Raw genomic sequence first — 57,671 nt, forward strand, 5'->3', positions numbered from 1 at the left:
CCACCAGTCGACCGGGTTGTCGGCGTGCTGGAGGAGGTACGGACTGGTGGCTTCGGCGAGTCGGTTCACCGCACGACCATAACCAGCCACCGGTACGGCGACACCCCGGTCCTCCAGGAACCACCACACCACTTGTCGTCCGATTGACACAAATGGCCACGCCTTTGTATCGTCCACTTATCGTCAGAGTGACGCAAACAGGGTGATGTCACATCCCGGCCCCGGCCGACGCCTTCCTGACAGCAGTCCACAGTGGACTGTTCCGAACCAGCGAGAACGGATGTCATGAGAAGTCCCGTACCACCGAACGCGGTGCCGCCGCCCCGGGTCGCACCGTCCGGCTCGCGGCCCCCGTCCACCGCGACCCGACACCTCTGCGCCGGCGCATACCTCGACGACGGCTTCCGGCGCGCATGTCTGAACCAGGTGTACCACCAGCGTCAGCGGTTGGTCGCTCCGTCCTACGGCTTCGACCTGCCCCTGGTGCTCTGGCACTGCCTCCAGGCCCGCCGGCTGGCCGTGACCCGGGACGCGATGGTCCTCGGCGGGCTGACGATCGCCGTCTGCATGGCCCCGCTCGGGCTGGGTTTCATCGTCGCCATCCTGATCGCGCTCTACCTGGCGTCGTCCACCTGGCGGATCTCCCGCGAGACCGCGCAGGAGCTGCGCCGCGGCCGGTCGGCCAGCGTCGGCCTCATCATCGGTCGGACGATGCTCGTGGCGCTCCGGCTCGCCGGGGTGCTCGTCCTCCTCTCCCTGGCCGGCTTCTACACGACCGTGGCGAGCGTCTTCGTCGGCGGCGGCGGCTCCTCGGGAAGCGCTGCCGGCGTGTTCACGAGCCTGTTCGGGGCGCTGCTGTTCGTCTTCGGCCCGCCGTTGTTGGCCAGCCTCATGCGGCAGAGCCAGATCGACCAGTTCGCCCCCGGCCGCCCGGCACGGCCGCCGGAGCCGGTGCCCGCGCGGCTCGCCGAGATCCGGCGTCTGGCCAGCGGGAACACCGTCGTCTTCGCCGGCTACCGGCCGTTCGTCGGGTCCGGCAGCGCGCTACGGAACTGGGGCTTCGCCCAGCGGCTCGTCCGCGCCAGCGGCCCGCTGAGCGGCCCGGTCCCGGAGGCGGAACGGGAGTTCCGCGACGCTCCGTTCACCGCTGCCGACCTGGTCGCCCATCTCCGGGCCGACCTCACCGCGCTGGCCACCGAGCAGGAACCGGAACGGCACCTGCCGGGGCTGACCGTCACCGACCGGATCTTCCTGGCCGGCACCGAGGTCGCACACCTCGAACCGCACACACCGCCCGAACGGATGGACGACATCGTCCGCAACCCCACCGCCCCGGCGCGGCACTACCTCGCCTGCCAGGTGGTCTCCTGGGGCGGCGAGCTGGTCACCACCGTCTACGTGCACGTCGCGGTCCAGGCCAGGTCGCTCTACGTCGAGTTCATCTCGACCGCGCTGCCACCCTGCGACGAACGCTTCCGGACGGTCGACCAGGTCGACGGGACCGGCCCCACGGCCTACCTGCGCGCAGCGGTCCAGGGGCTGCTCGACACGCCGGGGACCATCGTCCGGGCGCCGCTCGAACTCCTGCAGGTGGCGGTGGACGGTCTGGTCCACTCCTCCTGGTGGCGCCCGACCGGCTCACCCCGTCCCGGTTACGACTACGGAGCGAAGGTCAGCGTCCGGGAGCTCGGCACCGCCTCCGACAACCGCAACCACATCCAGGCGCAGGAGATCGACAAGTACCAGCGCATCATCGAACGCCGGCTGCTCGCCGCCATGCTCGACTTCCTGGAGAGCCGCGAGGTCGACACCAGCGAGTACCGGCAACGGGCGATGACCCTGCTCAACGCGGGCGCGGTCGTCTCCGGCGGGTCGCTGACCGTACAGGGCAACGTGACCAGCACCCAGACCAACATCGGACAGTTCGGCGAGGGAGGGCACCGATGAACGCGCACCCGTCGTACAACACGGGCATGACGGTGAGCGGGGGCACCGTCTCGGTCGGCGGCAACGTGACCGCCGTCCAGCACAACGAGCGCGACCCCGCACGGACCGGACCGTCCCGTCGGGAGACGTGGGAGCAGGCCGGCCGGTCGGCGGACGTCGGAATCCTCACCGTCCTGCGGGAGGAGATGGCCGCGGTCGTGGAGGTGCTCCGACGGGCCCCCGACCACCGGACCGAGCGGATGCGCGGGGGCGCGTCCGTGCACCGCGCCACCTTCGCCGCCGAGGGTGGACCGGTCCGCGTCGTGGCCACCCAGACCCTCGAACCCGGTACCCACTCCGCCGCGCTCGCCTACCAGCAGCTACGCCGCTACTTCCGGCCACCGCTCGTCCTGCTGGTCGGCATCGCCGGTGGCGTCCGCGCGGACCTGGCGGTCGGCGACGTGGTCCTCTCCGACGAGGTGATCTGGTACGACAGCCGGCGGGAGACCGCCGAGGGTCCCCGTCGCCGGGGCCGGATCCAGGCCCCGGCACCGGTGCTGCGGCACCGGGTCAGCGACTTCCTGGTCCGGCACGGCACCGTGGTCCGTCCGGAGGCGGGGCAGGAGTTCCGCATCCACCGGGGTCCGATCGGCTCCGGCAACGCGGTGGTGACCGACTCCGGCTCGGCCGTCCGGTCGTGGCTGGCGGAGACGCATGAGAAGACGCTGGCCGTGGAGACCGAGGCGGCCGGGTTGGCCCAGGCGTTCTACGAGGAGGTCGACGAGGACCACGGCCTGCGCGGCTGGATGACGGTCCGGGGCATCTCGGACCGGGCCGACCGGCACAAGGGACACGCCGACCACGAGTTGGCGGCTCGCCACGCCGCGCTGGTCGTGGAACGCCTCCTGCCCCACCTCTGCCTGATCGAAGACGAGCGGTGACCCACGCCGACGCCCGACGCCGCACCGGAACGACCGCGAGGCGTCCCCGCCAGACGCTGTTCCACACGCTGACCGGCCGGAACCTGGAGGCCTACCTCGTCTCCGGGGCGGCGTTGGTCGTCGGCGCGCTCAATCTGCTCAACGTGACCAGCCCGGAGGTGGTCGCCGCGGCCACCCTCGCCGTCCTCGGCGTCATCACGTTCGACCTGCTCACCGGCCGCCGGCGGATGCGACGCATCGAGTCCAGCCTCCGGACGGTCGTGGGCAACCTGCGCGCGGAGGCGCCCGACTCGGTGGACCGGCTGCTCGCCGTCGCCGTCCCGGGCGCGGCGGTCGGACTGACCGGTGCCCGGGACGTCCGGCTCGTCGGTGTGACCCTGAACCGAACGATCCGCAACCACCTGGACGAACTGCGGCAGCAGTTGGCGTCGGGCGCGACGGTGCGGGTCGCGCTCATCGACCCGGTGGGGCCCGCTGCCGACGAGGCGGCCCGCCGCAACGGTCTGGAGACCTCGGGCGGGGGCGAGATCTTCGAGCACCGCATCCGGCCCACCATCGACCTGCTGGACTACCTGGCCGCCCAGAACACCGGCACCGGGCGGCTGGAGGTGCGGCTGCTCCGGTTCGTGCCAGCGTTCGGCATGCTGATGGTCGACCCGGAGGATCCGACCGGCCAGACCGTCATCGACATCTATTCGCACCGCCCGGACGGACATGAAGCGACGATCACCCTACGTGCCGATCGGGATCCTCTCTGGCACCGGCACTTCGTGCGGGAGTTCGACCGGATCTGGGCCGGCGGCCAGACCCGCCATGAGCGGAAACTCACCTGATCGGGATGGTCCGAGTCGGAGACTGCGCGGCCGATACCCTTCCGGTGTGTCCGACCAGCCGACCGTCTTCCGTATCGCCGTCGATCTGGCGATCCTCACGATCCGTGACGGCCGGATGGCGGTCCTGCTGATCGAGCGGGGAAAAGCGCCGTTCGAGGGCCGCGCCGCGCTCCCCGGCGGCTTCGTCCGGGCCGGCGAGGACCTCGACGACACCGCGGTCCGGGAGTTGTCCGAGGAGACCGGGCTGGACGGTCGCAGCCTCCACCTGGAGCAGGTCCGCACCTACGCCACACCGGGGCGGGACCCGCGCTACCCGGTCGCCTCGGTCGCCTACCTCGCCATCGCCCCGGACCTACCGGTGCCGGTGGCGGGCACCGACGCGGCGCGGGCCCGGTGGGAGCCGGTCGACCTCGACCGGCTGGGTCACGGCTGGCTCGCCTTCGACCACGACACCATCCTGCGGGACGCCCTCGAACGGGCCCGCGCCAAACTGGAGTACTCCCCGCTCGCCACCGCCTTCTGCGGTGAGACGTTCACCATCGGCGAGTTGCGCGCCGTCTACGAGGCCGTCTGGCAGGTGCGCCTCGACCCGCGCAACTTCCACCGCAAGGTCACCGGGGTGAGCGGCTTCGTGGTGCCGACCGGGGAGCGCCGGAACCCGCCGACGGGACGCCCCGCGGCGCTGTACCGGCGGGGCGACGCAACCATGCTCCACCCGGCGATGCTGCGTCCGGGCACCGGGCGTCAGTAGACCGCACCCCGACCCGCCGGGGCCTTCCCTCGGCGACATTCATCGACTTTCATCAGTGCATGCCCGGCGGTCGTCGTCGGCTCTCCCTCAGGAGGCACGCATGCGCGGATCCCGTCCCCGGCCGATGCTCACCTCGGCCGCCCTGGCCGTGGCCCTGCTCGTCACCGGCTCCCCCGCCACCGCCGCCGGCCCGACCACCCGGATCTCGGCCAGCACCACGGTCGGCACGCACAACGCGTACGAGCGGGCCACGTACACCTACCTCGCCCAGGCGCTCGACGCCCGGCCCGGCATGATCGAGCTGGACGTCTGGCCGGACATCATCACGAAGCAGTGGCGGGTCAGCCACTCCAACCCGCTCGGCAACGACAACAACTGCGTCGCCGCGACCAGCGCCGACCAGCTCTACACGGGCACCCGCAACAAGAACCTCGAACACTGCCTGGACAACATCCGGCTCTGGCTGGCCGCCCACCCGGACGCCGGCCCGCTGCACCTCAAGCTGGAGCTGAAGACGGGGTTCAGCGCCCGTACCGGCCAGGGGCCGGCACAGCTCGACGCGGTGCTGGCCGCCCGGCTGGGCAACCGGGTCTACCGCCCGGCGGAGCTGCGCGGCGGACACGCCTCACTCGACGCCGCCGCCCGCGCCGACGCCTGGCCCACACGGCAGCAGCTCGCCGGCCGGGTGATCGTCCACCTGATCCCCGGGACCGTGGAGCAGGGCAACCCGACCGACAGCCTCTGGACCGACGTCGAGTACGCCCGCCACCTGAACGCGCTGGCCGCCGCCGGCACCCTGGCCAACGCCCAGGCGTTCCCCGCCGTGCACCGGGCCCAGGCCGGTGACCCCCGCACCCGGTACGCCGAAACCGCCCTGCGCCCCTGGTTCGTCGTCTTCGACGGGGACGCCACCGCCTACGTCACCGGCGGGATCGACACCTCCTGGTACGGCACCAACCACTACCTGCTGGTCATGACCGACGCGCAGAACGTCCCGCCCGCCGTGGGCGACACCGACCCGGTCGCCGCCCGCGCCCGGGTGGCCGAGCTGGCCGCCGAGCACGCCAGTGTCGCCTCCGCCGACTGGGCCGCCATCCCCGAGGTGGTCGACGACGTCCTCGACCGCGGCTGAGGTCGGTCAGTTCACGGTGGCGCCAGCCGACCGGTGATCAGGAGCGGGCCGAGCGCGTCCCGGATCCGGGCAGCGACCCGCGTAAGCCTTTCCTGCGTACGCAGTTCGTCCTGCACGAGTTCGAGCGCTGTCCCGATGTCGCGCTGCACCTCGAACTCGGGCAGGACGACCGGCAACCCTTCGAGAACGCGGGCCTGGATGGTGGGTACCGCGGTTCCGGTGTCGTTCCGTCTGATCCAGGCTCTGACCTGTGGCAGGCCCAGGTAGTGGGCAAGGAACTCCGGCACGACGGCTTCCCTGGCCAGACGGACCCGGAACAGCCCGCTGCCGAAAAGCCACCCGCTCTGGTCCAGGCCGACCAGGGCGTGTCCGCCAAGTTCACCAGTACGGACGCAAAGGATGTCGCCCGGCAGGAGTCCGTACCGGTTGACCACGTCACGAGACTGCGGCGGCAACCGCGAAGCGGGCTCGTCGGTAACCCAGCCATCCCGCAGATCACGGGCTAGGACGACCGGGACACCCGACACGGTGGCGGAATCACGCCGAAAGTTGAGGCCGCTCTGGATCTGCGCCAGTTGGCCAAGGGGCACCTCTCGCCAGTCACCTGGTATGTCGCCCAACAGTGTCGAGGTCCGGGACACGATCGCCGGCCCGACACGGCGAGCCCGCACGGCCTCACTCAGCGCTCCCACCTTGGCCTCTACCTCGGAAGTCGCAGCACGTAGAAGCTGGAACTCGGCGGCGAGAGCGCGAAGGTCCTCCGGCCGCACGTTCGCCGGCGGCTCGTCAGGCGCCCTGGTGAGGTAGGCAGCAGGAGTGAGGTGGTAGTCACGGGAACGGATCTCGGCCAGTTGAACGCTTCGGGCGGGAATCGCTTCGGATGAGTCGGCCGGTTCACCAGCCCACCACCGAGAGAATATTTCGACCACCTGCGACAGGTCGCTCTCGGTCAGCGCACGGCGCGTACGAGACATCATGGTGCCGGCCGATGTCGCGTCGACCATCAGTACCTCATCCGGATGCCGGCGTTGTCTGTCGAGTACCCAGAGCGTGACCGGTACCGAAGTGCCTGGGAAGAGTTGGGCTGGTAGCGCCACCAGACACGCGACCACGCCGTCCTCGATCATGCCGGCCCGAATCGTCCGCTCCCGGGGTCGCATCGAGAACAAGGCACCATTCGGTAGAAGCACCGCCGCTCGCCCTTGATCGTTGAGCGCGGCCAATGCGTGTTGCAGCCAGGCAAAGTTGCTGTTGTGTGGCGGCGGATCCCCGTACTGCCAGCGGCGATGCCACAACACCTGTCCGTCGAGGCGCAGGTTGAAGGGTGGGTTGCAGACGACCAGATCGTGACCGATCCGGCCCGGATTGATGTCGGCGAGCCCGAGCCCGTCCCTGATCGACCCACGCACGACGTGAAGGTCAAGCCGCGCGGCTGAAGTCCAGGAGGAAGAAGCCTGGTGGGCCCAACCCTCGACCGTCAACTCGGACGAGGGCCAGCCCGATGCGACGGACTGCTCGATCACTGCGGTAAGGAACTCACCGGAACGGCAGTACGGGTCGTAGATGGATCGCCCACCACCGGTTCGGGCGAGCAGGCGGGCGGCCAGTCGGGTGATCGAGGACGGGGTGGCGAGGTCCGAACTCCACTTTCCTTCACGTTCGGCGTATCGCTCGACAAGGCCAGCGAAGGCATGTCGCAGCATCTCCGGCTCGGCTTCGCCGGCCCGCACCGACTCGGCATCGATCAGCCGCATCAGCCCCGCGATGTCGACCTGCGGAACCTCACGCGTCAGAACAGCGTCGAGAGCGGCAAGCTGCGTCGTGTGGTCGATGGCACGGAGCACCGAACGGAGCTCTTCGACGAACGCGTGCACCCCCAGGTGACGGGCCTCGCTCAGCTGCAACCAGTCGCCGGGATGACAGGCCTTCAGCCAGATCAGTGCCAACAGAAGATCGCGATGGTAGTCGGCCCCGTCCCCCCGACGAGCGGTGCCGATGTGCCGATAGAGCGCGTCCACGAGTGTCTCGGCCAGGTTCGCCGGCTCCGGCACCGTTCGTGTCCCGAGGTTCCGATGGAAACGGTCGGCGTAGCTGGTCCCCGCTGCCTCGTCCGCCGTCCGGGCATTGCGTGGTACGAGCCGGTTCTGCAGCCAGGCAGCCACCTCCACGGCCCGGAACTGTTCGACCCCGTCCACCGACGTCACCGGTTCGGGGAAGTCGGCATGCCGCCGTTCCCAGTTCGCGACCGCAGGTCGGTGCACCTCTGCCAGTCGGGCGATGTCTGCCCGGCTGACAATCAGGTCATCCTCACCTGACATCAGTCAGCCGCCCCTTCAGCCAGCACCGGTCGTCACGACAGGACCGGACGTCGAGCGAGCACCATCGGCACCTCGTCCCGCACCCGCACGCCTGCGGACAGTTCGGGGTCCAGGTAGTCGAGCAGCCGGTAGATCCTGGCATGATCGGCAACAAGATCACGATAGTGGATCGGCTCGTGGTGTCCGATCCGGTTCCGCAGCAACCTCACGGTGTTCAGGCTCTGGTGCAGGTCACCCCGGCGGCCGCGGTAATGGGGGAACGCGCGGTGAAGGGTCGGCACCCACAGGTGGCGATCGTACGAGGTACTGATCAACGCCACCCAGAAGCCGAAGGACAGTTGCGCAACGATGTCGTCGGCGCCCGGCGCGCGACGCGCCCGGAGCCGATAGGACTGCCGAGCGTCCTCCACCAGCCGGACGCTGTTCTCCCTGAGGGGCGCGGCGGCCCACCAGTCCGCCCGTCCGTATCGCAGACGCAGCCGCTCGTGCAGGGCGTTACGTACAGCCAGTTCCACGCTCTTGAGGGGGTGATGGAATGCCTGCGAGATCTGGTCGTCCCACCAGTAGAGCCGCTCGGCCAGGACGGCGTCGCCCTTGGCGGCACGCAGATAGGGTTCAAGCCGCGCATCGGAGAAGAACTTGCGGATCCAACCAGGCAGACCCGGGCCGGACACGTCACCACGAAGTTCTTCGGACATGCGTCACTCACTCCAGAACGCAGGGGATGGCAGGGCTGGGCATCCGTGATACGGTGGCTCGGTAAGCCCCGGGTCCGCCTCTGCTCAGCATGCCGCCCGGGGCATTGCTTTCTCCGCAGACACACAGACCCGACCTCCACGGGCTATTCGCGTGCCCGCGGGCGATCTCGGCACACGTCACTGTAGACACTTCACCACTCGCACGCAAGTGCACTGACTTGCAAACGAATCTGTTAAGGCTCGGGCCTCAGGAGGCTCCGTCGGCGCGGAGCGGGAAGACGTTCGCGGTGGCCTGGTCCAGCAGCGAACCGAGCACCGTGGAGATCTTGTCGGCGGACATCGGCTTGAAGAAGTGGTAGCCCTGGGCGGCGGTGCAGCCCAGCTCGGCCAGGGCGATCCGCTGCTCGGCGGTCTCCACCCCCTCGGCGACGACCCGCAGCCCCAGCTCGTGGGCGAGCCCGACGGTGCTCCGGACGATCGCCGCCGCCTCCGGCGAGTCGGCCATCCGGATCACGAAGGAACGGTCGACCTTCACCTCGTCCACCGGCACCCGGGTCAGGAAGGTCAGCGAGGAGAAGCCGGTGCCGAAGTCGTCCACGGCGATCTGCACGCCCATCGCGCGGAGCGCGCCGAGGACCTCGTCGACGACCTCCAGCTCGCTCATCACCACCGTCTCGGTGATCTCCAGCACGAGCCGGCGCGGCGGGACGTCGTGCCGGCGCAGCGCCTCGGCGATCTCGGCCGGCAGGCGGGGGTCGAGCAGGCTGCGCGCCGAGATGTTCACCGAGATCGGCACGTCCAGCCCGTCCCGGGCCCAACCGGCGGCGATGGCCAGGGCCTTGTCCAGCACGTACCGGGTGAAGGCGCCGAGCTGTTCGCTGTGTTCGACCGGGCCGATGAAGTCGGCGGGAGTGAGCAGACCCCGGCGCGGGTGCAGCCAGCGGACCAGCGCCTCCACCCCGGTCGGCGCGCCGGTGGCCAGGTCGACCGCCGGTTGCAGGGCGAGTTGGAGCTGGTCGTCGACGGCCAGGGCCTCCCGCAGTTCGGCCAGCAGGGTCAGCTGGTCGGTGCTGGCCTCGTCCCGGGAGCTGTCGTACGGGGCGACGCTCCCGCCGCCCTTCTTCGCCTGGTACATCGCGATGTCGGCCCGGCGCAGCAGCTCGGCCAGATCGGCGGTGCCGGCGCCGGCCACCACCACCCCGACCGACACCTCGGTCGACATCCGCACCCCGGCCACCTCGGCCGGCGCGGCGAGACGCTCCACGATGTCCCGGGCCCGGCGCAGCGCGGACGCCATCGGGGCGCTGCCGTGGTCGACCACCGGCAGGGCGGTCGTCAGCAGCGCGAACTCGTCGCCGCCGAGCCGACCGAGCAGGTCACCGGGGCGGACCAGGGCACCCAGCCGGTTCGCGGTCAGTTGCAGCAGGTCGTCGCCGGCACCGTGCCCGAGCGTGTCGTTGACGTCCTTGAAGTGGTTGACGTCCAGCAGCAGCAACGCCACCGGGTGGCCGTGTGCGAGCTGCCGCAACGTCTCGTCCCCCCGCGCGAGCAGGGCCGCCCGGTTGACCAGGCCGGTGAGCGGGTCGTGCACCGCGTCGTACGACGACCGCGCGGTGACCCGGCGCAACTCCCGGTGGGTCGCCGCGTCGTGCAGCGCGGCGGCCAACGCATCGGCGAAGGCGGTGAAGGCGTCCTGTTCGGAGTCGCTCGGGCCGGTCGAGCCGGCGAAGCGGATCCGCAACTCGCCGACACGCGTAGTACCGACGGCGAGGGTGCGGGCCAGCGCGTGTCCGGTGGCCGGGGCGGGCTCCGGCGGATCGCACTCGCGCTCGGTCACCTGGCCGCCGACGTCTCCCCGGTACCGCCGCCACCGGCCGTCGCCGCGGGTGACGTGGACGTCGACCAGCTCGGCCCGGAAGAGGGCGAGCGCACCGGTGACCGCAGCGGTGGCCACGCCCCGCTCGTCGAGCTGGTTGAGCGTCCCGGTGGTCTCGGCGAACGTCCGCCAGGTGCGGCGTTCCTCTTCGGCGCGCAGCCGGTGCCGGTAGGTCTGCTGGAGCAGCCAGCACGGCGGCGGCAGAAGCAGCAACCAGCGCGGGTCGAGGCGGATCAGCGCGATGACCAGCAGTCCGACCGCGACGTTGCCGACGAACATCAGCAGCTTGCCCCGGAGCGCCGCGAGCAGCGGCGGCGCGACCGTGGCGCCATGCCGGAGCGTGATGGCGAGCATGCTGAGCACGACGCCGGTCAGCAGGTAGGTGGCCGCACCGGCGAGCAGGGCGAGGGCGAGGGCCGGGGTGGGCGGGGCGAGGAACGGCTCCCCGAGGGCCGTGGTGACCAGCACGGCGGCGGCGGTCGCGGTGGTGGCCGTGGCCACTATCCGCACCAGGTCCACGATGGACCGACGGTCGGCCAGCAGCGACAGCAGCCCCCAGGTGAGCGCCGTGCCGACCAGCGCGGCCGCCGGGAGCCAGCCGGCCGGGGCAAGGTACAGGGAGACGATCAGAGCTGCTTCGCCCCAGGTGATGCTGACCATCCCGGCGACGGCGCGGAACCGGAGCCGGGCCAGCTGGGCGGTGCCGAACACCGCGACGGCGATGCCGAACCGGGCCCACGGGGGCAGCAGGTCGTCCGGGGCGAGCCGGACGGGGACGGCGAACCCGACCACGGCGGCGCTCAGCGCGGCCAGTAGGAGCCCACCGACGAGCAGGCGGGCCCGGATCGGGACGTCGCGGAGGCCGAGCCGGTCCGGCACCCGGTGGCCCGGATCGGAGGTCACGACGTCCCTCCGGGCGGCTGCTGTCCGGCCCGTCGGCGGGCAGCCCGTGCTGTACTGGTCACTGGCGCCCCCTTCCGCGCACGGTTCGGGGGCTGATGGTCCCCCGGCGGAAGGCTAAGCCAAACCGGGGGACCGCAACAGGGGGTGACGCCCTGGTTCGACCCGGATCATGCCCGGAAGAACGACTTACGGCGCTGCTGACACCCGGACCGAGCGTTCGTCGGGTTTTTACTGTGACGTCGACCGATCTGTCGGATCAACGACTACGCGCTCGCTCTTCATCGCGTCCGCCGACGGGCCCTGGCTCGGGAAGCGGTCCGGCAGGCGGCGCAGCCGGGCGTTCATGTTGCGGATCAGCAGCACGGTGGCGGTGCCGAGGACCAGGATGAGGAACAGGCCCATCGGGCCGGCGAGGCCACCGGTACGGGTGTCCCCGAAGTTGTTCTGGGCGAGCACCTGCGCGGCGGTCAGCATGGGTTTCCTCCGGTCTGCGGACTACGACCAGGGTAGCCCCACGGGTGGTCAGCAGGCATGGGCCCTCTCCCGCACCCCGGCGAAGAGGTCCGACTCGGGCAGTGGGCTGTCGACCAGCGAGCGGGCCAGCTCGAAGTCCTCGGTCGGCCAGGCACGCCGTTGCAGCTCCATCGGCACGTGGAACCAGAAGCCGTCCGGGTCGACCTGGGTGGCGTGGGCGCGCAGCGCGTCGTCGCGGACCGGGAAGTACTCCCCGCACTCCACCCGGGTGGTGACCCGGGGACCCTTGTCCTCCCGGTCCTCCCAACGCTCCAGCCACTGCGCGTACGGGGACTCCAGGCCAGCGGAGACCATCGCCTCGTGCAGGGCGGTGACCTTGCTCTTGGAGAAGCCCATGTCGTAGTAGAGCTTCAACGGCTGCCACGGGTCGCCGAGGTCCGGGTAGCGCTCCGGGTCACCGGCCGCCTCGAAGGCCGCGACGCTGATCTTGTGGCACATGATGTGGTCGGGGTGCGGATACCCGCCGTCCTCGTCGTACGTGGTCACCACGTGCGGCTTGAACTCGCGCATCAGCCGGACCAGCGCGCCGGCCGCCACCTCGACGTCCTGGAGGGCGAAGCACCCCTCCGGCAACGGCGGCAGCGGATCGCCCTCGGGCAGCCCCGAGTCGACGAAACCGAGCCAGGCCTGCTCGACACCGAGGATGGCCCGGGCGGCGTCCATCTCGGCCCGCCGGATCTCGCCGATGTTGTTCCAGACCTCCGGCCGGTCCAGCTTGGGGTTCAACACGCTGCCGCGTTCCCCGCCGGTACACGTCACGATCAGTACGTCCACCCCCTCGGCGACGTACTTGGCCGTGGTCGCGGCGCCCTTGCTCGACTCGTCGTCGGGATGGGCGTGGACGGCCATGAGACGCAGTTGCTCTGCCAAAGCCGCACTCCTCGTCTGTGCCCGGCCGGCCCCCACGGGTCGGGCGGGTGAGCTGCCGTTATCTTCACCAGCCCCGGCGAGCCGGCTGCCGACCTGTCAGTATGGGCGCTGACCTGCCGACATCGCAGCGTGGACGGGCTGAGAGAATGGACCAGGCCCATTCTTCCCGAAGCCTGTGACGACGACGCCAGGAGATGCCCGCCGGTGACCGAGACGCACGCCACAACTACACCGGGTGCACCGGTATTCCCACCCGGCCGGTACGGCCGGCGCCGGGATCCCGGCCGGCGTCGCCCGTGGCTGACCGGAGCGCTGCTGGCCGTCGTGCTCGCCTTCTCCGGACTGGTCACGTTCCGCCTCTACCAGCAGTACGGCGACCCGACCTACGACGCCCAGGTGATCACCTACACCGACATCACCGACACGCAGGTGGTGGTGGAGTTCCAGGTCACCGTACCGCCCGGCGGGTCGGCGGTGTGCCTGCTACGGGCCCGCGACGTCGCCGGCGCGGAGGTGTCCCGCGAGGAGGTGACGGTGACCGCCCCGGGCGACGAGCGGAGCATCACCACCCGGCACCGGCTGGCCACCTCCACCGAGCCGTTCATCGGCGAGGTCGTGCGCTGCCGACCGCCGGCCTGAGCTGCGAAAACGCCTCCACGCAGAGGCATTGGACGGTCACCGGCGGTATTCGTCGTCCCGGAGCCGGGTGTGGCACTGGTAACTTGGTAGTTCACCCGTCAGCCAGCCACGCACAATCGAGGAGAACGCCTGTGTCCACCACTGGCAACGAGGCGCCCGCCACCTGGCTGTCCCAGGACGCGTACGACCGCCTGAAGGCCGAACTCGACGAGCTGATCGCCAACCGCCCGGCGATGGCTGCCGAGATCAACGCCCGGCGCGAGGAGGGCGACCTGCGGGAGAACGGTGGCTACCATGCCGCCCGCGAGGAGCAGGGCAAGCAGGAGGGGCGCATCCGCTACCTCCAGGAGTTCCTGCGCACCGCCCAGGTCGGTGAGGCGCCCAGCGCCGACGTGGTGACCCCCGGCATGGTCGTCACGATCTACTTCGACGACGACGCCGACGACAGCGAGACCTTCCTGCTCGGCTCCCGGGAGATCGCGTCCACCACCGACCTGACCGTCTACAGCCCGGAGTCCGCCCTCGGGCAGGCCATCCTGGGCGCGCGCGCCGGACAGGCCGTCACCTACACCGCGCCCAGCGGCGCCGACATCAAGGTGACCGTCGTCTCCTTCGCGCCCTTCACCGGCTGAGCCGGTCCGGCTCCTTCCCACCTCGTTCGCCGGGGGCGGACGGCCCGTGCGGCCAGTCGCCCCCGGCGGTCTCCGTCTCCGGACGGGCGTCACGCCTCCGGGGCGGCGAAGACCTGGTAGCCGCTGGCGCGAAGCGCGCTGATCAGCATGTCGGAGTGCTCGGATCCCCGGGTCTCCACCGAGAGCGCCACCTCCACCTCACCGAGGCGCAGGTGCGGGTGGACCCGCTGGTGCACCACGTCCACCACGTTGGCCCGGTGCTCGGCGATCTCGGTCAGCAGGGACGCGAGCTGCCCGGGGCGGTCCACGCACCGGACGGTGATCCGGAGGAAGCGGCCGGCGGCGGCGAGGCCGTGCTCGATCACCCGCAGCATCAGCAGCGGGTCGATGTTCCCCCCGGAGAGCACCGCCACCGTCGGTGACCCCACCTCGACGGCACCGGCGAGCAGCGCCGCCACCCCGACCGCGCCGGCCGGCTCCACCACCTGCTTGTTCCGTTCCAGCAGCATCAGCAGTGCCCGGGAGATGTCCTCCTCGGCCACCGTGACCACCTCGTCGACGAGCTTGTGCACGTGGGTGAAGGTGAGGTCACCGGGACGGCCGACCGCGATGCCGTCGGCGATGGTGCTGTACGCCGGCAGGCGTACCGGCTCACCGGCCGCGAGCGAGGGTGGGAAGGCCGCCGCCTCGGCGGCCTGCACCCCGACCACCCGCACGTCCGGGCGGAGCGCCCGGACCACCACGGCGATCCCGGAGACCAGGCCGCCCCCACCGACGCCGGTGACGATGGTCCGCACCTCCGGGCACTGCTCCAGGATCTCCAGCGCCACCGTGCCCTGCCCGGCGATCACGTCCGGGTGGTCGAAGGGGTGGATGAAGACCGCCCCGGTCCGTTCGGCGAAGGTCTGCGCCGCCACCAGGGACTCGTCCACGGTCGCGCCGACGAGCTGCACCTGCGCGCCGTACCCCTTGGTGGCCGCGACCTTGGGCAGTGGCGCGTTCACCGGCATGAAGACGGTGGCGGTGGTGCCGAGCAGGCCGGCGGCGAGGGCCACGCCCTGCGCGTGGTTGCCGGCGCTGGCCGCGACCACGCCCCGGGCCCGCTCCGCCGCGCTGAGCCGGGCGATCCGCACGTACGCGCCGCGCACCTTGTACGACCCGGCGCGTTGCAGGTGCTCGCACTTGAGCCAGATCGGCCCGCCCAGCGCGGCGGTGAGCGGGCGGGAGGGCTCCAGCGGGGTGGCCCGGGTGATCCCGGCCAACAGGTCCCGCGCTGCCTGGACGTCGGCGAGGCCGACCAGCTCCGTCATGCCCTGATGGTGCCACCCGCCCCGGGCGGGGTCATCTCGGACGTACCCGCCCGACCGGTCAGGCGTTCGCCGGTGACCCCGTTCCGACGCGCGGGTACCCGGGGGCGTGCCGCGCCCAGGGGGCCTGCATCTCGAACTGGCCCGCCACGCCGAGCAGCAGCAGCTCCGACCCGGGCGGGCCGACCAGTTGCACCGCCACCGGCAGCCCGTCGGGACGCCGGCCCACCGGCACCACCAGCGCCGGCAGTCCGGCGATGTTCCACGGCGCGGCGAACGGGGCGTACCGGATGCTGGTGCTCATGTTCGACCGCCAGGACCGGCCCGACCAGCTCTGTGCGGCCGGTGGCGCGCTGGCCAGCGCCGGGGTGAGCAGCAGGTCGACCGAGTGGTCGGCGAAGAAGCCGATCGACCGCTCGCGCCAGGCGTCCCGGTCGGCCTGGCGGACGTAGCCCCGGCGCTGCGCCCACTCCCCCAGGGCGACGTGCCGCCGGCTGCGCCGCTGGAGGTGCCGACGCTCCACCCCGCCGGCCCGGACGTCGGCGGAGGCGGCGGCGAACCAGGTCGCGATGCCCTTGAGACCGAGCGCGGTCGGGTACACCGGGTCGGCCGGCACGGTGTCGTGCCCGGCTGCGGCGAGCAGCCGACCGGCGGCGGCCACCGCGTCCCGGTTGGGCGCGTCGGCGGCGATGCCGCGCACCGGCGAGCGGAGCGACACCCCCACCCGCAGCCGCTGCGGCGGCACCAGCTTCTCCTGGGGGCGTCCGGCGAGCACCTGGAAACCCACCGCCGCGTCCGCGACCGTGGTGGTCAGCATGCCGTGCTCGGCCAGGCCGAACCAGCCCTCCTCGCCGAGCTGCCAGGGCACCACGCCCCGACCGGGCTTGAGCCCGACCAGGCCGCAGCAGGCCGCCGGAATGCGGATCGAGCCGAGGCCGTCGTTGGCGTGCGCGATCGGCACCAGTCCGGCGGCCACCGCCGCAGCGGCGCCCCCGGACGATCCGCCCGGGGTGCGGCCCGGGTCCCACGGGTTGCGGGTGACCGCCGTCTCGTCGTCGGTCACCGCCCACAACCCGAGTTCCGGCATCCGGGTGACACCGAGGATGACCGCGCCCGCGCCGCGCAGCCGACGGACCACCTCGTGGTCGCCCTCGGCCACCGGGGTACGCACGGCGGCCGAGCCGCGCCAGGTGGGCAGGCCGGCCACCGGTGTGTTCTCCTTCACCGCGACCGGCACCCCGGCCAGCGGGAGGTTGGCCAGGTCCTCCTGCTCGTCGACCTTCTCCGCCTCGGTGATCGCCTCCCCGCCGCGTACCGTGCGGAACGCGGCGAGGTCGGCGTCGGCGCGGGCGACGTGGTCGAGGTGGTCGGCCACCACCTGGGTCGCCGAGACGTCCCCCCGGCGTACGCCCCGGGCGATCTGCTTCGCGGTCGCCCCGACCCAGGTCGGCATGATGTCCTGCACGGCCACCCTCCCCAGCCAGCGGTCAGCCCAGCGCCTGCTCCAGATCGGCGAGCAGGTCGTCGACCGTCTCGATGCCGACAGACAGTCGCACGAGATCGCCGGGAACTTCAAGCGGCGAGCCGGCGGCACTTGCGTGTGTCATCCGGCCCGGGTGCTCGATCAGGGACTCCACCCCACCGAGGGACTCGGCGAGCACGAACAGCTTGGCCCGGTTGCAGATCTCGACCGCGTGCTCCTCGCCGCCGGTCGCCCGGAAGGAGATCATCCCGCCGAACCGGCGCATCTGCTTGGCGGCCACCTCGTGGCCCGGGTGCGACGGCAGGCCGGGGTAGATGACCTCGGCCACCCTGGCGTGCCCGTCCAGGTAGGCGGCGATCCGCTCGGCGTTGTCGCAGTGCCGGTCCATCCGGACGCCGAGGGTCTTGATGCCGCGCAGGGTCAGCCAGGCGTCGAACGGGCCGTTGATCGCGCCCATCGCGTTCTGGTGGTAGCGCAGCTGCTCGCCGAGTTCGCGGTCGGCGACGACGAGGGCGCCACCGACCACGTCGGAGTGGCCGCCGACGTACTTGGTGGTGGAGTGCACCACCACGTCCGCGCCGTGCGCGATCGGCTGCTGGAGGTACGGCGAGGCGAAGGTGTTGTCGACCACCAGCAGCGCCCCGGCGTCGTGCGCGACTCCGGCCAGGGCGGCGATGTCGGCGATGCCGAGCAGCGGGTTGGTCGGCGTCTCCACCCAGACGATCCGGGTGCTGCCGGGGCGGATCGCCGCCCGCACGGCGTCCGGGTCGGAGACCTTCGCCGGGGTGTACGTCAGCCCCCAGCGCTCGGCGACCTTCGCGAAGAGCCGGTACGTGCCGCCGTACGCGTCGTCCGGGATGACCACGTGGTCACCCGGCTTGCAGACGGTGCGCAGCAGGGTGTCCTCGGCGGCCAGGCCGCTGGCGAAGGCGAGCCCGACCGGACCGCCCTCGAGGGCGGCGAGGCACTCCTGGAGGGCGTCGCGGGTCGGGTTGCCGGACCGGCTGTACTCGTAACCCAGCCGGGGCGCGCCGACGGCGTCCTGGGCGTAGGTGCTGGTCTGGTAGATCGGTGGGATCACCGCGCCGGTGCGGGCCTCCGGGTCCTGGCCGGCGTGGATCGCGAGCGTCTCGAAGCCGTGACTCATTCCCCAGACGCTAGTCCCTCCACCGTGACCGCCCGGGACGACCCGACCAGGGCGGTCTACTCCGTCTGCTTCGGATGCCCCGGTCCCGCCGACACGATCCAGACGATGCGCTTGTCAGGGTCGGGGCAGTACCAGACCCGACCGCCAGCGGTCACCTCGTACTGCCACTGGAGCAGGACCTTGCCACCCACCTCCCGGTAGGCGAGCGCGCCCCGGAGCCGGTGCTGCCGGGCGGGATTCTCCGGCGTGACGGGTCGCTCGGTGAGGACGACCCACGCCTCCCATGTGTTCGACCGAGCCGTCTGGCAGAGCTGCTCCCACCCTTTGGCCGCCTCCGACGAGGCGAATCGGGCCTCCCAACCGCCGGGCCGCCCGGGTGGAGCGACCCGGTCCCCTCGCTTGGCCGGCATCGCTCACGCTTCCGTCGGCCCGGGAACCGGACCATGGTCGTCGAGAAGCGGCTCGGTGAGCTCACGAACGAGCGCAGGGTCCGCGTAGACGGCAGCGGTCGCCTTCCATTCGCGAAGGGTCTGCGCGAGGACGGACCATTCGCCCAGGTCAGCCGAAATCCTCGCCGCCGTCGTGAAGTCGGAGACGAACTGCGGGAGATCCCCGTCGGGAAGCAGCCGAAGCCACGGGAACTCCTCCGCGAGGACGTCGACCGCCACGTCGGCCGGCAGGTGGGCCAGGGCGTTCCGCAGTGCCCGCGTCGCCGCCACCGCGCCCTCGCCAGCAGCCAACACCCGATCCTCGCGGGTCAGCAGCAGCGCGGCACCGTCCCGACGCCGAACGCGGACGTCACCGCTGTCCGCCAGGGCCGCCACACTCTTTGGATCCCGCTGCAGCTCGCTCCACTGCACTTCCCTGGTTGTCGCCACATGCCAATTCTGAACTTTTTCAGAGTTGACGGCAAGTCCACTCGACCGACCCGATCACTCCGCCCCTCGTCAGCGGGGACACCCGTACGCCGAACTAGCCTTGGGCCGGTGGCGGCGTGTGTGTTCTGCGGGATCGTGGCGGGCGGGACGCCCTCGTTCCGGGTGACCGACGAGGCGGACGGGGTGGCGTTCCTGGACACCCGACCGGTGTTCAAGGGGCACGTGCTGGTGGTGCCCCGGACCCACCTGGTCACCCTGGCCGACCTGCCGCCGGAGTCGCTCGCCGGCTACTTCGGGCTGGTCCGCCGGGTCGCCGTGGCGGTCGAGGCCGGGCTGGACGCGGGCGGCACCTTCGTGGCGATGAACAACCGGGTCTCCCAGTCGGTGCCGCACCTGCACACCCACGTGGTGCCCCGGACGAAGGGGGACGGGCTGCGCGGCTTCTTCTGGCCCCGGACGCGCTACGCCGACGACGCCGAGGCGCGCTCCTACGCCGAGCGGGTGGCCGCCGCCCTCCCGTCCGCCCCCGGACGGGCGTAGCGGGTGATCCAGAGGCCGGGGACGGGCTCGGCGTCGCCGAGCGCGGCGAAGCCGAACGACTCGTAGAGCGCCCGCGCCGGCCGATTGGCCCGGCCGGTGGCGACGACCACCGTACGGTCGCCGGCCCGCGTCAGCACCGCGTCGACAAGCGCCCGGCCGATCCCCCGTCGGTGGGCCACCGGGTCGACGACGAGCCGGTCGATGTCGAGCGTGGTGGCCTCCTCGGTCCACGCCACCGCGCCGACCAGCCGGTCGGCGGGCTCGGGCGCTCGACTGGAAGCCGCCTCCGTCGGGCCGGCGACCGACCCACCGCCGGCGACGACGGCCCCGAGCCAGCGCAGCGGCGCCCTCTGCAGGTCGTCGAGGCTCTCGTGGAGCGTGGGGATGCGGTCGTCGCCGATCAGCGTCGCCTCCACCGCGTACGCGGCCCGCTGGATCCGCAGCAGCGCCCGCGCCACCGCCTCGTCCCCGCCCGGCGTCAGCTCCCTGATGTCCATGGCAGGAGATCCTGGCAGCAATCGGCCCGCGCGGGTGCCTGATCATCGGGCGGACGGGTAAGGACGGGGAGCCCGCCGGCGTTGCAGGATAGACAGATACGAGAGGAGTCATCGTGTTCCTGCGCCGCATGAAGGCCGAAATGATCACGCCCGACCAGGCCCTGCCCGGCCGACCGATCGCGATGCCGGTCAGCGACCGCCACGAGGTGCTCGGCACCCCGCTGAAGGGCCCGTTCCCGCAGGGCGCGCAGGTGGCCGTCTTCGGGATGGGCTGCTTCTGGGGCGCGGAGCGCCTGTTCTGGGGTCTCCCCGGCGTGGTCACCACCTCTGTCGGCTACGCGGGCGGCTACACCCCGAACCCGACGTACGAGGAGGTCTGTTCCGGGCGGACCGGGCACGCCGAGGTGGTCGAGGTGGTCTACGACCCGTCGACCATCGCCTACGAGGACCTGCTCAAGGTCTTCTGGGAGAACCACGACCCGACCCAGGGCATGCGCCAGGGCAACGACGTCGGCACCCAGTACCGGTCGACCATCTACACCACCAGCGACGAGCAGGCCGCTGCCGCGACGTCGTCGCGGGACGCCTTCGCCCCGATCGTGGCCCAGGCCCGCCGGGCCGAGATCACCACCGAGATCGCCCCGCTCGGCGAGTACTACTTCGCCGAGGACTACCACCAGCAGTACCTCGCCCCGACCAAGAACCCGAACGGCTACTGCAACCACGGTCCGAACGGCATGAGCTGCCCGGTCGGCGTGGCCCGTACGGCCGGCTGAGCGCCGCCGGACCCCGCGCTGTGGGCTGCCCGCACCAACGGGGCAGCTCCACAGCGTCGGCGGAGCGGTCCCCCGCCGTGACCGACAGGGCCGGATCCGCGACGGACGTCGAGGCACGCTCCGATCCGATGCTGGGAGGTTCCTCACAGCGGGCCGCACTCGCAAAAGGGTCACTCCGCGCCTGACGGACACGGAAGCCCCGATGATCCACTTCAACCCGCCAAAGGTTGCGCATTCTAGCAAGCCACCACCCTGCCAGCCATCAGCTCAACAGGCGAAGTGCCCCATCCTCTGGCAGCATTCGTTGGCATGTGCGGACTGGCTGGGGAGCTCCGTCGGGACGGTTCACGCGCCGACGTCGCGGCGGTGGAGCGGATGGCGGCGACCATGCACGACCGGGGCCCCGACGACAGCGGCGTCTGGTCGCAGGGGCCGGTCGCCCTGGGCCACCGGCGCCTGAAGATCATCGACCTCTCCGCCGCGAGCGGACAGCCGCTGGTCGACTCGGCCGCCGGGCTCACCGGCGTCTTCAACGGCTGCATCTACAACTACCGCGAGCTGCGTGCCGAACTCCAGGCGAAGGGGCATGTCTTCTTCTCCTCCGGCGACACCGAGGTGGTGCTCAAGGCGTACGCCGAGTGGGGTGACGCCTTCGTCGACCACCTGGTCGGCATGTTCGCCGTGGCGATCACCGAGCGGGCCACCGGCCGTCTGGTGCTGGCCCGCGACCGGCTCGGCATCAAGCCGCTCTACCTGGCCGAGACCCCCGACCGGGTGCGGTTCGCCAGCACCCTGCCCGCCCTGCTGGCCGGCGGCGGGATCGACACCACGATCGACCCGGTCGCGCTCGCGCACTACCTCAGTTTCCACAGCATCGTGCCGCCGCCCCGGACCATCCTGCGCGGCGTGGCCAAACTGCCCCCGGCCACCGTCCGGGTGTACGAGCCGGACGGCCGGGTCACCGAGCGGCTCTACTGGGACCCGGCGTTCACCCGCCACCCGGACCGGGCCGACTGGTCCGAGCGGGACTGGCAGGACGCCCTGCGGGAGTCGCTCACCACCGCCGTCAAGCGGCGCATGGTCGCCGACGTTCCGGTGGGGGTGCTCCTCTCCGGCGGACTGGACTCCAGCCTGGTGGTGGCGCTCCTCGCCGAGCAGGGTCAGCGCGGTCTCGCCACGTTCTCCATCGGCTTCGACGCGGTCGGCGGTCGGGAGGGCGACGAGTTCCGCTACTCCGACCTGGTGGCGAAGACCTTCGACACCGACCACCACCAGATCCGGGTCGCCACCGGTGACCTCGTGCCCCCTCTGGAGGCGGCGGTCGCGGCGATGAGCGAGCCGATGGTCAGCCACGACTGTGTGGCGTTCTACCTGCTCAGCGAGACGGTCGCGCGGCACGTCAAGGTGGTCCAGTCCGGGCAGGGCGCGGACGAGATCCTCGGCGGCTACCACTGGTACCCGCCGCTGGCCGGCGTCGACCGGGCGCACGCCGTGGACACGTACGCGAAGGCCTTCTTCGACCGGGACGCGGCCGGACTGGCCCGCGTGCTCAACCCGGACCGGCTGGCCGACGGCGACCCGGCGCGGGAGTTCGTGGCCGCCCACCTGGGCCGGGCGGGCGCGGAGACCGCGGTCGACGCGGGCCTGCGGATCGACACCCAGATCATGCTCACCGACGACCCGGTGAAGCGGGTCGACAACATGACGATGGCGCACGGCCTGGAGGCCCGGGTGCCGTTCCTCGACCACGAGTTCGTGGAGCTCGCCGCCGCCTGCCCGCCGGAGCTGAAGCTCGCCCAGGACGGCAAGGGCGTACTCAAGGAGATCGGCCGCCGGGTGCTGCCCTGGGAGGTCATCGACCGCCCGAAGGGCTACTTCCCGGTGCCCGGCCTCACCCACCTGGAGGGCAAGGTCCTCGACCGGGTACGTGACGCCCTGTACGCCCCCGAGGCCCGCCGTCGCGACCTGTTCCGCACCGACTACGTCGACGCTCTCCTCACCGACCCGAACGCCGAACTCACCCCGCTGAACGGAAACAAGCTGTGGCAGCTCGGACTTCTGGAAATGTGGCTCCAGAGCCACGGAATCGACTGACCGTGACCGACACCCTGGCGACCGGGACGGCCCTGACCGAGGGGCAGCGGGCCCGGATAGCCCGGAAACGGGAGCGGGTCGGACCCGGCGGTGACCCGGTCGCTCCCGGCGAGCCCGGCGGCCGGTCGACCGACCCGGAGGCGTCGGACCGGGCCGGCGGGACCGACGTGGTGCTCGACTGCGGCTGGGGTCGGCTGGTCTTCGGCCAGACGTTCCGCGATCCGGCGGCCGTCGCCGACGTGCTCCGCTCGGAGGCCGCCGGTTCCCGGGACATCTGCATCTACCTGCGCGACCCGCACGTGCTGGTGTCCCGGCTGCACGACGAGCTGTTCATCGACCCGTCGCTGACGTACCGGCTGCCGTTGAGCCCGGACGCGGCCCCCGGCCCAGGGCCGATCGGCGGCGAGGCGCCCGGGGACACCGGCGCGGACCTGCCGGGGCTGCGGATCCGCCAGCTCCGCGACGCGGCGGACGCCGAGGCGGTGAACCGGATCTACGCCAGCAACGGGATGGTCACCGCCCCGGTGGACGTGCTGGTGGCCAACGCCGCCACCCCGTCCTTCCTGCACCTGGTCGCCGAGTCGGCCACCGGGGAGATCGTCGGCACGATCACCGGCGTGGACCACGTCGAGGTCTTCGACGACCCGGACGAGGGCGCGAGCCTGTGGTGCCTGACCGTGGACTTCAACCACGCCCCGCCCGGCACCGGGCAGGCGCTCCTGACCGAGCTGGCCGCCCGGCTCACCGACCGGGGTCGGGCCTTCGTCGACCTGTCCGTGTTGGCGGAGAACGTCGGAGCGATCCGGCTCTACGAGCGGCTGGGCTTCTACCGCACCGCCACGCTCTGTGTGAAGCGGAAGAACCCGATCAACGAGCGGCTGTTCCTGCCCGCTCTGCCCGCCGGCTACGACGAGCTGAACCCGTACGCCCGGATCATCGCCGACGAGGCGATGCGCCGGGGCATCCGGGTGGAGGTCACCGACCCGGCCTGGGGTGAGCTGCGGCTGACCACCGGCGGGCGGACCATCCTGACCCGGGAGTCGCTCTCCGAGCTGACCTCGGCGGTGGCGATGAGCCGCTGCGACGACAAGCGGGTGACCCGGCGGATCCTCGCCGAGGCGGGGCTCACCGTGCCGCGCGGCCGGACGGCCACCGGCGACGACGCCGACGAGGCGTTCCTGGCCGAGATCGGCGCGGTGGTGGTCAAGCCGGCCCGGGGCGAGCAGGGCAACGGCATCACGGTCGGGGTACGGACCCCGGAGTCCCTGCGGACCGCGGTCGAGCTGGCCCGGCGGTACTGCCCGGACGTGCTGATCGAGGAACTGTGCGCCGGTGAGGACCTGCGGGTGGTCGTCATCGACCACGAGGTGGTCGCGGCGGCCGTCCGGCGGCCCGCCTCGATCACCGGCGACGGGGTGCACGACGTCACCGAGCTGATCGAACGGCAGAGCCGCCGCCGGGCCGCCGCCACCGGCGGCGAGTCCCGCATCCCGATCGACGAGATGACCCGCGAGGTGGTCGCCGAGGCCGGGTACGGCATGCACGACGTCCTCCCCGAGGGCACCGTGCTCGCCGTCCGGCGGACCGCCAACCTGCACACCGGCGGCACCATCCACGACGTCACCGGGGAACTGCACCCGGAGATCGCCGAGGCGTGCGTGGCGGCCAGCCGGGCGCTGGACATCCCGGTCACCGGGCTGGACCTGCTGGTCGGGGCACCCGACCGGCCGGAGCACGTCTTCATCGAGGCGAACGAGCGGCCCGGCCTGGCCAACCACGAGCCCCAGCCGACCGCCGAGCGCTTCGTCGACCTGCTGTTCCCGGGCACCCGGGCACCGCACCGGCTCTGGTCCCCGGCGGGTACGGCATCCTCGACGGCATGACCGAACGTCGTCCCGTCCCGCTCCCGCTCGACCTGGACTACCTGCGGCAGGTGCTGCTGGAACTCCTGGAGATCCCCAGCCCGTCGGGGCGTACCGACCACGTGCAGCAGTACGTGGGCGAGCGGCTCTCCGCCCTCGGCATCTCCTCCACGCTGACCCGGCGGGGCGCGCTGAGCGCCTGCCTGCCCGGCCCCCGCGCCACCGGGGCGGACCGGGCGATCGTGGTGCACACCGACACGATCGGCGGGATGGTGAAGCGGCTGAAGGAGAACGGCCGGCTGGAGCTGAAGTCGATCGGCACGCACAGCGCCCGCTTCGCCGAGGGGGCGCACGTGCGGATCTTCACCGACGACCTGGACCGGGTGATCACCGGTCAGGTGCTGCCGCTGAAGGCGAGCGGCCACCGCTACAACGAGGCGGTGGACCTTCAGGGGGTCGGCTGGGAGCAGGTGGAGGTCCGGGTCGACGAGCCGGTGGAGGACGAGGCCGGGCTGCGTGCGCTCGGCATCGACGCGGGCGACTTCGTGGCGTTCCTGCCCAATCCGACGATCACCCCGAGCGGCTTCGTCAAGTCCCGTCACCTGGACGACAAGGCCGGGGTGGCGGCGGTGCTGACCGCGTTCAAGGCGATCGTCGACGCGGGCGTCCAACCCCGGGTCACCGCGCACCTGCTGGTCACCGTCACCGAGGAGATCGGGCACGGGGCCAGCCACGGCCTCGACCCGGACGTCGCCGAGATCGTCTCGGTGGACGCGGCGGTGGTCGCCCCGGGCCAGCAGTCCCGGGAGACTGCGGCGACCCTGGCGATGGGGGACGGGGTGGGCCCGTTCGACTACCACCTGACCCGCAACCTCGCCTCGATCGCCGCCGAGCACGACGTCGACCTGGTCCGGGACGTCTTCGACTACTACCGCTCGGACGTGGCGGCGGCGGTCGAGGCCGGCGCGCACGCCCGGGTGGCGCTGCTCGGCTTCGGGGTGGACGCCACCCACGGCCACGAGCGCACCCACCTGGACGGCCTGCGCCACCTGACCCAACTGCTCTGCCTCTACCTCCAGAGCGACCTGGTCTTCCCCGAGTGGGACGCCGAGCCCGAGGGCGACCTGGCCGACTTCCCGTCGCTGGCGGTGCAGCCGGCGTCCGAGGAGGGGCCGCGCGAGGGGCCGATCGGCATCGCCGACCATGCTGCCGACCCGTCCTGACCTGCCTCCCCAGCGGGTGACGTAAAACCGTTGCCGCCACAGTCGGGAAGTGGATAGCGTGGCGGTACACGGGAAGGGAGGTGATCCGAAGCTTTGAGTAGTTATCGGACTCGTGAGGTGGCTGTCCGCTAGCCGCTGTCCTTGACAGTCGACCGTCCGCCCTCCGGGGCGGACACAGAAAGATCGTCGAGACCGTGTGGCAGCGGTGCGGCGAATCCAGAACAGCCACCCGACCCCCGGGGTGCCGGCCCAGTCCAGCCGGTCCGCGCGTCAGCGCGGAAGCCCCGGGGGTCGACCCATGTACGGAGGGCGTACGCCGTGTCGATGCGCGAGCTGACGGTGCTCGGCACCGCCAGTCAGACGCCGACCCGGCAGCGCAACCACAACGGGTACGTGCTGCGCTGGGACGACGAGGTGATCCTCTTCGACCCGGGCGAGGGGAGCCAACGGCAGCTCCTGCACACCACGGTCACCGCCACCGACCTGACCCGGATCTGCGTCACCCACTTCCACGGCGACCACAGTCTCGGGCTGCCCGGCATCATCCAGCGCCTCTCCCTGGACCGGGTGCCGCACCCGGTGGCGGTGCACTTCCCGGCCGGCGGCGCGGAGTACTTCGCCCGGCTGCGGCACGCCACCAGCTTCCACGAGGCCGCCGAGCTGCGTCCCGAGCCGGTCGACGCGGACGGGCAGCGGACCGCCCTGCGCGGCGGCCACACCCTGACCGCCCGCCGGCTCCGCCACCCGATCGAGACGTACGGCTACCAGCTGGTCGAACCGGACGGCTGCCGGATGCTCCCGGAGCGGCTGGCCGCGTACGGCATCGCCGGCCCGGCGGTCGGGGAGCTGCTCCGCGTCGGTCACCTGGACGTCGACGGACGCCGCGTACGCCGGGACGAGGTGAGCGAGCCCCGGCCGGGGCAACGGTTCGCCTTCGTGATGGACACCGGGCTCTGCGACGCGGTCTACGCCCTGGCCGAGCACGCCGACCTGCTGGTGATCGAGTCCACCTTCCTCAACTCGGAGGCCGCGCTCGCCGCCGAGGTCGGGCACCTCACCGCCGCCCAGGCCGCCCGGGTCGCGGCCGAGTCCGGGGTACGCCGGCTCGTGCTCACCCACTTCTCCCAGCGGTACGCCGACCCGGCCCGGTTCGCCGCCGAGGCCCGTGAACACTTCACCGGTGACCTGGTGGTCGCCGAGGACCTGGGCACGGTCGCGGTGCCGCCCCGGCGGGTACCCTCGCCCGGGTGACCCTCACTCTCCGCCACGCCGTCGCCGACGACCTGATGGCAGTCGGCGACCTGCACCAGCGTTCCCGGGTCGCCGCCTACTCGTCGTTCCTGCCCCCGGAGGCGCTGGCCACGCCGACGCCGGCGGGGATGGGGCGGTACTGGGTCGAGCGCTGGTCGTACGAACGGGACGACCACCTGATGACCGTCGCCGAGCGGAACGGTCGGCTGGTCGGTTTCACCTACGTCGGCCCGGACGGCGTGGACGGTCGGGTCGACCCGCGCACCGGCCTGCTCTGCGCGATCCACCTCGACCCGGCCGAACAGGGCCGCGGCACCGGCCGGGAGTTGATGGTCGATGCGCTGCACACCCTGCGCTCGTGGGGGAACGACCGCGCGGTGCTCTGGGTGCTGCGGGACAACACGCACGCCCGCCGCTTCTACGAGCGCGGTGGCTGGGCTCCGGAGGGCCGGGAACGCGACGAGCACTTCGGCTCGGTCGTCACCCGTCAGCTCCGGTACGCCCACCCTCTCTGAATTCCCACGCGCCCGCGCTGTGATCCGCGTGTCCGGTGCGCCGGTTCAGCGGCTGTGGGAGCCGCCCCTCACACCTTCAGGACATCCACGTCGTACAGCGCCATCGACGCGTCACGGGAGGCCAGTGTCATCCTCTCGACGTTCGACTGTGCCACCAGCATGCGGTCGAAGGGATCGCGGTGGTGCGGTGGCAGGCGGCCGGCGGCGATGGCGTGGGCATGGGTCACCGGGAGTTCCCGAAAGCCCATGTCCCGCACCCGTTCGGCCAGGTCAGGAGGGCCGGCGAGCTTTCCCACGCTCTGCTTGATGGTGATCTCCCAGAGGCTGACCGGGGAGAGGAAGATGTCCGGATCGTGGCGTAGCCGATCGAGGAACTCGTCGCCGAGAGTCGCATCGCCCGTGATTGCCCACAGCGCGACGTGTGTGTCCAGCAGCAGGGTCATGCGCCGATGCCGAAGTCAGCGGCGATCTCGGCGTTGGTCTGGGGTGAGTCCCAGTCGCCGGAGAGATCCAACTGACCGGCGAGAGATCCGACTGCGGTGCGGTTGGCCCGCCGCACCAGGGGCACGACCTTCGCCACCGGAGTGCCTGCCCGATCGATGATGATCTCCTCGCCGCGTTCCACCCGTTCGATGATGCGCGACAGGTGGGTCTTGGCATCATGCATGTTGTAGTGCACGGCCTCAGCCGACATGACGCGACCTCCTCAGTTAGCTAACAGCTTAGCCCGCCCGGTCCGATGGCGTCACGAATCCGTAGGGGACCGATCCAGCCGGCCGCCGGGTACCGCCTCGATGCACGTGAGCTGGGCAGGATCAGTTGCGGGTTGGGAGACGCGGCGGCCTGAACTGGGTGGTGACCGGCCCGTCGCGGGACGGGCCGGTCACCACCCTCAGCGGCCGCCGAGGTGGGCCAGCAGGTCCTGCCGGGTGAGCACGCCCTTGGGCTTGCCGTCGATCAGCACCAGCGCCGCGTCGGACTTCTCCAGCAGCGTCACCGCCTCGCTGACCGGCTGCCCACCGCCGACCATCGGCAGCGGCTCGCCCATGTGCCGCTCGATGGTGTCGTGCAGGTGGGCCTGGCCGGTGAAGAGGGCGTCGAGCAGGTCCCGCTCGGCGATCGAGCCGGCCACCTCACCGGTCACCACCGGCGGCTCGGCCTTGAGCACCGGCAGCTGCGAGACGCCGTACTCGCGCATGTAGTCGATCGCGTCCCGGACCGTCTCGGTGGGGTGCACGTGCACCAGCTCGGGCAGGCCGCCCGGCTTGGCGGCGAGCGCGTCGGCCACGGTCGGCTCGTCACCGCCGGCCGTCAGGAAGCCGTACCGGGCCATCCAGGTGTCGTTGAAGATCTTGGACAGGTAGCCCTTGCCGCTGTCCGGCAGGAGCACCACGACCACGTCGTCCGGACCGGCGGCGCGGGCCACCTCCAGGGCGGCCACCACGGCCATGCCGCAGGAGCCGCCCACGAGCAGCCCCTCTTCCCGGGCCAGCCGCCGGGTCATCTCGAAGGAGGCCTTGTCGGACACCTCGATGATCTGGTCGGCCACGGACTTGTCGTACGTCTCCGGCCAGAAGTCCTCGCCGACCCCCTCGACCAGGTACGGCCGGCCGGTGCCGCCGGAGTAGACCGAGCCCTCCGGGTCCGCGCCGATCACCTTCACCCGACCGTCGGACGCCTCCTTGAGGTAGCGCCCGATGCCGGAGATGGTGCCGCCGGTGCCCACGCCGGCGACGAAGTGGGTCAGCCCGCCGCCGGTCTGCTCCCACAGCTCCGGGCCGGTGGTCTCGTAGTGCGAACGCGGGTTGGCCGGGTTGCTGTACTGGTTGGGCTTCCACGCGCCGGGGATCTCCCGGGCCAACCGGTCGGAGACGTTGTAGTAGGAGCGGGGGTCCTCCGGGGCGACCGCCGTCGGGCAGACCACCACCTCGGCCCCGTACGCCCGCAGCACGTCCTGCTTGTCCTGGCTGACCTTGTCGGGGCAGACGAAGACGCACTTGTAGCCCTTGAGCTGCGCGACGAGGGCCAGTCCGACGCCGGTGTTGCCGCTGGTGGGCTCGACGATGGTGCCGCCCGGCTTCAGGATCCCGGCGGCCTCGGCGTCCTCCACCATCCGCAGCGCGATCCGGTCCTTCACCGAGCCGCCAGGGTTGAGGTACTCCACCTTCGCCAACACGGTGGCCTGGATCCCGGCGGTGACGTTGCGGAGCCTCACCAGCGGGGTGTTGCCGATCAGCTCGACGACGTTGTCGTAGTACTGCACCTCGTTGTGCCCTTCTCCTCCGGTGCCGGCAGCGGCGCCGGGCGACGGTTGGTCGACGCCCAGGGTACGTGGCGTCAGGACAGGACACTCCCAGGGATCACGGACGCGCGGCGCGCCTCCCACTCCAGGAACCGCTCCGTCTCGGCCAGCACGCTCCCGGCCAGCCAGGTAACCATGACCGCGTCGTCGACCAGGCCGAGGACGGCCAGGAACATCTCCGGCACGAGGTCGACCGGGGAGACGACGTACGCCGCCGCCGCGGTCATCAGGGCCAGCCGGAGGCCGCCGTCGTACTCGCCGCGGGCGGTGGCCTTGATCATCCGGGGCAGCGCCGCCACCCGGGCGCCCAGGGACGGCCCGCCACGTGCCCCGGCCATCAGCGCCCGGGCCAACGCGGCGAACGCCGCACTCCGCTTCAACGTCCTCGCCATGTCAGTGCCCCTCTCTCCTCGACCAGCGTGCCGGGCCGGCGCAACCACCGCCGGTGCCGCCGCCCGTTCCGGACGGTCGTCCCGGACGGGCGGCGGTCGATGGATGACGTACCCAGAATGTCCCGCGGCCAGGCACCGGAGCGCCATCGTGGGGACAGCGACGTGTCGCTCCCGCGCGGTACTGTCGGCTCATGGAGGAGGTGACCGGAACCGTCGTGCCGACGCGTGCGCGCTGGCGGATCGCCCGGCAGGTCGTCCGCTACACGGCGATCGGCGCGGGTGCCACGGTGGCGGCCTTCGCCACCACGACCGGTGTCCTCCTCGGCCAGGCCAAGCAGGCCCGCCGGACGATCCCGATGGCCGAGGCGCCCCCACCCCGCTGCGACGGCGTCTACGGTCCCAAGCTTCCCGGCCGCCCTCTCACCATGGTGATCCTCGGCGACTCCTCCGCCGCCGGTTACGGCGTGCACCGGCGTCGGGAGACCCTCGGCGCGCTGCTCGCCACCGGCCTGTCCCGCCGGCTGCACCGGCCGGTACGGCTGCACCGGTTCGCGGTCGTCGGCAGCCTCTCGGCGGGGCTGCGCCATCAGGTCGAGGCCGCCCTGGAGCAGCAGCCGGACCTCGCGGTCATCCTGGTCGGCGGCAACGACGTGACCAACCGCACCCCACCGGCCGTGGCCGTCCGTTACCTCACCGACGCGGTCCGCGACCTGCGCGCGGCCGGGGCGGAGGTGGTCGTCGGCACCTGTCCCGACCTGGGGGCGATCCAGCCGATCCAGCCGCCGCTGCGCTGGCTGGCCCGCCGCTGGGGTCGGCAGCTCGCCGCCGCCCAGACGGTGGCGGTGGTCGAGGCTGGCGGCTGGACGGTCTCCCTCGGCGACCTGCTCGGCCCCCGGTTCGCGGCGGAGCCGGGTCGGATGTTCGCCTGGGACCGGTTCCACCCGTCCGCCGAGGGGTACGCGGTGGCCGCGTCCGTACTGCTGCCGACGGTCCTCTCGGCGCTCGGCGCGGGTCCGGAGCGCCGGCCCGCGCTGACCCGGGGCGAGGGCGTACGGTCGCTGCCACAGGCGGCGCAGGAGGCCGCCCGGCACCCGGGCACCGAGGTCAGCGGCACCCAGGTCAGCGGTCGCGACCGGGGCCCGGCCGGGCGCTGGGCGCAACTGCGGCGGCGGGCCTTCGTCGCGGTCGGCGCGCTTCCCGCGCACGCGGGCGAGCCGGTGCCGCACCGCGCCGCCGACGCGGGCCCCGCGCCGGGCGGACCGGAGAGCGGCGACGTGCTCCGACCGGCAGGGCCGGCGGAGACCGGCGACGTGCTCCGACCGGCGGGGAGGCCGGCGACCGGCGGCGTGGTCCGACCGGCCGGGGGCACGCAGACAGCAGTGGAGGGACGAGCATGAGCGAGCGGAACACCCGCACCGAACTGGCCGCCCGCATGGGCCGGGTCGCGGCCCTTTCCCTGCTCGCCGGCACAGTCGGCGGCGCGGCCGTCCTCGCCGGTGAGGCCTTCGTCGCCCGCACCCGCCGGTACGCCGAACCGGAACTCGGCCTCGCCCTGCGGGCTACGGTCGGGCGGACGGACGCACCGCCGCTGCGGCTGGTCCTGCTCGGCGACTCGGCCGCCCTCGGGGTCGGCGTGCAGCAGTTCGGCGAGACGGTCGGCGGCCAGTTGGCCCACCTGCTCGCCGAGGGACCGAACGGCCGACGGGTGCACCTGTCCAGCGTCGGGGTCTCCGGGTCCCGTTCCACCGACCTGGCCACCCAGGTGGCCCGGGCCCTGCTCGGAGGCCGTCCGGACGTGGCGGTGATCCTGATCGGAGCGAACGACGCGACGACCCTGCGGCGGCCGTCCGACGCGGCGGCGTACCTCGGTGGCGCGGTCCGCCGGCTGTGCGACGCCGGGGTGGAGGTCGTGGTCGGCACCTGCCCCGACCTCGGCGCGGTCCGGGCCGTCGCCCCGCCGCTGCGCCAGGTGATCGGCTGGTCCGGGCGGCGCACCGCGCGGGCGCAGACCGTGGCGGTGCTGGAGGCCGGGGGCACGGTGGTGGATCTCGCCACCGAGACCGGAGCGGTCTTCCGGGCCGATGCCGGGACGCTCTGCCACGACGGATACCACCCCTCCGCCGACGGCTACCGGGTCTGGGCCCACGCGCTGCTGCCGGCGGTGGCCGCCGCCGCAGCCGTCGCCTCGTCCCGCTGAGCGCGCGGGACGGTCGCCGTCACCTCGGGCCACTTCCACCACAAGTTACCGACGGGTTAACGTTGGCTCATGCCGACTGAGTCGTCCCGCGACGCCGTCATCGTCGCCACCGCCCGCTCCCCCATCGGCCGGGCGTACAAGGGTTCCCTCCGCGACGTCCGCCCGGACGACCTCGCGGCGACCATCGTCCGGGCCGCGCTGGACAAGGTTCCCCAGCTCGACCCGACCGAGATCGACGACCTCCACCTGGGCTGCGGCCTGCCCGGCGGCGAGCAGGGCTTCAACATGGCCCGTGTGGTGGCCACCCTGCTCGGGCTGGACACCGTGCCCGGCGCGACCCTGACCCGGTACTGTGCCTCGTCGCTCCAGACCACCCGGATGGCGATGCACGCGATCCGGGCCGGCGAGGGGGACGTCTTCGTCTCCGCCGGGGTCGAGTGCGTCTCCCGGTACGTCCGGGGCAGCTCCGACGCCCTGCCGCCGGAGGCGCAGGCGCTGGTCGGCGGTGGCTGGGAGAACCCGCGCTTCGCGGCGGCCCAGGAGCGGTCGGCCCGCCGGGCGGCCGGCGGCGCGGAGGTCTGGACCGACCCGCGCGAGGCCGGCGAGCTGCCCGACATCTACCTCGCCATGGGGCAGACCGCGGAGAACCTGGCCCAGGCGTACGACGTGACCCGCGCCGACATGGACGAGTTCGGTGTCCGCAGCCAGAACCTCGCCGAGAAGGCGATCGCGGACGGCTTCTGGGCTCGGGAGATCACCCCGGTCACCACCCCGGACGGCACCGTGGTCAGCAACGACGACGGCCCCCGTCCCGGAGTGACCCTGGAGGGCGTGGCCGGGTTGAAGCCGGTGTTCCGCCCGGACGGTCGGATCACCGCCGGCAACTGCTGCCCGCTCAACGACGGGGCCGCCGCCGTGGTGATCATGAGCGCCCAGCGCGCCCGGGACCTGGGCATCACCCCGCTGGCCCGGATCGTCTCCACCGGCGTCACCGCCCTCTCCCCGGAGATCATGGGCCTCGGGCCGGTCGAGGCGAGCCGGCAGGCACTCGACCGGGCCGGCATGACCATCGACGACGTCGACCTGGTGGAGATCAACGAGGCGTTCGCCGCCCAGGTGATCCCCTCGTACCGGCAGCTCGGCATCCCGCTGGAGAAGCTGAACGTGATGGGCGGCGCGATCGCCGTCGGGCACCCGTTCGGCATGTCCGGCGCCCGGATCACCGGCACCCTGCTCAACGCCCTCAACTGGCACGACAAGTCGATCGGCCTGGAGACCATGTGCGTCGGCGGCGGCCAGGGCATGGCCATGGTCCTCGAACGCCTCTCCTGACGCCGTCGCGGTCGGGCGGTCGCCTCAGAGAGCGCTCCGGGTCGCCGTCACCTCGGCGGCGGCCCGGGCCAGCGCCTCGGACGCGGGAGCCGCGGCGACCAGGTCGGCGGCGACCACCCGGAGCTGGTCGGGCAGGGCGAGGTCGTTCTCCAGCCGGGGCACCGTCCGTCGCGGCTGCCCCTCGGCGTCGGCGGCCAGGTTGGCGACCTCCTGCACGAGCCGGTGCACCAGGTCGGCGCGGGAGACGTTGCCGTCGGCGGCCAGCGCCGACCAACGCGGCGACTGCCAGTGCCCGACCTGCCGGACCAGTTGTTCCACCGCCCGGTCGAGTTCCACCGCCCGGTCCGGCCCGCTGGCGGGGGCCGGGTCGTCGGCCGCCGGGTTCACCGGACACCGGCCTGTTCCGCCGGGTACGCCCCGGTCCGCGTGCTGCTCACCGGAGCGAGTCTACGGTCACGTCACCCGCCCCGGACGTGGTCGCCGGCCGGACGCCCGGCCGGGTCGGAGGCGACCGGAGCCGGTGGCCCCGCGCCCGGCCAACCAGCCTCTTCCCGCAACGACGGGCGCCCGCCCCCGGGAGGGGACGGGCGCACCGGTCGACCAGTTGCTCTGACTGTCTGCCCGGTCATCGCTGACTTCTTGCTCAGTCGTCGCCTTGGAAGTAGCTCAGCAGGCGCAGGATCTCGATGTAGAGCCAGACCAGGCTGACCAGGATGCCGAAGGCGGCCGTCCAGGAGTAGCGCTGGGGCAGCCCCATCCGGACGCCCTCCTCCACCTCGTGGAAGCTCAGGATGAAGCTGAGCGACGCCACCACGATGCAGACCAGGCTGAAGCCGATGGCCAGCGGGCTGCCGTCCCGCAGGCCGGTGTTGACGCCGAACAGCGCCAGCACCAGGTTGATCAGCATGACGGCGAAGAGGCCCACCATCACGGCGATCATGCCGCGCACGAACTTCGGGGTGGCCCGGATGACGCGCGCCTTGTAGAGCACGGCCATCAGGAAGAACACGCCGAACGTGGCGGTGGTGGCCTGGAGCACGATGCCGTCGTAGAGCGACTCGAAGGCCTTGCTCACCATGCCGACGAAGACGCCCTCGACCACCGCGTAGGTGATGACGAGCGCCGGGTTGGCCATCCGGGAGAACGAGATGACCAGGCCGAGCGCGAGGCCGACGATGGCGGCGCCGATCCAGGCGACACCGACCAGGGCGTCGGGCACCAGCACCCAGGCCGCCGCAGCGGAGGCGGCGAGGATGCCGAGGAGCATGACGGTCTTGACCACGACGTCGTCGAGCGACATCGGCGTCACGGTGGGCGGCGCGGCCGGGTAACCGGGGGCCGCCGGGTAGCCCGCACCCGGGTACTGCTGCGGGTAACCGGGCTGTCCGTACGGCCCGGTCGGGGCGTACCCGGCCGCCCGCTCCCGCTCGGCCGCCTGGCCGAGCCGGGCGAGCACCGGGTTCGAGGTCTTCACTTTCAGCCTCCCTCAGGGGGTCGATGCACGTTCGACGTGCCTATCCAGGGTAAACCGCCGCGCCGACCTCTTGGTGATCACCAAGCTGAAGGGAAGCTGAGAGTCTGGTGCCCGGGGCGGGGGTCGAACCCGCACGCCTTGCGGCAGCCGCTTTTAAGGCGGCCGTGTCTGCCGTTCCACCACCCGGGCGGGTGACCCACCGGCGCGTCGACACGCGGTGGTGCAGTGTCACGGTAACCGGTCTCGTCGAACCCGGCGTACCCCGATACCACTCCGGCACTATGGTCGAGGCCGTGAGCAGCGCAGCCTGTGCCGATCAGGACGCCGGACCCGATCGGGAGGCCACCCCCGACCGCCCGACGGCGCCCGGCTCCCGGCGCACCCGGCTCCTCGCCGCCGCCCACCGGAACCGGGTGGACCTGCTGGCCGTCCTGGGCTTCCTGGTCCTCGCCGGAGTGCTCACCCACGGGCTCTGGCCGAACCCGTCCGGTCGGGTGCTGGCGCTCAACCCGGAGGACCAGACCCTCTACGAGTGGTTCCTGGCCGTCGACTCGCGGGCGTTGCTCGGTGACTTCAGCCTGCTCACCGACCGGCTCAACGCCCCCGACGGGGTCAACCTGATGGCCAACACGACGGTCATCGCGCTCGGGGTGGTCTTCGCCCCGGTCACCCTGGTCTTCGGCGCGCCGACCACGTTCGCCCTGCTCGCCGCCCTGAACCTGGCCGGCACCGCGATCGCCTGGTACGCGCTCTACGTCCGGGTGCTCGGCGCTGGCCGGCTGGCCGCCGCGCTCGGCGCCGGCCTCTGCGGCTTCGGGCCGGGCATCGTGTCGCAGACCAACAGCCATCTGCACATGACCGCGCAGTGGCTGGTGCCGGTGATCATCTGGCTGGTGGTCCGCATGCTACGGGCCGCCGGCCGCCCTCCCCGGGCCGGTGCCGGGCGGAACCTGGCCGCCGTCGGGCCCGGCGGAACCGGGCGGGACCGGGACGGCCGCGTCGGGCGGGCCGGTGGCGGAGCGGACCGGCGGCTGGTCACCTCGGCCGTGGCACTGGCCGTCGTGGTGACCGTCCAGGTCTTCGTCGGTGAGGAGGTGCTGTTCCTCGCCGCGCTGACCCTGGCGGTGATGACCGTCGCCTACGCCGTCGCCGACCGGCGGCTCGCCCGGCGGGCGTTCCCGGCTTTCGCGGCGGGAATGCTGCTCGCCACCGGGCTCGCCCTGGTCGTGCTCGCCTACCCGCTCTGGTTCCAGTTCGCCGGGCCGCAGGGCGTGGCCGACGGGATGTTCAGCCCGTACTACTTCTCGGCCGACCTGACGAGCTGGTGGACGTTCTCACCGCTCTCGCTGGCCGGCGACGACACGGCGGCCCGGCTGACCACCGGTCCCGCGGAGTACAACACCTTCCTCGGCTGGCCGCTGCTGCTGGTCGGCGCGGCCTGCGCGATCTGGCTGCGTCGCCAGCCGCTGGTGGTCGCCTGCGTGGTCGGCGCACTGGTGATGGGCGCGCTCTCCCTCGGCCCGGACGTGGTGGTCGACCGAACGCGGACCGGTGTGCCGGGACCGTTCCGGTTCCTGCTCGACGTGCCCGTCGTGGACGGGGCGCTGCCGATGCGCTTCGCGCTGGCGGTGCTCCCGCTGCTGGCCACGGTGCTCGTGCTCGCCGTCGACCGGGCGTGGCGCGGCGGGGGTCGGGGACGGGTGGTCGTCCCGGCCGCCGTCGTGGCGGCACTACTGCCGGCGGCGCCCACCCCGCTGGCCACCGAGGACCGGCCGCCGGTGCCGGAGTTCATCACCGCCGGGCACTGGCGCGACTGCGTACGTCCCGGCGGGGTGCTGGTGCCGGTGCCCGCGCCCACCCCGAGGGAGCCCTGGCCGATGCGCTGGGCGGTGGCGGCGGACGCGGCGTTCGCCCTGCCCGAGGGCTTCTTCATCGGCCCGTACGGCCGCGACGGCACGGCGGCGATGGGCACCTACAAGCAGCCCACGTCGGCGTTGCTGGCCGAGGTGGCCCGGCACGGTGAGCAGCCCGTGGTCAGCGAGGGGCAGCGCCGGCAGGCGGCCCGGGACGCCGACTTCTGGAACGCGTCCTGCGTGGTGCTCGCCGCGAACGAACGGCACGCCGAGAGTTTGCGCGGGACGCTGGAACAGCTCTACGGACCGGCGACCCGGATCGCCGACGCCTGGATCTGGCGTCCCTGAGCCCTCACCGGCCGGTCGGCTGGTTGCTGGCCGCTCGGCCGGTTTGGTAGCAGGGGCCCCCTGCAGGGCAGAAAGCGGTAACAGGGGACCCCTCCTACCACCTCAGGCGCGGGGGGCGCCCACGGGCTGGGACGCCTCGACGAACTCCTCGCGCGGGTCGTGCAGCTGACCGAGCGCGACGACCTCCCGGCGGAGGAAGAACGCCAGCGACCAGTCGACCACCACGCGTACCTTGCGGTTGAACGAGGGGATCCGGCTCATGTGGTACGTCCGGTGCATGAACCAGGCCGGCCAGCCGGTCATCTTGATGCCGTACACCTGGGCGACACCCTTGTGCAGGCCGAGGCTGGCCACGCTGCCCGCGTGCTTGTGCCGGTAGTTGACCGGTTCCCGGCCCCGGATCACCGCTGCGATGTTGTCCGCCATCCGGGCGGCCTGCCGCACCGCGTGCTGCGCGCTCGGCGAGCAGTACGTCCCGGGCGGGCCGGTCAGGTCGGGCACCGCCGAGCAGTCACCGGCCGACCAGGCGCCGTCGACGATCCGGTCCCCGTCGACCACCTGGAGGGTGGGCAGGCAGGTGACCCGACGCCGCTCGTCGCGGGGGAAGTCGGTGGCGTCCAGCAACGGCGACGGCTTCACGCCGGCCGTCCAGACGATGGTGTCGGAGGGGAAGCTGTCGCCGTCGGAGAGCGTGACCACCCCGTCGACGCAGGACTCCAGGCGGGTGTCCAGCCGGATGTCCATGTTCCGCTTGAGCAGCTGCTGCACCGTGTACGCGCCCATGTCCCGGTCGACCTCGGGCAGCACCCGCTGGGTCGCCTCGACCAGCACCCAGCGCATGTCCTCCGGGGTCAGCTCCGGGTAGTACTTCAGCGCGTCCCGGGCCATGTCCTCCATCTCGGCGAGCGCCTCGATGCCGGCGTACCCGCCGCCGACGAACACGAAGGTCAGCGCACGACGACGCACGTCCGGGTCGGTGGTGGCGGCCGCCACGTCCAACCGGTCGAGGACGTGGTTACGCAGGTAGATGGCCTCACCGATGGTCTTGAAGCCGATCCCGTGCTCGTGCAGGCCGGGAATGGGCAGGGTCCGGGAGACCGAGCCGGGCGCGATGATCACGTGGTCGTACCGGATCTCGCGGACCGGACCGGTGATCGGCTGGACGGTGGCGGTCTTCCGGGAGTGCTCGATCCGCGTCACCGCACCCGCGACGACGGTGCACCTCCGCAACTCCCGCCGCAGCGGCACGACACTGTGCCGGGGAGAGATGTTGCCGGCCGCCGCTTCCGGAAGGAAGGGCTGGTACGTCATGTGCGGCTGCGGGTCGACGACGATGACCTCGGCCTCACGGGAGCTCAGCTTCTTCGAGAGGCGCAGGGCCGCGTAGAGCCCGACGTGGCCGGCGCCTACCACAAGGATCCGCTTCGGATTCACGTCTTCTATCTTTCCCCGACCGGCCCGGGTAATCCCGTTCGCGCCCCTTCTCTGTGACGCAGCACCCCCCTGTGACCTGCATGACCTTCGTTACGGGCGGGTTTCACCGACGCCGCAGGAGCCACCCCAGCAACGCCGTCACCACGACCGCGACGGTGAGTCCGCCGATCGTCACCGGCAGCATTCCCCGGTCCCCGCCGACTCCGGCGACGGTCAGCAACAGCACCCCGACGACCCCGGCGGCGAGGAGCACCCCGGCCGTCCGGGCCAGCCAGCGGACCACCAGCGCGGGATCGACCACGGCGTCGTACGGCAGCAGCGCGGCCAGGGCGCAGAGGTTGTGCCCCAGGTAGAGCAGGACGGCCAGCAGCAACAACCGCCACAGGGCGATCCGCTCGCCCTGGTCGAACGTGCCGTGGAGCCAGCCGGCGACGGTCACCAGGGCGGCGAAGGTCGGCCAGAACCGGTGCGGCCCGAGCGCGGGCAGCAACGCGGTCAGCAGCAGCGCCGGCAGGGCGTCGCCGAACCAGATGTCGACCGGGAACGCCACCGTGAAGCCGACCAGCACGGTGAGGAAGACCCCGACCCGGACCAGGAAGGGCAGCAGGGTGGCCCGGCGGGCCGCCTCCCGCGCCCCACTCACCCGATCGGCCACCCGCCGAACCACCGTCATCGGAGTCGCCTTTCGTTCGCGACTGCGGGACTCCGCTCCGCTACATTCCTCGCGCTCACCGGGCACCGGCCCTGGGGGCGGTGGCGAGCCGGGCCACGTCCCGGAGCACCTGGTCCAGGCTGCCCGCGCCGGCCCAGCGCACCACCGGTACGCCGTGCTCGCGCAACTGCTCGACCATCACGTCCCGGTCCAGTCGCCAGAGCCGGAACGCCACCTCGGCCCAGTCCCGTCGCCCGCCCTTCGGCGTGGGCAGGTCGGCGGGGAGGGTGTCCACCGCCACCACGAACCGACCGGAGCGGGCGAGCTGGGCGAGCATCTGCGCGGACCGCTCCTGCAACAGCGGGGTGAGCACCACCACGAGCGCGTCCGACGAGAGCAGCTGAGGGCCGAAGACCTGGTCGTCCGCCTCGTCCGGCCAGGACTCGGCGCGGACGTCGAGCAGCCACTCCAGCACGGTGAGGTACTGCCGGCGGCCGGTGGCCGGACGCAGCCGTCGGGCGGTCGGGCCGAACTCCAGCATCGACACCCGGTCGCCCCGGTGCAGGTAGTGCTCGCCGATCGCGGCGGCGGCCCGGACCGTGGTGTCCAGCACCGAGGCGGTGCCGTCGACGCCGCCGGAGCGTCCCGCCTCGGCGAGCACGTCGAGCAGGAGCACCACCTCCGCGTCCCGGTCGGAGAGGGTCGCCGCGACGTGCAGCTGCTTGGCCCGGAGCGAGACCCGCCAGTCGATCCGGCGGAGCCGGTCGCCGGGGGTGAAGACACGTACCCCGGCCAGTTCACCACCCTCGCCGGGGCGGCGGGAGTGGTGCGCGCCGACCAGGCCGGCGGCCCGGGGCATCGCCTCGACCGCCTCGAACGGCTCGGTCTTCGGATAGACCGTCACCCGGGCCGCTTCGGCGACGACAACCCGGGAGACCAGCAGCCCGTCGGCGGCGGCGGCCCGGGCGCCGGCCGGGCCGACCGGGTGCCGACCCCACCGCAGGGCGGTGCCGGCGAGCGTCAGGTCGACCGCCTCACCGGCCGGGACGAAGGTGGCGAACGGACGGTCGGCGGGACCCTCGCGCGGCGCGTCCGCGTCGAACCCGGACCGCTCGACACGCAGCCACGGCGACACCCGCGTCCGGACCACCGCCAGGTCGTAGCCGACCCGGTCGGGGTTGCCCACCGTCACCGTCGCGGCGAGGTCCCCGCCCTCGACGAGGTGCCCCTCGGCCGCCCCCGGCCACACCTGTGGCGGGGCGGCCGGTCGGCGGCGCAGCGCGTACGCGGTGCCGAGCGCGAACGGGGCGGCCAGCACCACCAGGTCGACCCGGCCGAGCACCACGCCGGCCACCAGCAGCAGCCCGGTGAGCAGCACGGCCCGGCCGAGCGCCCGGGTCGGCACCCAGGCGGACGGCTGCGGGTCCGGGGACGACCCGGCGGGCGTACCGGTCAACGTCCGCCCCGACCGGCGGCGTAGCTGGGCAGCGCGCCGCTCGCCGGCACCGGGGTGGCGTCGAGGACCTCGCCCACCACGAACGACGGGTCGACCCGGCGCAGCCACATCTCCGGGCGCAGCGTGATCCGGTGCGCGAGGGCCGGCACGGCGACGTCCTTGACGTCCTCCGGCACCACGTAGTCCCGGCCACCGAACGCGGCCCGGGCCCGGGCCAGCAACAGGAGCGCCAGCGACCCGCGCGGCGACGCGCCGACCAGCACGGACGGGTGGTCCCGGGTGGCCGCGGCCAGCTCGACGATGTACCGGCCGACGGAGTCCTCGACCGCCACGTCCTCCAGCGCGGCCTGCATGGCGCGCAGGGTGGTCGCGTCGACCACCGGCTTGATCTCCGCCTCCTCGCGGCGACGGGCCATCCGGCGGCGCAGCACCTCCCACTCCTCCTCCCGCTCCGGGTAACCGAAGGAGACCCGGAGCAGGAACCGGTCGAGCTGCGCCTCGGGCAGCGGATACGTGCCCTCGTACTCGATCGGGTTAGCGGTGGCGAGTACGTGGAACGGCTCGTCCAGCCGGTAGGTGACGCCCTCCACCGAGACCTGCTTCTCCTGCATCGCTTCCAGCAGCGCGGACTGGGTCTTCGGCGGAGTCCGGTTGATCTCGTCGGCGAGCAGCAGGTTGGTGAAGAGCGGACCGGCGCGGAAGGTGAAGTCGCCGCTGCGCTGGTCGTAGAGGAACGAGCCGGTGACGTCGGCGGGCAGCAGGTCGGGGGTGAACTGCAACCGGCGGAAATCCAGGCCGAGAGCCTGCGCGAAGGAACGCGCGGTGAGCGTCTTGCCGAGTCCCGGCAGGTCCTCCAGCAACACGTGCCCGCCGGCCAGGATCCCGGCGAGGACCAGTTCCAACGCCTCCCGCTTGCCGACCACGACCGACCCGACCGCGTCGAGCACCTCGCGGGCCAGCCGGCCGGCCTCGGCGGGCGTGACGTTCCGGTCCACGTCGTTCATCAGATCTTCTCCAGTTCGGCGACGATCGCCGCGAGGTCGCGCGGCGACGGGGGGCGGCGGCCGGGGGCGGCGAGGAAGGTCCAGAGCCCCTCGCCCAGCAGGGCACGGGCACGGGCCGGATCGGACTCGCGGGTCACCCCGTGCCGTTGGCGCAGTCGTTCGTCGGCCAGTTCGGTGATCCGGGGCAGGACGACCCGGGTGAAGCGTTCCGGCTCGCTGGTCGCCCACGCCAGCGGCAGAGCCCAGCCGTCCACGGCGGTTCGCAGCGCGTCCCCGGCGGGGGGCGGTTCGTCCGGGCCGGTCACCCGTGTGCTCCGTCGCGACGGCGGCGGTGGGGCCAGCCGGCCGGTGACCGTCCGGACGCCGAGGAGGGCGAGCACCCCGGCCACCAGCACCGGCAACGAGACGGTGAAGCCGACCGCCCGGAGCACGGCGACCAGCACCGCCGTGGCCGCACCGGTCACCAGGACGGTACGCAGCAGCCAGCGCAGCCAGCCGCCCCGGCGTCGCTCCGGCCGGCCGGCCGGTTCCTCCTCGAACCGGAGCAGGTCGTCGATGCTCGCGCCGCCGCGCGGGGCTGGCTCGCTCACGTCGGCACCTCGTCGGCGAAGACGGTCAACTCGGCCCGGATCCGGCGCAGCGCCGCGCGGGCCTGGTCGCGCATCCGCTCGTCGACGGTGCTGGTGGCGTACCGGGCGGCCCGGTAGACATGCGCGAACTCGGCCAGCACGTCGGCGCTGACGATCGCCGGGACGCCGCTGTCGGTGTCTCCCCGCAGCAGCCGGGAGACCAGGTCGGTCGGGGTGTCGCCGGCCCGTCGGGACACGCCGGCGGTGGCGGCGGCCTCCTCCAGCCGCACCCAGCAGGCGATCACCACCGTACGCGGGTCGCTGGACCGGTCGTCCAGCTCGATCAGGCCGGCGTCGAGCGCGGCGACCACGTCCCGGGCGGTCCCCTCGGCCGACGGGCGAGGACGGGTGGCGGACAGGCCGCGCCGGTTGGTCCGGCGCAGCGCGCCGCGTAGCACCGTCCAGAGGGCGTAGCCGAGGGCGAGCAGGGCGGTCAGCCCCAGCAGCACGACCGCGGCGGTGGTGACCCAGCCGGGGATGCGCGCGGCGGTCTCCCGGGCCGCCTCCCGGGGCTCGACCGGGAACGACGGGGAGGGCTGGGTCTCCGGGTACTCCGGGATGAACGGGACGTTCTCCGCAGCCGGTGGGATACGGGTCGCGCCGAGCGCGGAGTGCGCCGCCGCGACCGCAGCGACGGCGAGCAGGGCGGCCACGGCCAGGACGGGCCACCACCTGCGCAGCACGCTGAAGTCCATCGTCACCGCCCCGCGCAGTGTCAGTCCACCCCGGCCACCTGCTTCGCCCGGGTGAACACCTCGTCCAACATCTGTGGTGTGAGCCGTCCGGTGAAGGTGTTCTGCTGGCTGACGTGGTAGCAGCCCAGCAGTTCCGGTACGGCTGTGCCGGACCAGTGTGCCCCATGGCCGAACACCGGTCGCGGGCTGGGCGGCCGGACGCCGTACACCGCGCGTAGCGCCGGCCACCACGCGGCCCACGCGAACGCGCCCAGCGCGACCACGACGCGCAGCGTGGGGCGGATCAGTTCGAGCTCGCGGCGCAGCCACGGCGCGCACGTGTCCCGCTCGCCCGGGGTGGGCTTGTTGTCCGGGGGCGCGCAGCGCACCGCGGCGAAGATCCGGGTCTCCCGCAGGGTCAACCCGTCGTCCCGGGCGACGCTGGTCGGCTGGTTGGCCAGGCCGGCCCGGTGCAACGCGGCGAAGAGGACGTCCCCGGAGCGGTCCCCCGTGAAGATCCGCCCGGTGCGGTTGCCGCCGTGCGCGGCGGGGGCGAGGCCGAGGATGGCGATACGGGCGTCGGGTGTTCCGAAGCCGGGCACCGGGCGGCCCCAGTACTCCTGGTCCCGGAAGGCCGCCCGTTTCGTCCGGGCCACCTCCTCGCGCCAGGCGACCAGGCGCGGGCAGGCGAAGCACCCGCTGATCGCGCCGTCGAGGTCGGGCAGATCGGCCGCCCGCAGAGCGCGGGCGGCCACCTCGTCGGCGGTACGGGGCTCAGCCAAGCCGGCTCCGGAAGTGTTCGAGGGTACGGGCCCAGGCGCTGGCGGCGGCCCGCTGGTCGAAGACCTCCGGCCGGTCGTCGTTGAAGAACGAGTGCGCGGTGCCCGGGTAGTCGTGCAGGACGCAGGTGCCACCGGCGGACTCGATCGCCCGCCGGGCGGCCTGGACCCCCTCGGCCGCGGAGGCGCCGTCCGCCTCGGCACAGTGGATGACCGCCGCCTTGCCGGCGTAGTCGGCCCACCCGGGGCGCATCTCCGCCCAGGGCAGCACCGGGTAGAAGCCGGCGGTGGCGACGATCCGGTCGGAGACGGTCGCCGACCAGAGCGCCAGGCTGCCACCGGCGCAGAAGCCGACACAGCCGACACCGCCGCTCACGTCGGGTCGGTCGGCGAGGTATCCGGCCGCGGCGTCGACGTCGGCCGCCGCGTCGTCCATCCGCAGCGCCGTCATCAGTCGCCCCGCCTCGTCCGCGCCCTCGGTCACGGCACCGTGGTGGAGGTCCGGCGCGAACGCCACGAACCCGGCCTCGGCGAACCGGTCGGCGACCGAGGTGACGTGCGGGACGAGACCCCACCGCTCCTGGATGACGATGACCGCCGGACTGGTCGCACCGCCGGAGGGTATCGCGAGGTACCCCTCGCTCGTCGTACCGTCGTGGCGGTAGCTCACCATCTCGCCCATCGGGCATCCTCCTGGCGGTCAGTCATCGTTGGCTGGTCGCGTGGTTACGTGCGGGTAGCGTGCCACGCGCCGACCGGCCGGGGAAGACGCCGGCAGAGTGGGATTCACCTCCTGTTCAACCGGGCTCCACCAGGCCCGGAGGCGTCAGCTGCGGGGCACCAGGCAGAGCAGGTACCCGGTGCCGCCGGGCGGGATGCTGCTGTAGGTGTAGTAGGTGCCGCCCTCGGCCACGAACGGCTCGCACTGGCGGCCGTCGCGCACCTTCTCCTCGGTCTGCCCGTCGACCCGCCCGACCACGTCGTACGCGGCGTCCGTGGAGGAACAGGCGACCACCCGCGCCTCGGCGGCGCGGCGCTGCCCGCTCTCCGCGACGTCGGGCAGCGGGCCCAGGCAGTCACCCACCCGCGCCTCGGCGGTCCGGTCCGGGTCGAGCAGGCGGCCCGCGACGTCGTACCGCAGCCCGGCCACCACCAGCCCGCCCACCAGCACGGCGACCACCCCGAGCGTGACCAGCACCCGCAGCAGCGGGTGCCACCCGCCCCCGCCCGGGTCGGCATCGTCGCCGGTGGGCTCGGGCTCGCCGTCGGTCGGGTCCGACCCGACCTCAGCGGGAGCGGCGTCGCCGGCTGGAGTGGTGCTGGCCGCCGGGGTGGCGTCACCGGCGGAGGTGGCGCTGGCGGCCCGGGTGGCGTCGCTCCGGGCGTCGGCCGGCTCTCCTCCGGCGCTCCCATCCTCGGTCGGCGCGGGGGGCACGGCCTGCTCGGTCACGGGCGGTCCTTCCAGGAAGATCGACAGCGGAAACGGTAGCCACGTGGCACCGCTCGCGCTGTCCCCCGGAACGTGACCTCCGTCCCTCATCGACCCGGCGGCCGGCTGACCGGCCGTCAACTCCCCGGAGACACCCGGGTCACCGGGCGGCGGACTCCGTCGGGGTCGGGACCGGCGCGTCGTCCGGGCCCGCCGGGACGTCCGGCGAGCCGGAGCCGCCCGGCGTGGCCTCCGGCGTCGTCGTAACGCTCGGGGTGGCGTCCGGCCCCGGCGCGGCCTCCGGCGTCGCGGTCGGGGCGCCGGACGCCGGCGCCGGGTCCGTACGGAACTGGAACGGGGCCTGCTCCGGGCAGTACGGGTACGTCCGGCGGATCGAGTCGTCGACCGACTCCGGGCCCGGCACCTGGCAGTAGCCCGGCCAGCCGAGCCGGATCGGGGTCCCGTTCTGGTCGAAGAGGCGGGCGTCCCGCACCAGCCGGCCCTCGCCGTCGTAGACGAAGACGTCCTGGATGTTGGAGTACTGGTTGTCCACCGACACCGAGTCGTAGCCCTGGTAGCCGCCCCACCGGGCCCGTCCGTCGACGGTGGCCGCCCCGACCAGCCCGAAGAAGGCAAGCCCCAGCGACCCGACGAGCACGAGCCGGCGCGGCCACCGGGAGAGCCGCTCCGCGTTGCGACCGAGCCAGAGCGAGCCGACCACGCAGGCGGCCAGGAGGACCAGGCCGGCCAGGTGGCTGCCGCCGAGGCTGGGCAGCACCCCGAAGGTGCCACCGGTGCTCACCGCGGTCACCAGCATCGCGGCGAGGTAGGCCCGGACCAGCCACCAGGCGGGACGGAGCAGCCGCAGGTACTCCGAAGCGGTGGCGTACCCGAGCGACGGGCCGAGCCGGACGTCGAGGGCGCGCAGCCGGGTGCGGACCCCGAGCACGAGGCCGGCGACCCGCTGGTCCAGGTTCCGCCCGGTCCGCACCGGAGCGCCGGCGGCGGCCCGGAGTTCCGCCGCGTACGCCTCGGGCTCACCGAGCCGGCCGACCAGCGGTCCCCCATCCTCGGCGGCCACCTCGGCGAGGTGCTCCGACAGGTCCTCGGTCAACTCGTCCCGCTGGGCCGGGGGCAGGTCGGCCAGTGCCGCCCGGACCCGCTCGGCGTACGCCGTGATCTCCTGCTCCGTGACGGTCATGCCGTCGCCCCCCGATCGTCGAGCAGTGCGTCCATGGTGGTGGCGAACGAGTGCCAGAGCTTGCCGGACCTGCGCAGTTGGTCCCGCCCGGCCGCGTTCAGCGAGTAGTACTTGCGGTGCGGCCCGGACTCGCTCGGTACGACGTACGCGGTCAGCAGTCCGGCGGCGAAGAGTCGCCGCAGCGTGCCGTAGACCGAGGCGTCCCCGACCTCCTCCAGCCCGGCCGCACGCAGCCGGCGCAGGATGTCGTAGCCGTAGCCGTCCTCCTCGCGGAGAACGGCGAGGACCGCGAGATCCAGAACGCCCTTCAGGAGCTGGGTGGTGTCCACGCGCTGCACACTACTGTGCGATGCACAGTAGGGTCAACCGACGTTCCCGGGACCGGGCCGTTCCGCCGCCGCGCCGACTCCCCGGCACGGCGGGGCACGGTGCGGCACGCCCCCGGACATGCGACGGCGGAGACCCGACCCGCCGGACCTGCCGGTGGTCGAGCCCCCGCCGCTACCGTCTCAGTTGCCGTTCAGGCCGAGGACCGGCGGGGTGCTGCCGGAACCGGCGTGCCAGTCCATGTCGTCCTCGGTCAGCCAGGTGCTACGGGTGGCGGACTCGTCGTCGTCCCCACCGGACATCGGTGCGCCCCCGAGCACCCCGGGGCGCATCGCCCCGGCCGCGCCGGGACGGTTGCCCGTCCCGCCCAGCCGGCCACCCCCACCGACCGCGGCCCGGCTCTCCAGTCCGGTGGCTCCGGTGGGGCGGGGCACCGACGAGGAGGAAGCGACGCCGGCGGCCAGGGCTCCGGTGCCGAGCACACCACCGGCCGGCAGCGCGGTCGAGGAACCCCACGACGGCCCGGCGGCGGAGGTCCGGGTGCCACCCGCCGCGCTGGCCACCATGCCACCCGCTCCGGCGGCCCAGCCGGCGAGCAGGGCTCCGGTGCCGAGGGACGGACCGGCCCCGGCCAGCGAGGTGCCCGACCCCGGGCCGGTCGGCGCGGCGAGGTCGGAATCCGGGTCCCGCGACGGATCCGTGTCGCCGAGGTCACCGTTTCCGACCGGACGCGGACCGTCGGCCCGGCTGGTGCCGGTGTGCCCGGGGGAGCCGGTGCCCGGTGCCCGGGCCGGCGTGGTCGCTCCCGGCCCGCCGCGTGGCGTGTTCGAGGTCTCGCTCACCCCGCCCGGGGTGTCCACCGGCGGCGGGGCCGGCGGGCTCCAACGGTCGAAGGTGGAGAGGTCGTAGCTGGCGGCCAGCTCGGCCACCACCTTCACCATCCGCCGGTGCGCCTTCTCCTTCTCCTCCTGGTCCTGCTGGTGTCCGGCGATCCCGCCGATGACCGCGCCGACCGGCCCGAGGAGCGCGCCCTTCGCGGCACCGCTGATCGTCTTGTCGTGGTCGTCGGTCTCGTCCGGGCTCTCGGCCTCGCGCTGCGCCGTCCGCAGCGGTCCCGACATCAGCGACAGCCCCTCGTGGACCGAGCTCATCCCGCCGGCCAGGCTGGTCGAGTACTGGACCACGAGGCCGACCCGGCGCTGGAACTCGTCACCGGCGTCACCGGTCCAGGTGCGGTCGAGGGCGTCGAGGTCCTCGCGGAGCGCACGGCCGAGCCCGTCGACCGTGTCCTTCATCGAACTCCAGGCCGCGGCGAGAGTGTCGATCTGCTCGGCGTCGCCGGCCTGTACGCCCTGGTAGAGCTGCTCGTGGCTGACCGGCTGGTAGCGCTGTACGTACTCGTCAGACACGTGGCGTCCCCTCCGGAGCGAGCGGGTCGTCGACACCACCGAGGACCCGGGCGATGTCGGCGGCGTTGGCCCTGTTCCGCGCCTCGGTCGTCCGGTAGTTGTCGAGGATCTTCTGGGTCGCCTCCTGGGTCGCCAGCAGGGACCGCCGGAGTCGTTGGACGCGGTCGACGTAGCGGGTGTGCAGGTCGGTGTACTGCCGCGTGCTGCTGACCGCGTCAGCGAACGAGCCGAGCGCGGGCGGCCGGCACTGCAGCTCGGTGTTCAGCTTCCTGAGCAGTTGGTCAGCCTCGGTGATCCGGCCGGCCAGTCGCCGGTGGAAATCCTCCAGAGACAGTACGTCGACCCTGGTCTTCGTACCCATGCAGCATCCCCGTGGTCGTCGTGGCACTCGTCGCGGACCTCAGCGTAGTTGACCAAGGCAAGTCAGGCGACCCGGCCGGACGGCCGGGCTACCTGCGTCAACGGTCGCCCGACCCGTCGCCCGGGGACGGGGAGGAACCGGTGGTGGGTCCGGCGGAACCACCGGGGGAGGTCTCCTGCGGACCGTCGTCCCCCGTCGACCCGTCGGTCCGCTGCGGCCCCGGCGATCCGGACGGCGTGGGCCGGCTGGACCGGGTGGCGGAGAGCGTGCCGGGGTCGAAGTAGGCGCGGGCCGCGTCGCGTTCCAGGGCCGGCCCGGTGGGGATCAGCGCCAGCAGCGAGGCCGGGACGGCGAGCGGGGTCACCCCGGCGTAGCCGAGGGCGGCCGACGCGTCGCCGGAGCGGGTGCCGAGGGGATAGCGGATCCCCTGGGACGTGACCAGGTAGACGGTGGAGGCCGCCGCCCCCTGCCCGCCCTCACCGACCCCGGGCATCGCCCGGACCAGCGCGCCCTTGCCACCCGGCATGACCACCCGCTCCGCCGTCCGGACGGCGTCCCGGTCGCCCTGACGCACCTCGATCGAGCCGGGCGCGGACGGGGACAGTTCCGGCGGCGTACGGTCGAACACCTCGATCGTCGTGGTGCGCTCCCCCGCCGCACCCGCCCGGTACGTCGCGCAGACGGCCGCCCGGCCCGAGCCCGCCTGCCGCAGTTCGGGCAGTTTCTGCGGCACGCCCTCGTCCTCGAGACGCTGGTCGCTGAGCGCCCGGCCCGCCTGCTCCGGGGTGATGTCCTTGACCCCGCCCCCGTCCTGGCGCAGCAGCAGCGCGGTGATCTCACCGATCGACGCCAGGCCGTCCCGGGTCAGCACGTAGTGCTGGTCGGCGGCGCGGAAGATCTGCCCGACCCAGGCCGGCCCGTTGCCCACCTGCAACCGGCTGCGCTCCTTGTCCCCCGCGATGAACGGCTCCTTCAGCCGTGGCCCGGCCGGCACCGCGTTGATCAGTTGCTGACCGACCTCGATCGGCCGGACCGAGGCCATCTTCAGCGCGGCGATCGCCGCGTCACCGCCGAGGATCTGCATCCGGGTGTTCCGGAACAGCAGGTGGCGCTGTCCACCGACCGAGACCAGGATGGCCTGTTCACCGAGGGACGAGCCGCCGGAGAGCTGCCGGTCGACGACCAGACGCGTGGTCGACCGGCGCGGGTCGGCGGTGTCCGGCGTGTTGCAGACCGACCAGGGCAGACCGACCAGCGACGACCGGTCCGGCAGGCCGTCGGGGGCACCGGCGATGCCGACCATCCGGCCACGCGGCCGTTCCCGGATGGACGCCTGGGACATCGACCGGGTCTGCGGGCTCTCCTCGCCGAGGATGAGGCGGGCGGAGGCGTAGTTCAACGTCGGGTACAACCGCCCGTCGACGAAGACGTAGGTCGCCCCGGTCTCCTTCTCGATCACGAGGGTGTTCGGCTCCAGCGGGGCGCCACCCTTGGTGAGCAGGCCGTACACGCCCGCACCGGCGAGCACGATCGCCGCGACCATGGCGCTGCCGAAGACCGCCAGCCCCAGGCGCCGCATCGGCAGGTCCGTCGTCTCGGGGTCGCCCGACAGCAGGGCTGAGACGATGCGGCGGGTGACGAACCGGTACGCCTGAACCTGGTCACGGCGGGTCCGCATGCGCTACCTCCGGCAGGGGTGGGGGCTCCCGGACGAATCGCGAGGGCCGTTCCGGGCCTATCTACGATAAGGGCCCCCCACCGACGACGGGATTCGCCGTCCGCCGGCCGGCGGCGGACGGCAGGGCGACCCGATCCGAAGGAGACGACGCAGCGATGACCCAGGTAGAGACGGCCCGCGGTCGCGAGACGGTCGCGTCGGCCGGTGCACGGGTCGACCGGCCCGGCCGTGGTCGACTCGGTCCGGTGGCCGTCGGCCAGCTCGTCGTCCTGGAGGTCGGCGTGCTGACCGTGGGCGTGGTGTCGGGCGGGTCGGTCTGGGTGACCGCTGCCGTCGCCGTGCTGGTGCTCGGCGTGGTGCTGGCGACCTTCGCCCGACGGGGTGGCCGCTGGTGGTACGAGGACGTGGTCCTGCGCCGTCGGCTCCGGCGACGCGGCCGGGCCGCCCGCCGGGCCGCCCTGTCCCCGGCGACGGCCGACCCGCGACTGTCCGCGCTGGCCCCGGACCTGACCGTCACCGGGTTCGAGGACCGGGGCAACCGGCTGGGGCTGGGACAGGACGACCAGGGCTGGTTCGTCGCCTGCGCGGTGACCCTGCCGGACGGTTCGGCCGGGCCGCTGCCCGGGGCGGCGATCGACCGGGTGCTGCGGGTGCTGACCGGGTCGACCGGACCGGCCTCGGCCGTCCAGCTGGTCGCGCGCAGCCTGGTCTGGTATCCGAATCCGGGTGGGCAGGCCGCCTACCGGCGGGACGTCTGGGTGGCCGCCCGCCTCCGGGTGGCGGACGCCCGTACCGAGGCGGTCAACCGGGGCGGCGGCGTCGACGGGGTGCGCCGGACGATGGCGGCGGCGGCCGGCCGGCTCGGCAAGGCGCTCACCGGCGCGGGGCTGACGTACCGGATGCTCGACCCGGACGAGCTGGCGGCGGCCCTGCTCACCGCGGCCGGTCTCGACGTGGCCCCGGATCCGCAGGTGGAGAACTGGACCGGCCTGGCGGGCCGGGGCTGGACGCAGCAGTGCCTGGAGCTGCGCGGGCGGGCGGAGGCCCCGGTCGGCGCGCTCGCCGACGCGGTGACCGCCATCCCGGTGATGTCGCACACCCTCTCCGTGACGGTCGCTCCGGGCGGCCGGGTCGCCGCCCCGCTGCTCCGCGTCGCCGCCCCGGACAGCCGCGCCGCCGACCTGCTGACGACGGTCCGGGACGTGGCCCGGCGACACTCGTTCGTGCCCCGCCGGTTGGACGGGCGGCACGGGCCGGCGGCCTACGCGTGCGCGCCGGTCGCCGTGGGGGACAGCGTGACCGGCGGCGCCGCGCTGGTCAGGGGTTGATGTTGACGATCCAGCCGTAGAGACCGCAGACCCACGCGGCCAACGGCACCACCGCCACGATCAGCAGGATCTCCAGGATGTCCAGTACCCGGCCCCACACCGGGGAGATGTGCTTGCCGGCCACGGTCAGCCCGTAGACCAGGCTGATCACCGCCACCAGCACCAGACCGCCGAGCAGCGCGCCGAGGCGCAGCAGCGCGGACAGCTCGGTGAAGGTCGCCGCCGTCGCCAGCGCCAGGCCGACGGAACCGGCGACCAGCACCGGGATCCGCTGCGCCCGGCTGGCGAGCGGCCGGGCGCGCAGCAGGCAGAGCAGGGCCAGCACCGTGCAGAGCAGCACGGCCGGCAGCCGGCCGTCGAGGGCGAGGACCACCTCGCCGCCGAGGACGACGGTCGACACCGTCCACAGCAGACCGGTGAGGAACTGGTCCGCCCGGTCGCTGAGGGAGAGCAGCTGCCGGCCGTCGAACGACTCGTCGTCGGACTTGAGGTCCTCCGGGCCGGTCGGGATGGACGGGACGGGCAGCCGGGCCAGCCGGTAGGCCGTCATCGGCAACGCGGGCAGCACCGCGAACGCGATCGTGGCCAGCAGCGCGGCGGACGCGGCGTCGTCCACCCCGAAGGCGAGACAGACCGTCGCGGCGAGCCCGAGGGCGGCCCCGACCACGGTCGCGCCGAGGAACAGCGGCGTGCGGTCGCCCACCGCCAGCGCGGCCACCGCGCCGAAGACGAGCAGGGCGGTGGCGGAGACCAGCACGTGCGGGGGGCCGAGCGCGGTCAGCTCCCGGTCACCGGCGAGCAGGAGCAGTCCGCCGACACCGGCGTACACCAGACTCACCAGGGCCAGCGCCGAGCCGGTCCAGCTGTCCCCCAACGCCCGGGAGAGCACGGCCGCGGTCACCATCGCGGCGATCGCGACCACCAGGGCGACCAGCGCGCCGGGGAGCTGCGGCGGCCCGGCGAGCAGCGCCACGGCCGCGCCGCCGAGCAGCGCCACCGAGGCGAACAGGACGGAGAACCGCCGGGTGGTGGCGAGCTGCCAGCCGCCGGGCCGCCGGTTGGTGGCGGTCGCCACCGCGTCGACCACGTCGTCGAAGACGACCTCCGGGGTGGCCGCGTCCCGGGGGTTGAAGTAGAGCACCTCACCGTCGCGTACCCCGAGCTGACCCGCCGTCCGGCCGCCGTCGAGCGGTTGTCCGCCCAGCCGGGCCAGGGTCCAGCCGCCGTGCGTCACGCCCTGGTCGGCGAGGTCCTCCCCGGCGTACCGAAGCAGGGTGGGCAGCAGGTCGGCCAGGGGTACGTCGGACGGTAGGGCGAGATCCATCCGGGTTCTCGGCGCCACGATGGTGACCCGGCTCAGTTCACCGGTCCCCGTCATCGTCACCAGGGCCTCCTCGCACTCGCTCGTCGGTGGTGACGACCGGCGCGTCGCCGCCGGCCCACCATGCCCAGGGCAGATTACCCACGGGGACCGGCACGTACGATGCCACCTGACGTGTCCCGTCCCGGGCAGCCGGACGTCATGCGCGATCGGGGGAGTTACGACGTGAGCACGGTGGTCTTCCGACGCCCTCCCCGACAGGCCGGCCCGACCCTGCCGCGCGGTGAGGTGCTCCTGGAGTCCCCACCGGAGCTTCCGGAGCAGATGCCCCGCGGGTTCGGCCAGCTGCTGATGATCCTGCCGATGCTCTGCGGCGTGGGCGCGATGGCCTTCCTCTACGCCGGCCGCTCCGGCGGGACGATGACCTGGATCGCCGGTGGCCTCTTCGGCGTCTCGATGCTCGGCATGTTCCTCGGGTCGATGAGCAACGGCGGCAACGACAAGGCCGAGCTGAACGCCGAGCGGCGCGACTACATGCGGTACCTGACCCAGGTGCGCCGCAAGACCCGGCGGGCGGCGGAGCAGCAGCGGTCCGCCATGCGGTGGCGGCACCCGGAGCCGGACGCCCTCTGGTCGATCGCGGCGTCGCGCCGGCTGTGGGAGCGCCGGGTCACCGAGGACGACTTCGGCGAGGCCCGGATCGCCACCGGGCCGCAGCGGCTGGCGGTGCAGATCGTGCCGCCGGAGACCAAGCCGGTGGAGGACCTGGAGCCGATGAGCGCGATCGCGCTGCGCCGGTTCGTCCGTACCCACTCCACCGTGCCGGACCTGCCCACCGCGCTGTCCGTACGGTCGTTCAGCCGGGTGGCGTTGCGCGGCGAGCGCGAGGCGGTGCTCGGCCTGACCCGGGCGGTGCTGGGCCAGCTCGCCACCTTCCACGCCCCCGACGACCTGGTCCTGGCCGTGGTCGCGGCACCCGACCGGCACCCGACCTGGGACTGGGTCAAGTGGCTGCCACACGCGCAGCACCCCGGCCGGGCCGACGCGGCCGGCGCGCGCCGGCTGGTCTTCACCAGCCTCGCCGAGGCCGAGGCGGCCCTGACCAACGAGCTGTCCAGCCGCCCGAGGTACAGCCGGGAGGCGAAGCCGTTCACCAACGGGCCGCACGTGGTGGTCGTCCTGGACGGGGGCGAGGTCCCGCCGACCTGCCAGCTCGTCGGGATGGGGCTGCTCGGCACCACCGTCGTCGACCTCTCCGGCTCGGTGCCCCGGGACGTCGGCCGCTGGCTGATCTGCCTGGACGTCACCGACGGCTCCGCGCTGGACCTGGTGCAGGGGAAGTCCACCTCACGGCTGGGCCGCCCGGACCAGCTCGGCGCGGTCGCCGCGGAGGGGCTGGCCCGGCAGATCGCGCCCTACCGGCTGTCCCGGCAGACGGTCAGCGAGGAGCCGCTGGCCCGCAGCATGGAGCTGCCGGACCTGCTGGGGATCGGGGACGCCGCCGCGGTGGACGTCCGACGGACCTGGCGTCCGCGCGCGCACCGCGAACGGCTGCGCATCCCGCTCGGGGTCGGCCCCGAGGGCAACGTGGTGGAGATCGACTTCAAGGAGTCGGCGCACGAGGGCATGGGCCCGCACGGCCTGGTCATCGGCGCGACCGGCTCCGGCAAGAGCGAGCTGCTGCGGACCATCGTCGGCGCCCTGGCGGTCACCCACTCGTCGGAGGAACTCAACTTCGTCCTGGTCGACTTCAAGGGTGGCGCCACCTTCGCCTCCCTGGACGTGCTGCCGCACACCAGCGCCGTCATCACCAACCTCGCCGAAGAGCTGACGCTGGTCGACCGGATGCGCGACGCGCTCGCCGGGGAGATGAACCGCCGGCAGGAGGTGCTGCGCGCCGCCGGCAACTACATCTCCCGGTACGAGTACGAGAAGGCCCGCGCCGCCGGTGAGCCGCTGGAGCCGATGCCCAGCCTGATGATCATCTGCGACGAGTTCAGCGAGCTGCTCGCCGCCAAGCCGGACTTCATCGACCTCTTCGTGATGATCGGCCGGCTCGGCCGCTCGCTCGGCGTCCACCTGCTCCTGGCCAGCCAGCGGCTGGAGGAGGGGAAGCTGCGCGGCCTGGACACCCACCTGTCGTACCGGATCGGTCTGCGGACCTTCTCGGCGGTGGAGAGCCGCATCGTGCTCGGCGTGCCCGACGCCTACGAGCTGCCCAGCGCGCCCGGTCACGGCTACCTGAAGTCGGACACCGCCACCATGCTGCGGTTCCGGGCCGCCTACGTGTCCGGCCCGTACCGCGCCCCGGGCCGCCGCAACGCCACCTCGCAGGCCGCCCTCCAACGCAGCATCGTGCCGTACGGGGTGGACTTCGTGCCGATCCAGCGGGTCGAGACCCCGGTGGAGGCCACCGCGCCGGAGGAGCCGGAGTCCGGCAAGGTGACCACGATGCTCGACGTGCTCACCGAGCAGCTCCGGGGGAAGGGCACCCCGGCGCACCAGGTGTGGTTGCCGCCGCTGGGGGCGCCGCCCAGCCTGGGCGAGCTGTACGGCACCCTGACCGCCGACCCGAGGTTCGGGTTGACGGTGCCCGGCTGGGCCGGACGCGGCCAGCTCACCGTGCCGGTCGGTGTCGTGGACCGGCCGTACGAGCAGCGCCGGGACCCGATGATGGTGGAGCTGGCCGGCGCGGGCGGCAACGTGGTCATCGTGGGCGCGCCGCTGAGCGGCAAGAGCACCATGCTGCGGTCGATGCTGGCGTCGCTGGCGCTCAGCCACACCCCGCGCGAGGTGCAGTTCTTCTGCCTCGACTTCGGCGGAGGGGCGCTGCGCAGCCTGGAACGGCTGCCGCACATGGCGGGCGTGGCGCGACGCCGGGACACCGAGGCGGTCCGCCGGACAGTCGCCGAGGTGGTCACCATCATCGACGAGCGCGAGGCCCGGTTCGCCCAGCACGGCATCGACTCGGTGGCCGGCTACCGGCGTCGCCGGGCGGCCGGCGAGTTCGCCGACGACCCGTTCGGTGACGTCTTCCTGGTCGTCGACGGGTGGCACACGCTGCGCCAGGAGTACGAGGAGCTGGAGCAGACCATCACCAACCTCGCCGGCCGGGGCCTCGGGTTCGGCGTCCACGTGGTGCTCACTGCGGCCCGCTGGGCGGAGATCCGTATCAACATGCGGGACCTGCTCGGCACCAAGCTGGAACTGCGGCTCGGTGACCCGACCGAGTCCGAGATCGACCGTCGGGCTGCGGTCAACGTGCCACCGAAGTCCCCCGGCCGGGGTCTGACCCCCACCAAGCTCCAGTTCCTGGCCGCGGTGTCCCGGATCGACGGCGGCAACGCGATCGAGGACCTGACCGAGGCGTCGGTCGCCCTGGCCGAGCAGGTGGCCGCCGCCTGGCCGGGAGCGCCCGCGCCGAAGGTCCGCCTGCTCCCCCGCAAGCTGCCGGTGACCGAACTGGCCCGGGTCGTGGACCGGTCCGCTCCCGGCGTGCCGATCGGCGTCAACGAGTCGGCGCTGGCCCCGGTCTACCTGGACCTGGCCAGCGAACCGCACCTGACCGTCTTCGGCGACGTCGAGTGCGGCAAGACGAACCTGTTGCGGCTGATCGCCCGGGGCATCGTCGAGCGGTACACCCCGGCCGAGGCCCGGCTGGTCATCGCCGACTACCGCCGGGGCCTGCTCGGTGCCGTCGAAGGCGACCACCTGCTCGACTTCGCCCCGTCCAACCAGGTGTTCGCCCAGGGGCTGGCGTCGATCCGCAGCGCCCTGCAGAACCGGCTGCCCGGAGCCGACGTCACCACCGCCCAGCTGCGCGACCGGAGCTGGTGGAAGGGACCGGACCTCTACATCCTGGTCGACGACTACGACCTGGTCGCCTCCGGTGGGAACAACCCGCTCAGCGCGCTCCACGAGCTGCTGCCGCAGGCCCGCGACATCGGCCTGCACCTGATCGTCACCCGGCGGGCCGGCGGCGTCGCGCGTGCCCTCTACGAGCCGGTGCTGCAACGCCTGCGGGAACTGGACTCACCGGGCCTGCTGATGTCCGGCAACCGCGAGGAGGGAGCGGTCTTCGGAACGCTGCGCCCGAGCCCGCAGCCGCCGGGCCGGGGCACCCTGGTGCGCCGGCGCGACGGTCAGCAACTGATCCAGACCGCCTGGTGCGAGCCGTGACGGACGTGGGGGAGGATCCGCCGGTCGGCGGGTCCTCCCCCACGTGACGAACCACGGGCACGAGCCGGGGCGCTTGCGGCGGGTGAGCCGTCCGGTGTCCTACCGGGGCCCACCCCACCACCGGCCCGGGCTACCGCCGCTTCCGGTCCCGCTGGACCCACCACACGCCGAGCAGCAGCAGCCCCAGGAACAGCAGGATCCACATCGCCAGGAAAAGCAGGTCGCCCACTGGTGTCCCTCCCGTCGGTCAGCGGCGGTTGTTGAACCGGCTGGCCTGCACGATCGC

The 57,671-nt window shown here is 72.9% G+C and carries 53 protein-coding genes, 1 tRNA gene and 1 pseudogene (2 of these 55 cut by a window edge); 20 read left to right on the top strand and 35 right to left on the bottom strand.

The annotated features are described in order from the left end of the window. Positions 1–69: the 5' portion of a thioredoxin domain-containing protein gene (locus tag QSK20_RS08460; protein WP_285788011.1), read on the bottom strand. It extends 1,971 nt beyond the left edge of the window; only the first 69 of its 2,040 coding nucleotides appear in the window; the start codon lies at positions 67–69; its stop codon lies off the left edge, out of view. A 216-nt stretch (positions 70–285) separates the two neighbouring features. Here QSK20_RS08460 and QSK20_RS08465 point away from each other — a divergent pair, with 216 nt between their 5' ends. From QSK20_RS08465 to QSK20_RS08485, 5 genes are all read left to right on the top strand, one after another. Further along, entirely contained in the window at positions 286–1,947 is a 1,662-nt protein-coding gene (locus tag QSK20_RS08465) for an AbeC-like domain-containing protein (RefSeq protein WP_285788012.1), read from the top strand. Then, complete coding sequence (locus tag QSK20_RS08470; protein WP_285788013.1) at positions 1,944–2,867, top strand: 5'-methylthioadenosine/S-adenosylhomocysteine nucleosidase family protein; 924 nt, start codon at positions 1,944–1,946, stop codon at positions 2,865–2,867. The genes QSK20_RS08465 and QSK20_RS08470 overlap by 4 nt, the downstream gene beginning before the upstream one ends. After that, positions 2,864–3,700, top strand: a complete 837-nt coding sequence (locus QSK20_RS08475) for a DUF5919 domain-containing protein (protein ID WP_285788014.1) — start codon at positions 2,864–2,866, stop codon at positions 3,698–3,700. The genes QSK20_RS08470 and QSK20_RS08475 overlap by 4 nt, the downstream gene beginning before the upstream one ends. 46 nt (positions 3,701–3,746) lie before the next feature. Beyond that, entirely contained in the window at positions 3,747–4,451 is a 705-nt protein-coding gene (locus QSK20_RS08480; protein ID WP_269148474.1) for an NUDIX hydrolase, read from the top strand. A gap of 100 nt (positions 4,452–4,551) precedes the next feature. Then, the gene (locus tag QSK20_RS08485) at positions 4,552–5,583 is read left to right on the top strand and encodes a phosphatidylinositol-specific phospholipase C domain-containing protein (RefSeq protein ID WP_285788015.1); all 1,032 of its coding nucleotides are present in this window, start codon (positions 4,552–4,554) and stop codon (positions 5,581–5,583) included. 11 nt (positions 5,584–5,594) lie between these two features. Here the strand turns inward: QSK20_RS08485 and QSK20_RS08490 are convergent, their stop codons facing one another. The 5 genes from QSK20_RS08490 to mca all read right to left on the bottom strand — a co-directional run bounded on the left by QSK20_RS08490 (position 5,595) and on the right by mca (position 12,782). Beyond that, the gene (locus QSK20_RS08490) at positions 5,595–7,901 is read right to left on the bottom strand and encodes an N-6 DNA methylase (RefSeq protein ID WP_285788016.1); all 2,307 of its coding nucleotides are present in this window, start codon (positions 7,899–7,901) and stop codon (positions 5,595–5,597) included. Positions 7,902–7,933: 32 nt separating this feature from the next. Next, positions 7,934–8,599 carry a hypothetical protein gene (locus QSK20_RS08495; protein ID WP_285788017.1) on the bottom strand — a complete coding sequence of 222 codons (666 nt, stop codon included), beginning with the start codon at positions 8,597–8,599 and terminating at the stop codon, positions 7,934–7,936. A gap of 247 nt (positions 8,600–8,846) precedes the next feature. Then, positions 8,847–11,378: a putative bifunctional diguanylate cyclase/phosphodiesterase gene (locus tag QSK20_RS08500; protein WP_285788018.1), complete on the bottom strand. Its 2,532-nt coding sequence runs from the start codon at positions 11,376–11,378 to the stop codon at positions 8,847–8,849. 228 nt (positions 11,379–11,606) lie between these two features. After that, positions 11,607–11,852 (bottom strand): hypothetical protein, encoded by a 246-nt coding sequence (locus tag QSK20_RS08505; RefSeq protein WP_285788019.1) that lies wholly within the window; start codon positions 11,850–11,852, stop codon positions 11,607–11,609. Positions 11,853–11,900: 48 nt separating this feature from the next. After that, positions 11,901–12,782 (bottom strand): mycothiol conjugate amidase Mca, encoded by an 882-nt coding sequence (gene mca / locus QSK20_RS08510; RefSeq protein WP_285788020.1) that lies wholly within the window; start codon positions 12,780–12,782, stop codon positions 11,901–11,903. Between the two features lie 204 nt (positions 12,783–12,986). On the opposite strand from mca, the gene QSK20_RS08515 reads away from it, so the two are divergent. Together QSK20_RS08515 and greA are read left to right on the top strand one after the other, a co-directional pair. Further along, positions 12,987–13,421 carry a DUF4307 domain-containing protein gene (locus QSK20_RS08515; RefSeq protein WP_285788021.1) on the top strand — a complete coding sequence of 145 codons (435 nt, stop codon included), beginning with the start codon at positions 12,987–12,989 and terminating at the stop codon, positions 13,419–13,421. Between the two features lie 131 nt (positions 13,422–13,552). Beyond that, complete coding sequence (gene greA, locus QSK20_RS08520; RefSeq protein ID WP_285788022.1) at positions 13,553–14,053, top strand: transcription elongation factor GreA; 501 nt, start codon at positions 13,553–13,555, stop codon at positions 14,051–14,053. A gap of 89 nt (positions 14,054–14,142) precedes the next feature. On the opposite strand, the gene ilvA is transcribed toward greA, so the two are convergent. The 5 genes from ilvA to QSK20_RS08545 are packed head-to-tail and all read right to left on the bottom strand — an operon-like array spanning position 14,143 to position 18,868. Continuing rightward, positions 14,143–15,363: a threonine ammonia-lyase gene (gene ilvA / locus QSK20_RS08525; RefSeq protein ID WP_285788023.1), complete on the bottom strand. Its 1,221-nt coding sequence runs from the start codon at positions 15,361–15,363 to the stop codon at positions 14,143–14,145. Between the two features lie 58 nt (positions 15,364–15,421). Beyond that, a complete protein-coding gene (locus QSK20_RS08530) occupies positions 15,422–16,831 on the bottom strand; it encodes an amidase (RefSeq protein ID WP_285788024.1) in 1,410 nt (469 codons plus the stop codon). A 16-nt stretch (positions 16,832–16,847) separates the two neighbouring features. Beyond that, on the bottom strand, positions 16,848–17,990 hold the full coding sequence (locus QSK20_RS08535; RefSeq protein WP_285788025.1) for a cystathionine gamma-synthase: 1,143 nt from the start codon (positions 17,988–17,990) through the stop codon (positions 16,848–16,850). A gap of 56 nt (positions 17,991–18,046) precedes the next feature. Further along, positions 18,047–18,400, bottom strand: coding sequence for a hypothetical protein (locus tag QSK20_RS08540; protein ID WP_285788026.1), 354 nt, complete (start codon positions 18,398–18,400; stop codon positions 18,047–18,049). A 3-nt stretch (positions 18,401–18,403) separates the two neighbouring features. Continuing rightward, complete coding sequence (locus QSK20_RS08545) at positions 18,404–18,868, bottom strand: hypothetical protein (RefSeq protein ID WP_285788027.1); 465 nt, start codon at positions 18,866–18,868, stop codon at positions 18,404–18,406. Positions 18,869–18,976: 108 nt separating this feature from the next. On the opposite strand from QSK20_RS08545, the gene QSK20_RS08550 reads away from it, so the two are divergent. Continuing rightward, a complete protein-coding gene (locus QSK20_RS08550; RefSeq protein WP_285788028.1) occupies positions 18,977–19,408 on the top strand; it encodes an HIT family protein in 432 nt (143 codons plus the stop codon). Here the strand turns inward: QSK20_RS08550 and QSK20_RS08555 are convergent. Then, a complete protein-coding gene (locus QSK20_RS08555) occupies positions 19,357–19,905 on the bottom strand; it encodes a GNAT family N-acetyltransferase (protein WP_285788029.1) in 549 nt (182 codons plus the stop codon). The genes QSK20_RS08550 and QSK20_RS08555 overlap by 52 nt on opposite strands. A gap of 113 nt (positions 19,906–20,018) precedes the next feature. Between QSK20_RS08555 and msrA the strand changes: the two genes are divergently transcribed. The 6 genes from msrA (at position 20,019) to QSK20_RS08585 (ending at position 27,626) form a co-directional block, all read left to right on the top strand. Then, positions 20,019–20,681 (top strand): peptide-methionine (S)-S-oxide reductase MsrA, encoded by a 663-nt coding sequence (gene msrA, locus QSK20_RS08560; protein ID WP_285788030.1) that lies wholly within the window; start codon positions 20,019–20,021, stop codon positions 20,679–20,681. A 309-nt stretch (positions 20,682–20,990) separates the two neighbouring features. Further along, the gene (locus tag QSK20_RS08565; RefSeq protein ID WP_285788031.1) at positions 20,991–22,775 is read left to right on the top strand and encodes an N-acetylglutaminylglutamine amidotransferase; all 1,785 of its coding nucleotides are present in this window, start codon (positions 20,991–20,993) and stop codon (positions 22,773–22,775) included. 2 nt (positions 22,776–22,777) lie between these two features. Then, complete coding sequence (gene ngg, locus QSK20_RS08570) at positions 22,778–24,658, top strand: N-acetylglutaminylglutamine synthetase (RefSeq protein WP_285788032.1); 1,881 nt, start codon at positions 22,778–22,780, stop codon at positions 24,656–24,658. Further along, on the top strand, positions 24,655–25,860 hold the full coding sequence (locus tag QSK20_RS08575) for an osmoprotectant NAGGN system M42 family peptidase (protein ID WP_285788033.1): 1,206 nt from the start codon (positions 24,655–24,657) through the stop codon (positions 25,858–25,860). The genes ngg and QSK20_RS08575 overlap by 4 nt, the downstream gene beginning before the upstream one ends. 318 nt (positions 25,861–26,178) lie before the next feature. Then, entirely contained in the window at positions 26,179–27,111 is a 933-nt protein-coding gene (locus QSK20_RS08580) for a ribonuclease Z (RefSeq protein ID WP_285788034.1), read from the top strand. Next, positions 27,108–27,626, top strand: coding sequence for a GNAT family N-acetyltransferase (locus QSK20_RS08585; RefSeq protein ID WP_285788035.1), 519 nt, complete (start codon positions 27,108–27,110; stop codon positions 27,624–27,626). The genes QSK20_RS08580 and QSK20_RS08585 overlap by 4 nt, the downstream gene beginning before the upstream one ends. 68 nt (positions 27,627–27,694) lie before the next feature. Here QSK20_RS08585 and QSK20_RS08590 read toward each other — a convergent pair whose 3' ends face one another. The 4 genes from QSK20_RS08590 to QSK20_RS08605 all read right to left on the bottom strand — a co-directional run bounded on the left by QSK20_RS08590 (position 27,695) and on the right by QSK20_RS08605 (position 30,320). Then, positions 27,695–28,069 carry a type II toxin-antitoxin system VapC family toxin gene (locus QSK20_RS08590; protein WP_285788036.1) on the bottom strand — a complete coding sequence of 125 codons (375 nt, stop codon included), beginning with the start codon at positions 28,067–28,069 and terminating at the stop codon, positions 27,695–27,697. Further along, positions 28,066–28,320 (bottom strand): type II toxin-antitoxin system Phd/YefM family antitoxin, encoded by a 255-nt coding sequence (locus QSK20_RS08595; protein ID WP_132405220.1) that lies wholly within the window; start codon positions 28,318–28,320, stop codon positions 28,066–28,068. The genes QSK20_RS08590 and QSK20_RS08595 overlap by 4 nt, the downstream gene beginning before the upstream one ends. Before the next feature lie 198 nt (positions 28,321–28,518). Continuing rightward, complete coding sequence (locus QSK20_RS08600) at positions 28,519–29,889, bottom strand: cystathionine beta-synthase (protein WP_285788037.1); 1,371 nt, start codon at positions 29,887–29,889, stop codon at positions 28,519–28,521. Positions 29,890–29,963: 74 nt separating this feature from the next. Continuing rightward, on the bottom strand, positions 29,964–30,320 hold the full coding sequence (locus tag QSK20_RS08605; RefSeq protein WP_088980620.1) for a YkvA family protein: 357 nt from the start codon (positions 30,318–30,320) through the stop codon (positions 29,964–29,966). A 191-nt stretch (positions 30,321–30,511) separates the two neighbouring features. On the opposite strand from QSK20_RS08605, the pseudogene QSK20_RS08610 reads away from it, so the two are divergent. The 3 genes and pseudogenes from QSK20_RS08610 to QSK20_RS08620 all read left to right on the top strand — a co-directional run. Then, positions 30,512–31,558 (top strand): annotated as a pseudogene (locus QSK20_RS08610) (SGNH/GDSL hydrolase family protein); the annotation flags it as partial. A 155-nt stretch (positions 31,559–31,713) separates the two neighbouring features. Beyond that, positions 31,714–32,517, top strand: coding sequence for an SGNH/GDSL hydrolase family protein (locus QSK20_RS08615; protein ID WP_145834076.1), 804 nt, complete (start codon positions 31,714–31,716; stop codon positions 32,515–32,517). Positions 32,518–32,586: 69 nt separating this feature from the next. After that, positions 32,587–33,849 (top strand): acetyl-CoA C-acetyltransferase, encoded by a 1,263-nt coding sequence (locus tag QSK20_RS08620; protein WP_285788038.1) that lies wholly within the window; start codon positions 32,587–32,589, stop codon positions 33,847–33,849. Positions 33,850–33,873: 24 nt separating this feature from the next. Here the strand turns inward: QSK20_RS08620 and QSK20_RS08625 are convergent, their stop codons facing one another. From QSK20_RS08625 to QSK20_RS08635, 3 genes are all read right to left on the bottom strand, one after another. After that, positions 33,874–34,185, bottom strand: a complete 312-nt coding sequence (locus tag QSK20_RS08625) for a hypothetical protein (protein ID WP_502888874.1) — start codon at positions 34,183–34,185, stop codon at positions 33,874–33,876. Between the two features lie 307 nt (positions 34,186–34,492). Then, positions 34,493–35,323, bottom strand: a complete 831-nt coding sequence (locus QSK20_RS08630) for a Bax inhibitor-1/YccA family protein (protein WP_285788039.1) — start codon at positions 35,321–35,323, stop codon at positions 34,493–34,495. A 105-nt stretch (positions 35,324–35,428) separates the two neighbouring features. After that, positions 35,429–35,512: transfer RNA gene (locus QSK20_RS08635), tRNA-Leu, on the bottom strand. Between the two features lie 104 nt (positions 35,513–35,616). Here QSK20_RS08635 and QSK20_RS08640 point away from each other — a divergent pair. Next, a complete protein-coding gene (locus tag QSK20_RS08640) occupies positions 35,617–37,524 on the top strand; it encodes a hypothetical protein (RefSeq protein WP_285788040.1) in 1,908 nt (635 codons plus the stop codon). A gap of 102 nt (positions 37,525–37,626) precedes the next feature. On the opposite strand, the gene QSK20_RS08645 is transcribed toward QSK20_RS08640, so the two are convergent. The 14 genes from QSK20_RS08645 to eccB all read right to left on the bottom strand — a co-directional run bounded on the left by QSK20_RS08645 (position 37,627) and on the right by eccB (position 50,557). Next, complete coding sequence (locus QSK20_RS08645; protein ID WP_285788041.1) at positions 37,627–38,958, bottom strand: NAD(P)/FAD-dependent oxidoreductase; 1,332 nt, start codon at positions 38,956–38,958, stop codon at positions 37,627–37,629. Positions 38,959–39,061: 103 nt separating this feature from the next. Then, positions 39,062–39,631 carry a hypothetical protein gene (locus tag QSK20_RS08650; RefSeq protein ID WP_285788042.1) on the bottom strand — a complete coding sequence of 190 codons (570 nt, stop codon included), beginning with the start codon at positions 39,629–39,631 and terminating at the stop codon, positions 39,062–39,064. A 55-nt stretch (positions 39,632–39,686) separates the two neighbouring features. Further along, positions 39,687–41,066: a DUF58 domain-containing protein gene (locus QSK20_RS08655; protein ID WP_285788043.1), complete on the bottom strand. Its 1,380-nt coding sequence runs from the start codon at positions 41,064–41,066 to the stop codon at positions 39,687–39,689. Then, entirely contained in the window at positions 41,063–42,070 is a 1,008-nt protein-coding gene (locus tag QSK20_RS08660) for an AAA family ATPase (protein ID WP_145834082.1), read from the bottom strand. Before QSK20_RS08660 ends, QSK20_RS08655 begins: the two co-directional genes overlap by 4 nt. Then, on the bottom strand, positions 42,070–42,660 hold the full coding sequence (locus QSK20_RS08665; RefSeq protein WP_285788044.1) for a hypothetical protein: 591 nt from the start codon (positions 42,658–42,660) through the stop codon (positions 42,070–42,072). Before QSK20_RS08665 ends, QSK20_RS08660 begins: the two co-directional genes overlap by 1 nt. Next, entirely contained in the window at positions 42,657–43,394 is a 738-nt protein-coding gene (locus QSK20_RS08670; protein ID WP_285788071.1) for a DUF4129 domain-containing protein, read from the bottom strand. Before QSK20_RS08670 ends, QSK20_RS08665 begins: the two co-directional genes overlap by 4 nt. A gap of 20 nt (positions 43,395–43,414) precedes the next feature. Further along, on the bottom strand, positions 43,415–44,128 hold the full coding sequence (locus QSK20_RS08675) for a uracil-DNA glycosylase (protein ID WP_285788072.1): 714 nt from the start codon (positions 44,126–44,128) through the stop codon (positions 43,415–43,417). Between the two features lie 19 nt (positions 44,129–44,147). Beyond that, positions 44,148–44,834, bottom strand: coding sequence for a dienelactone hydrolase family protein (locus tag QSK20_RS08680; protein ID WP_285788045.1), 687 nt, complete (start codon positions 44,832–44,834; stop codon positions 44,148–44,150). 144 nt (positions 44,835–44,978) lie between these two features. After that, the gene (locus QSK20_RS08685) at positions 44,979–45,602 is read right to left on the bottom strand and encodes an LppU/SCO3897 family protein (RefSeq protein ID WP_285788046.1); all 624 of its coding nucleotides are present in this window, start codon (positions 45,600–45,602) and stop codon (positions 44,979–44,981) included. Positions 45,603–45,741: 139 nt separating this feature from the next. Continuing rightward, positions 45,742–46,782: an HAAS signaling domain-containing protein gene (locus QSK20_RS08690; RefSeq protein WP_285788047.1), complete on the bottom strand. Its 1,041-nt coding sequence runs from the start codon at positions 46,780–46,782 to the stop codon at positions 45,742–45,744. Further along, complete coding sequence (locus QSK20_RS08695) at positions 46,779–47,111, bottom strand: PadR family transcriptional regulator (RefSeq protein ID WP_088980634.1); 333 nt, start codon at positions 47,109–47,111, stop codon at positions 46,779–46,781. The genes QSK20_RS08690 and QSK20_RS08695 overlap by 4 nt, the downstream gene beginning before the upstream one ends. A 180-nt stretch (positions 47,112–47,291) precedes the next feature. Then, positions 47,292–48,518, bottom strand: coding sequence for a WXG100 family type VII secretion target (locus QSK20_RS08700; RefSeq protein WP_285788048.1), 1,227 nt, complete (start codon positions 48,516–48,518; stop codon positions 47,292–47,294). Next, positions 48,511–48,879, bottom strand: a complete 369-nt coding sequence (locus QSK20_RS08705; protein ID WP_285788049.1) for a hypothetical protein — start codon at positions 48,877–48,879, stop codon at positions 48,511–48,513. The genes QSK20_RS08700 and QSK20_RS08705 overlap by 8 nt, the downstream gene beginning before the upstream one ends. Positions 48,880–48,976: 97 nt before the next feature. After that, positions 48,977–50,557: a type VII secretion protein EccB gene (eccB, locus tag QSK20_RS08710; RefSeq protein ID WP_285788050.1), complete on the bottom strand. Its 1,581-nt coding sequence runs from the start codon at positions 50,555–50,557 to the stop codon at positions 48,977–48,979. A gap of 155 nt (positions 50,558–50,712) precedes the next feature. Here eccB and QSK20_RS08715 point away from each other — a divergent pair, with 155 nt between their 5' ends. After that, positions 50,713–51,885 carry a type VII secretion protein EccE gene (locus QSK20_RS08715; RefSeq protein WP_285788051.1) on the top strand — a complete coding sequence of 391 codons (1,173 nt, stop codon included), beginning with the start codon at positions 50,713–50,715 and terminating at the stop codon, positions 51,883–51,885. Here QSK20_RS08715 and eccD read toward each other — a convergent pair. Further along, positions 51,875–53,263, bottom strand: a complete 1,389-nt coding sequence (eccD, locus tag QSK20_RS08720; protein WP_285788073.1) for a type VII secretion integral membrane protein EccD — start codon at positions 53,261–53,263, stop codon at positions 51,875–51,877. The two genes, QSK20_RS08715 and eccD, sit on opposite strands and share 11 nt — an antisense overlap. Positions 53,264–53,431: 168 nt before the next feature. Between eccD and eccCa the strand changes: the two genes are divergently transcribed. After that, positions 53,432–57,385 (top strand): type VII secretion protein EccCa, encoded by a 3,954-nt coding sequence (gene eccCa / locus QSK20_RS08725; protein WP_285788052.1) that lies wholly within the window; start codon positions 53,432–53,434, stop codon positions 57,383–57,385. Between the two features lie 247 nt (positions 57,386–57,632). Here eccCa and QSK20_RS08730 read toward each other — a convergent pair whose 3' ends face one another. Further along, positions 57,633–57,671, bottom strand: partial view of a YbaB/EbfC family nucleoid-associated protein gene (locus QSK20_RS08730; protein ID WP_088980640.1) — the 3' portion only. It continues 390 nt past the right edge of the window; the window shows 39 of its 429 coding nt (coding positions 391–429); the start codon falls outside the window, past its right edge — the gene reads right to left on this strand; its stop codon occupies positions 57,633–57,635.

The organism is Micromonospora sp. NBRC 101691 (genome assembly GCF_030269285.1).
Taxonomy (GTDB): Bacteria; Actinomycetota; Actinomycetes; order Mycobacteriales; family Micromonosporaceae; genus Micromonospora; species Micromonospora echinospora.

Bases quoted from the DNA above. Each gene is read 5' to 3' on its own strand.
- QSK20_RS08595 (WP_132405220.1), bottom strand. From the start codon at position 28,320: ATGTCGGCTGAGGCCGTGCACTACAACATGCATGATGCCAAGACCCAC.
- eccD (WP_285788073.1), bottom strand. From the start codon at position 53,263: ATGACGGGGACCGGTGAACTGAGCCGGGTCACCATCGTGGCGCCGAGA.
- QSK20_RS08690 (WP_285788047.1), bottom strand. From the start codon at position 46,782: ATGACCGTCACGGAGCAGGAGATCACGGCGTACGCCGAGCGGGTCCGG.
- QSK20_RS08715 (WP_285788051.1), top strand. From the start codon at position 50,713: ATGACCCAGGTAGAGACGGCCCGCGGTCGCGAGACGGTCGCGTCGGCC.
- QSK20_RS08705 (WP_285788049.1), bottom strand. From the start codon at position 48,879: ATGGGTACGAAGACCAGGGTCGACGTACTGTCTCTGGAGGATTTCCAC.
- QSK20_RS08575 (WP_285788033.1), top strand. From the start codon at position 24,655: ATGACCGAACGTCGTCCCGTCCCGCTCCCGCTCGACCTGGACTACCTG.
- QSK20_RS08505 (WP_285788019.1), bottom strand. From the start codon at position 11,852: ATGCTGACCGCCGCGCAGGTGCTCGCCCAGAACAACTTCGGGGACACC.
- QSK20_RS08620 (WP_285788038.1), top strand. From the start codon at position 32,587: ATGCCGACTGAGTCGTCCCGCGACGCCGTCATCGTCGCCACCGCCCGC.
- eccB (WP_285788050.1), bottom strand. From the start codon at position 50,557: ATGCGGACCCGCCGTGACCAGGTTCAGGCGTACCGGTTCGTCACCCGC.
- QSK20_RS08540 (WP_285788026.1), bottom strand. From the start codon at position 18,400: ATGCCGGCCAAGCGAGGGGACCGGGTCGCTCCACCCGGGCGGCCCGGC.
- QSK20_RS08535 (WP_285788025.1), bottom strand. From the start codon at position 17,990: ATGAGTCACGGCTTCGAGACGCTCGCGATCCACGCCGGCCAGGACCCG.
- QSK20_RS08680 (WP_285788045.1), bottom strand. From the start codon at position 44,834: ATGGGCGAGATGGTGAGCTACCGCCACGACGGTACGACGAGCGAGGGG.
- QSK20_RS08485 (WP_285788015.1), top strand. From the start codon at position 4,552: ATGCGCGGATCCCGTCCCCGGCCGATGCTCACCTCGGCCGCCCTGGCC.
- QSK20_RS08615 (WP_145834076.1), top strand. From the start codon at position 31,714: ATGAGCGAGCGGAACACCCGCACCGAACTGGCCGCCCGCATGGGCCGG.
- QSK20_RS08565 (WP_285788031.1), top strand. From the start codon at position 20,991: ATGTGCGGACTGGCTGGGGAGCTCCGTCGGGACGGTTCACGCGCCGAC.
- QSK20_RS08490 (WP_285788016.1), bottom strand. From the start codon at position 7,901: ATGTCAGGTGAGGATGACCTGATTGTCAGCCGGGCAGACATCGCCCGA.
- QSK20_RS08650 (WP_285788042.1), bottom strand. From the start codon at position 39,631: ATGACGGTGGTTCGGCGGGTGGCCGATCGGGTGAGTGGGGCGCGGGAG.
- QSK20_RS08590 (WP_285788036.1), bottom strand. From the start codon at position 28,069: ATGACCCTGCTGCTGGACACACACGTCGCGCTGTGGGCAATCACGGGC.
- QSK20_RS08495 (WP_285788017.1), bottom strand. From the start codon at position 8,599: ATGTCCGAAGAACTTCGTGGTGACGTGTCCGGCCCGGGTCTGCCTGGT.
- ilvA (WP_285788023.1), bottom strand. From the start codon at position 15,363: ATGACGGAGCTGGTCGGCCTCGCCGACGTCCAGGCAGCGCGGGACCTG.
- QSK20_RS08670 (WP_285788071.1), bottom strand. From the start codon at position 43,394: ATGGACTTCAGCGTGCTGCGCAGGTGGTGGCCCGTCCTGGCCGTGGCC.
- QSK20_RS08470 (WP_285788013.1), top strand. From the start codon at position 1,944: ATGAACGCGCACCCGTCGTACAACACGGGCATGACGGTGAGCGGGGGC.
- QSK20_RS08555 (WP_285788029.1), bottom strand. From the start codon at position 19,905: ATGGACATCAGGGAGCTGACGCCGGGCGGGGACGAGGCGGTGGCGCGG.
- QSK20_RS08660 (WP_145834082.1), bottom strand. From the start codon at position 42,070: ATGAACGACGTGGACCGGAACGTCACGCCCGCCGAGGCCGGCCGGCTG.
- QSK20_RS08605 (WP_088980620.1), bottom strand. From the start codon at position 30,320: ATGGCGAGGACGTTGAAGCGGAGTGCGGCGTTCGCCGCGTTGGCCCGG.
- QSK20_RS08465 (WP_285788012.1), top strand. From the start codon at position 286: ATGAGAAGTCCCGTACCACCGAACGCGGTGCCGCCGCCCCGGGTCGCA.